The sequence below is a fragment of the Pseudomonas sp. RGM2987 genome, assembly GCF_022952855.1.
Classification (GTDB): Bacteria; Pseudomonadota; Gammaproteobacteria; order Pseudomonadales; family Pseudomonadaceae; genus Aquipseudomonas.
This window is the reverse complement of record NZ_JALJDX010000189.1, coordinates 1-52,509: the sequence shown is the minus strand read 5'-3', so window position 1 is coordinate 52,509 and position 52,509 is coordinate 1. Positions and strand designations below refer to the sequence as shown.

Sequence of the window (52,509 nt, the reverse complement as noted above, 5' to 3'; positions counted from 1 at the left end):
AACTCAGAAGTGAAACGATGCATCGCCGATGGTAGTGTGGGGTTTCCCCATGTGAGAGTAGGTCATCGTCAAGATTAAATTCCGAAACCCCTATCTGCTGATGCAGGTAGGGGTTTTGTTTTGCCCGTGTAGAAAGTTGAGCCAAAAAGATGACCTCTGCAGGTCATCTTTTTTACAACAGACTGTCAGGCCTCAGGCACTGGACAGCTCAAGTCCCCTTCCTTGCATTTGAGATAGGTCTTGAAGGCCTCGACCCGAGCTTTGGTCTGGGCGGTCATGCAGTCGGTGTAAATCAGCGGGTAAACGCTGCCGCCCTCAACCCCCGAGGCGGAGAATTCGCATTCGGCATCCCGAAAACCAATCCACGCTCGTTGAGCCTTGACCAGCAGTTGCTTGGCTTTGGGATCGTCCGTCAAGCGTGTCGTGATCTGCTTGTAGAGGTCGTTCAGCTCTTTATCGGCGGCTTTGTACTGTTGGGCTGCACACTGGTTCATCTCGCCTTGGGTGATGGCATTGGTGCAGTCGTCAGCCTGGGCAACGGTGGCGAGAAGCAGCGGCGTCAGGGCCAGAAGCAAGCGGGGGGACATGTATTGGTCTCTCCTTGAGGGTAAAAGGGCCGGGGGAGTCTACATCGCGCCATGCGCTTTTACAGGCCGCAAGCTCCAAACAAAGGTCTGATACAACTTTCCGGTTGGCCTCGTGGTCTTACAAGCCTAGTGTCGAACACAGGAGGTGACTCATGCATTCATCCGACCGCATTGAAAGAAAGATCCTGCTCAAGGCGCCACGTTCTCAAGTCTGGCGTGCCTTGGCGAACGCCGAAGCCTTCGGCCAATGGTTCGGTGTCAACCTTGAAGGCAAGCGATTCGTTGCGGGTGAGCGAACCCAAGGGCAGGTCACTTATCCCGGTTACGAACACCTCATCTGGGACGTAGCAGTGGAACGCGTGGAGCCGGAACGGGTGTTTTCGTTTCGTTGGCATCCCTATGCCGTCGAGCCAGGGGTGGATTACTCCCAAGAGTCCGAAACAAGAGTCCACTTCGAGCTCGAAGACATGGACGGTGGGACTCTGCTCAAGGTCGTGGAGTCAGGTTTCAACAATATTCCCGAGGCGCGCCGGCTCAAGGCTTTTCGCATGGACAGTCGTGGCTGGGACGAACAGATGGCCAACATTGAGGCGTTCCTGAGCCGCTCCGACAGATGAGATGTCCAGCCAGGCCTGATACGGCTAAGGGTTTTCGGAAGCACGCTATAGCGAATGTCTTACACGCAATAGTAGTTATGTCGTCTGTTGCGTTTTGGATCCGACCAGTAATCTAGCCACATCCACTGAAGCACAGGGAGTGCTCAGGATCAGGGACGATCGACCTTGCAAGGATGGCTATCGACAGGGAGTCGTAATGGTCTTGGAAAAAACCCGCTTCGGCGGGTTTTTTTTCGTCCGTCGAAAAGTACTCGAATCACGCTATAGCCAAATGCTTACACGTCGCCGCTGTGTTGTCTTCTTTTCCCGGCGAGGCGGTGCGCCTAATCTGTGTCCATCCACTGAGTACAGGGAGTGCTTGGGGTCATGGATGATGGGACCAGGCATGGAATGCCAGACAGGAAGTCATATCGGTCCTTGAAAAACCCGCTTCGGCGGGTTTTTTTCGCCTTTGAAAAGTGCTTCACAATCGTGTCTGCCGGAAAGTCTCAGGCGCTCCTGGCCTGCAACGCCTGGGCTCGCAGCCGAGCGATGTCTTTAGTGGGCGAGGCGCCAAACAAGCGACTGTATTCCCGACTGAACTGCGAAGCGCTTTCATAGCCCATCTTGTAGCCGACGGACGAAACGTCGCTGTAATCCGCCAGCAACAACCGTCTGGCTTCCTGCAAGCGCAGCTGTTTCTGATATTGCAGCGGACTCATGGCGGTCACGGCTTTGAAACGGTGATGCAGCGCCGAAGGGCTGAGGTTGATCATTTGCGCCAGGCTGTCGATGCTCAGCGGCTCGGCGTAGTGAGTGTTGAGCCACTCGATGGCCCGGCTTATGCGGTGGGTCTGGGTATCGGGAATGGCAATTTCATGCAAGCGCTGGCCTTGGGCACCACGCAACAGGCGATAGAAAATCTCCTGCTGGGCTAGAGGTGCAAGGGTGGCGATATCGTCCGGGCTGTCCAGCAATCGCAGCAGGCGCAGCACCGTGTCGAGCAGCGGTGTGTCGATGCGATCCAGGAACAAGCCCCTTGCGGTCCGTGCGGCGGGTACGCCGATGGGGCTGGTATTGGCAATCAGATTGCAGATGCGAGCCGGATCGATGTCGAGGCGGACACACAGGTAAGGTCGCTCAGGACTGGCTTCGATGACCTGGCCCGCCAAGGGCAGCGTCACCGAGACCACCAGGTAATTGAGCGGGTCGTACACATAGCGTTCGTCAGCCAGTTGTACTTCTTTGCGTCCCTCGACGATCACACACAGCCCAGGTTTATGCACGACGGGCAGGGCATCGGTCGGTTGGTCACTGCGGATAAGGTTCAGGGCGTCGATCGCCGTGGGGTGGACGCCGTTTTCCGGGGCGAAGCGCTTTATCAGGTCTGCCAGTTCGGCGCGCCGCTGGCTGAGACCTGCGTCTGGCGCAACCTGTATGGACGTGGAAACCGACATGCCAAATACCTCCCTGGCCAATGAGTGGACCGCGCTAGTAAAGCCCATTGCGCGGCTGACGACCAGAGGTGGTTTTTGCGCTACAGGATCGTGCAAGTGGGCAGGAGAATCCGGCTAACCCTGGCATCGCTCGATTACCTAATCTGGACCTGTCGAATTGCTCCTACCCGGAGCCAACACATCCAGACGAGGAAACCATCATGTCCGACATCCAAAACAAAGTAGTGGTGATTACCGGTGCCAGCAGCGGGATCGGTGAGGCGGCAGCGCGCCTGTTGGCCGCCCGTGGCGCTCGCGTGGTGCTGGGGGCCCGACGCATCGATCGCTTGCAAGCGTTGGTGCAGGAGCTTGAGGCGATTGACCAGCAAGCCGTCTGCAAGGCCGTAGACGTGACCCGTCGCGACGATGTCCAGAGCCTGATCGACTTTGCCGTCGAGCGCTTCGGCAGGGTCGATGTGATCATCAACAACGCCGGAGTCATGCCCCTCTCCAAGCTCGAGGCGCTGAAAGTCGAGGAGTGGGACCGCATGATCGACGTCAACATCCGCGGCGTGCTCCACGGCATTGCAGCCGGCTTGCCGTTGATGCAGCGCCAACGCAGCGGCCAGTTCATCAACATCGCCTCCATCGGCGCTTATGCGGTCAGTCCGACCGCCGCCGTTTATTGCGCGACCAAGTTTGCCGTGCGGGCGATCTCCGAAGGCCTGCGCCAAGAGGTTGGTGGCGATGTGCGGGTGACGGTGATTTCCCCCGGCGTGACTGAATCGGAACTGGCCGAAAGCATTTCCGATGAAAGTGGGCGCGCCGCGATGCGCGAGTTCCGCAGGATTTCGATTCCTGCCGAAGCCATCGCCCGGGCAATCGCCTACGCCATTGAACAGCCGGCGGATGTGGACGTCAGCGAACTGGTGGTGCGGCCAACGGCGAGCCCGTTCTGAGCCAACATGGCAGTAAAACGGTGGCGAGGGAGAAATTCCCTCGCCACCGTTTTTTTGCTGACGAAGACTTTTCGTCAAGCCAGTTCCAACCGCTGCGCAGCCCGTTGCGTAATCTGCGAACGCACCCGGAACGACTCCGCGGTGCGCCGGTGGGCTTCTTCCAGAACGTGCGCAGGGGCGGTTTCCGGGTTGCCTGCGTCGAACGGCGGGGCCGGGGCGTACTCAAGTTGCAACTGGACCAACTGGGCCATGTCCTGGTCGAACAGCTCGGCCGCCAGGGTCAGGGCGAAATCGATCCCCGCCGTGATCCCGCCACCGGTAATCAGGTTACCGTCACGTACCACACGGTCTTTGATCGGGGTGGCGCCCAGGGTTGCCAGCAAGCTGTGATAAGCCCAGTGGGTGGTGGCCTGCTTACCTTTCAGCAGCCCGGCGGCGCCGAGCACCAACGCTCCGGTGCAGACCGAAGTGATGTATTGCGCGTGGTTCGCCTGCCGTTTGATGAAGGCCAGGGTCTGCTCGTCTTCCATCAACGGTCCGACACCGGTGCCGCCAGGCACGCAGATCACGTCCAGTTTCGGGCAGTCCTCGAACGTGGTGGTTGGCAGTAGAACCAGCCCGGTGCTGGCCGTGACCGGAGCCAGGTCCTTCCAGATCAGGTGCACCTTCACATCCGGCAGCGAGGCCAGTACGTCATAGGGGCCGGTCAGGTCCAATTGCTGGACTTGGGGGAACAACAGCAAGCCGATGTGCAATGTCATGTCGCTTTTCCTTGTAAATGCTGCCCGGGGGTGGACGGCTTTACTTTAGGGCCGTAGGCTCTGGCGTACTCGCCAATAAGCCCACGAATTACGCCAATATGCCGAACCCAGCGAAAACCGTTCATGTGTTGGCTTTCCCCAACGTGCAAGTGCTCGATGTCACCGGGCCGTTGCAGGTGTTTGCCTCGGCCAACGACCTGGCCCACCAGCAAGGCTTGCCGTTGCCTTACGCCCCGACGGTAATCGCGGCCTCTGGTGGTCCGGTGGTGTCCTCGGCGGGCTTGGCGTTGTTGGCCGAACCGTTGCCGAGCGAAGACAGTGACACCCTGCTGATTGCCGGTGGTTGGGGGGTGTACGAAGCGGCGAAGGATCCGGCGCTGGTGGCCTGGGTCAAGGCGCATGGCTTGCGCTCGCGACGGGTTGCCTCGGTGTGCACCGGAGCGTTCCTGCTGGCCGCCAGTGGCTGGCTGGACGGGCGGCGGGTGGTCACCCACTGGACCCGTTGTGAACAGCTGGCCGAGCAGCATCCGCAATTGCGGGTCGAACCCAATCCGATCTTTATCAATGACGGCCCGGTCTGGACCTCGGCCGGGGTCACGGCCGGCATCGACCTGGCCTTGGCTCTGGTAGAGGATGACCTGGGCCGCGCCGTGGCCTTGGAGGTCGCTCGGCAGTTGGTGGTGTTCCTCAAGCGTCCTGGCGGGCAATCGCAATTCAGCGTGACCTTGTCGCTGCAAAAACAGGGCGGTCGGTTCGATGATTTGCACGCCTGGATCGCCGAGAACCTGACCCGCGACATGGGCTTGCCGAGCCTGGCTGCCCAGGTCGGCATGAGCGAGCGCAGCTTTGTGCGCCACTACCGCGCTGACACCGGCCAGACCCCGGCGCGGGCGGTGGAGTTGATCCGCGTAGAAACCGCTCGCCGGCTGCTGGCAGACACAGCGGTGCCGATCAAGCGGGTGGCGGTGCAATGTGGTTTTGGCAGCGAAGAAACCCTGCGCCGCAGCTTTCTGCGCGCCATGGGGGTGACGCCCCAGGCGTATCGCGAGCGGTTCGCCCTCAGCCCTCAAGCAGATCCAGCAATGCCTTGAGCGTCGCCTCAGGGGCTTCCTGTGGAATATTGTGGCCAACGCCGGCCAGTACGCGACGCTCATAAAAACCACTGAAGTGCCGGGCGTCCTCATCCTGTTCCAACGCGGGCCCCACGCCGTCGTCGGCACCGCACAGGGAAATGCTCGGCACGCTGATGACCGGTTGCTCCGTGAGTCGCTCCTCCATCCACTCCAGGGTCGGATCGCCCGGCGCGTACATGAAGCGGTGACGGTAGGAATGAATCACTACCTCGACAAAATCCGGGTTGTTGAAGGATGGCGCGCTCAGCGGATAGAGCGCCGCGCCGCGCTTCCAGGTTGGCGACCACAAACGCCAGAGCAGCCCGCACAACTCGCCTCGGTTTTGCGTCAGCCCCTCGACGCCGCGCGCGGTGTGGAAATAATACTGGTACCACAACCGATGTTCGGTTTCCGGATCCAGCGGTTGCGTCGAACGGGGGATGTCCTGCAGGTTGTAGCCATCGCCGGTCACCAGGCAGCGAACGCGCTCGGGCCATAACGCTGCCACGATACAGGCCGCCCGGCCGCCCCAGTCATAGCCGCACAGCGTCGCCTGGGGAATGTCCAAGGCCTGCATCAGATCCAGCAGATCCTGGGCCAGGGCCGCTTGCTGGCCGGAACGCAGGATCGCCGGGTTGTTGAAGCGAGTCGGGCCGTAGCCACGCAGGTACGGCACGATGACCCGATAGCCGCGCTGGCCCAGGATCGGCGCGACTTCATCGAACGCCCTGGGATCATAAGGAAACCCATGCAGTAGGATGACCGGCTCGCCATCGGTGGGGCCGTGTTCTTCGTAGGCGATGCGCAGCAGTGGCGTTACCGTAAAGTTGATCTTGGGCGCTGGGTTCATGTCGGCCTCCGGCGGTGCACGATGGCGCTCAGGCGGGTTCCTGATTCACGTATTTGGCCCGGTCCGGGGTAAAGGTCACGATCATGTTCGTGCCGGAACAGGTGAGGGTGCGTTCCTGGGTCAGGTCGATGTCCAGGTCTTCACCGCGCAGGCCCTGCCATTGAGCGAGATATTTGAGACAGCCGAATTTCGCGTTTTTCTTCAGGCTGCGGCTGACGCCACCTTTCCAGCCCAGCACCGGCAGTTCACCAGCCAGGCAACGTTGCGCCAGTTCCGGAAACCGCCCGGCCCGTTCGCGGCCGATTTCCCAGCATTTGATCAAGCCCTTGTCCGGGCCGTCCCAAAGGTCCTCCCGGGACAGGCCTGATCGGGGCGCGGTGGTGATGGAGCGTTTTATGTGAGTCATGTCGAATCCTTGAGTCGGGTGTGACCGGGCAGCTCCGCTGCACCCGTGGGTGCATCGATCTTAGGAGGGGTTTGCGGAGCTGGCAAGGTGATCGAAATAGCCTTTGTGGCGAGGGGATTTATCCCCGCTGGGCTGCGCAGCAGCCCCTTAAACAGGACGTTCACGATCAGCCAGATCACCGGGCTGTTAGCTTTTGGGGCTGCTTTGCAGCCCAGCGGGGATGAATCCCCTCGCCACAGTGGGTTTTGTTCCTACAAGGAATTAAGCGAAGCGGAATTTTCTGACGAATCCTGTCGGTTGTCGGTTAGGAAGGGGCGGGGATAGGCTTTGCCGGTCGCTGCAAAATCAGCGACCGGGTTTGGTCACCCGTCCAATGTCAGGCGCACATGCGCCAACCCAGCATCTTGGCGCTTTTGTCGGTATGCTTTGCGGTGGGCTGTGCGCGGGGCACTTTCGAGTGCGCCGGGTGCCTGACTTCCCGGTTGACCAACCTGCGTACCGCCCACCATCCTCGTTTGGTCACGAGGAGGGTGAGCTCCACTTCAAGTCAGGAGTTTCACAATGGTCAAAATCACCCCCAACCCTCCAACCGCCGAAAACCTCTCGTCCTACACCACCCTCGATTCAAAAGAACATCGCGAAGCCGCCGAGCGGGCGCTGAACATCCACTTATCGCCTGACGCTCCAACCAAGCCCGACACCCAGGACGGCCAGGTCTTTTCGGTGGCGCCGGGGCTCAGCAACGAATCGGTGTTGACCAGCCTCAGCGAAACCCTGGCTTCGGCCAATGCAATGCTCGATGACTTTGCGTTCGACCTGGAAGGATCGCGGCGGCATGTGGCGTTGGGGATTCAGCAGTTGATCGAACTGAGCACGCTGCTGGCCAACCGGGCACTGGATAACATCGAACCAACGTCCTGACTGCCACACCGCTTATGTGGCGAGGGGATTTATCCCCGCTGGGCTGCGCAGCAGCCCCAGAAGCTGACACTCGGTGTATCAGAATGATCGCGAGCGTCCTTCTTAGGAGCTGCTTTGCAGCCCAACGGGGATAAATCCCCTCGCCACAGGGAGGTTGTGTGAACTGGTCAAGTAATTCTGGACACCAGTTAAGTGTTCATCCGCAAGCGAGGCGACGCCACTCACGGCTGCCAATTATTCTTCTCCCCACTCAACTTGCGATCCAGGAAACTCGCCGCGCTGATCAATGCCAAGTGCGTCAACGCCTGGGGAGTGTTGCCCAAGTGGTAACCGTGGCTATCGAATTCTTCGGCGTATAGCCCCAGCGGGTTGGCGTAGCGCAGCAGTTGTTCGAATTCCAGCTGGGCTTTTTCCACGCGGCCGGCGCGGGCCAGGCATTCGACGTACCAGAACGAGCAGGCGGCGAAAGAGCCTTCGGTGCCGCTAAGACCGTCGATGGGGCTGTCGTCGTTGCGGTAGCGGTAGACCATGCCGTCGCGCACCAGGCTTTTTTCGATGGCTTCCAGGGTGGAAAGCCAGCGCGGGTCGCGGGCGCTGACGAAGCGCACCAGGGGCATCAACAGCATTGCGCCGTCGAGGGCGGTGCTGCCCAGCCGTTGGACGAAATGCTGGTGGTCCTCGTTCCAAAAGTTCGTCCAGATGTCTTCGTAGATCGCCTGACGGGTCTCATCCCAACGGGCGAACGGCGCCGGGAGCGAGCGTTTTTCGGCCAGGCGGATGGCGCGGTCAACCGCGACCCAGCACATCAATCGCGAGTGCAGGAACTGCTGTTTTTCGCCGCGCATTTCCCAGATGCCGACGTCGGCGTCCTGCCAGATGTTGCACACCTGATCGACCACATCGACCACGTGCTTCCAGCCTTGATGAGAAATGGCTTCACCGTACTTGTTGACCAGGTACACGGCGTCCATCAGCTCGCCAAAGATATCCAGTTGCACCTGCTGGTAGGCCAGATTGCCGATGCGCACCGGTTGCGCGTTGCCGAAGCCTGCGAGGTGCGGCAGCTCGGTTTCCGGCAATTCGAGCCTGCCGTCCAGGCCGTACAGGATGTTGAGCCGGGTCGGTTGTTCGCAGCAGTCGCTGACCCGGCTGCGCAGCCAGCGCATATAGGCGTTGGCTTCTTCGACAAAGCCCAGGCGCATGAACGCGTAGACCGTGAACGAGGCGTCGCGGATCCAGGTGTAGCGGTAATCCCAGTTGCGTTCGCCGCCACGGGTTTCCGGCAGGCCGAAGGTGGCCGCGGCGATGATCGCGCCATGTTTGCGCGAGGTCAGCAGCTTGAGCGCGAGGGCGGAGCGGTTGACCATTTCCCGCCAGCGGCCCCGATAGGTGGACTGGCCGATCCAGCCGCGCCAGAACGCCAGGGTCCGTTCCAGGCACAGTGCGCTGGCGTCTCCCTGGAGCCGCGGATCGTCGATGCCGCCCAGCAGGAATTCGGCGCCCTGGCCTTGTTCCAGGGTGAATTCGGCCACTGCCGTGTCGCCGTCCAGGGTCATGGACTGGTCGGAGCACAAGCGCAGGCTCGGCTGCCCCGGTGCTTCGAAACAGATGTGTGTAGCGTCCTGGCGCGCCGTGGTGGCGGCTCGGGCATAGTCGTGGCGCACCGCGCAGCGCATGCGGAATGTCGCACGGCCCACCGCCATGCGCACCTTGCGCATCAGCACGGGCAGGTCATCCTCACTGTCGCCGATGGGCAGCAGGTCGGTGATTTCCACCACCACGCCGTCGCTCAGCCAACGGGTTTGCAGCACGTTGGTGTCGGGCAGGTAGATCTGTTGGCGACGGGCCTCCGGCAGGTCCGGGGTGAGCTGGAAAATGCCTGCCTGGGGCGTGTCCAGCAGCGAGCAGAAGATCGACGGGCTGTCGAATTCCGGCCAGCAGAAAAAGTCCACGCTGCCCCGGTCGTTGACCAGCGCGGCGGTGCGCATGTCGCCGATGATGCCGTGGTTTTCGATCGGGCTCTGCGATTCGTCGTGATCAGCCATTGCCGCGAAACCCCGGATAAAGGCTCATCCCGCCATCGATGAACAACGTGGTGCCCACCACATAATCGGACAGGTCCGACGCCAGCCACACCACTGCGTTGGCGACATCTTCCACGTCACCCACGCGACCATACGGAATCAACTCCAGCAGCTTTTGCCCCTGCTCACCCTCGACGACATCGCGATTGATGGCGGTACTGATGGCCCCCGGCGCGATGCTGTTGATGCGGATGCGTTGGTGGCTGGTTTCCTGGGCCAGGGACTGCATCAGCAGGTCGACACCGCCCTTGGACGCGGCGTAATTGACGTGGCCGGCCCAGGGAATGCGTTGGTGCACCGAGCTCATGTGGATGATCTTGCCGGCGGCCCGGGACACACCCTGGCGAATCCCCTGGCGATTGAAAATCCGCAGGGCGGCACGGGCGCAAAGAAACTGCCCGGTGAGGTTGGTGCCGATCACGGTGTTCCAGTCCTCCAGGCTCATGTCGACGGCGGCCGCGTCTTTTTGCAGGCCGGAATTGGCCACCAGAATGTCCAGCGTGCCAAAGGCATCGAGGGCCTTGGCGAACAGTTGTTCGACGTCCGCCTCCTTCGACACATCGGCACCGACGGCGATGGCACGGCCGCCGTTGGCGTTGATTTCGCGGGCCAACGCTTCGGCCGGGCCGGCGCTGGAATGGTAGTTGAGCACCACGGCGGCACCGGCGTCAGCCAGGGCCTGGGCGGCGCCGGCACCGATGCCGGAGCTGGCACCGGTCACTAGCGCGACTTGTCGGGCGAGGGAAATCTGCATAAAGAGCACCTTCAATGGACGGCCTAATTGGCTGACTGGCGCAAGGCGCAGAGAGTTCACTTGCGCACGACACTCTTCACATTTGCGCCACATTTTGGCGCTTCCCCCGCAGCCGTCCTTTGTGGCAAGTTGCAGGCCCCTGTCGAGGCCGGATCCATGGCAAACCCTTATCGCGAACTGTTCAACGCTCCCGGCAGCCTGGGTTTCGTGCTGGCGGGCATGGTTGCGCGGATGCCGGTTTCAATGACGGGCATCGGCCTGATCACCATGCTTTCGCAGTTGCAGGGCGGTTACGCCCTGGCCGGCGCGGTGGCGGCAACCTTCGCCTTGGCGACCGCATTTTGCGCGCCGCAGGTGTCACGCCTGGTGGACCGTTTCGGTCAGGGCCGGGTCTTGCCGGTGGCGGCGTTGATCGGTGGCGGGGCGTTGCTGATGTTGCTGCTCTGCACCCGGTTGCAGGCGCCCCACTGGACCTTGTTCATCTTCGCCGCCCTGTCCGGTTGCATGCCCAGCATGTCGGCCATGGTGCGGGCGCGCTGGACCGAGTTGTATCGCGGCCAACCGCAACTGCGCACCGCCTATGCCCTGGAGTCGGTGCTCGACGAGGTGTGTTTCATCGTCGGGCCACCGCTGTCGGTAGGATTGTGCGTGGTGGCGTTTCCCGAGGCGGGTCCGCTGGCCTCGGTGCTGACGCTGGCAATCGGCGTGACGGCGTTTGTCTTGCAGCGCGCCACCGAGCCGCCGGTCCATGCGCATCAGGCACAGCACCAGGGTTCGCTCATCGGTTCCGGCGACATGCTGTTGCTGCTGTCGTTGATGCTCGCCATGGGCACCATCGTCGGTGTGGTGGACGTGGTCAGCGTGGCCTTCGCCCAGCAACAGGGGCAACCGGCGGCGGCGAGTATCGTGCTGTCGGTCTATGCCTTTGGCTCATGCCTGGCCGGGCTGGCGTTCGGCGCGCTGCGCTCGAAGTTGCCGTTGCCGCAGCTGTTTTTGTACGGTGGGATGGGGACGGGCCTGACGACGCTGCCGTTACTGTTCGCATCCAATATCACCGGGTTGTCGGTGGCGATGTTTGTCGCCGGACTGTCGTTTGCCCCGACCCTGATCGTCGCCATGGCGCTGGTGGAACGCCTGGTGCCGCCGGCCCGGCTGACCGAAGGCCTGACCTGGCTGGTGACTGGCCTGAGCATCGGCGTGGCGGTTGGCGCCGCCGGTTCCGGTTGGCTGGTGGACCACTACGGCGCACGTGCCGGTTTCGGGCTGGCGATCCTCGCCGGGGCCGTGGTGCTGGGGGCGGCGGTGCAGAGTTATCGGCATTTGAAATAACCGGGTCCAAACAAACCCCCTGTGGCGGGGGAGCTTGCTCCCGCTTGAGTGCGTAGCACTCACAAAATAGGGGCCGCTTCGCCCGAGGCGTCGGACCGTCCCAGCGGGAGCAAGCTCCCTCGCCACAGGGGCAGTGCCGCTCTGGCAATCACCAACCCCGCCCCGAGTTCACCCAGAAATTCACCGACAGCGAGGTGGACACCGACTCCACCTGGTGAAACCAGCCCTCGGGCAAGAACAGCAAATCCCCAGCCTCCAGCGTCACGCGTAGGAACGTCACGTCCCGGGCCTGGGGGAAGCGTTGGTAGTCCGGGGCGTCCGGGTTGAAATCACAGCCATCCAGCCCACCCTGGGGCGCGGTCGACCAAGTGCCGAGGGCTTCGCGGTGATGGGGTGCGGCGAGGATGAAGCTTTTCTGGCCCCAGACCTGGGCGAACAGGTTGTCGGTGTCGTCGCGGTGCAGTGGCGTCAAGGTGCCCTTGGGGCCGATCCAGATCCGTGGCGGGATGAACAACGACTGGTCGAAGTAGGGCGGGTAGTTGATCTGTTCCAGCAACTGCGCCGGCAGGATGTTATTGCCCATATAAGCCGGTGGTTCGCCGTCGGCGCCCTGGGCCGTCGGGTTGTCCAGGGACGCGATGAATGCCGCCATGGACGTGGAGCGAAAGTCCCGCTCGGTGGAAAAGGTTTTCTTCACGTAGTCGCCGTGGCGGGTGATGCCTTGCAGCTCGGCAAAGTGCACCAGGGATTCTTCGCGGCTGAGCTTGAACAGCGGCCAGTCCTGCAAGGCATCGCTGATGACCAGCGGGATGCCGTGGGGCAGGTAGCGCGCGCGAAATTCCTGCACCGACAACTCGCTGCGCGGTCGTCGCTCCACGAAGCGTTGGGTGGGCAGGCTGGCGCTGAGTTTTTCGCTGAAGCGCGGCGGGGTGGGGTAGCGCTGGTTCATGTCGACCTTCGCCGCCACTGCGCTGCCGTGGCGGGCATGGTCGATGATCTGCGGCAGCAACGTCGCCAGGCCCATGTTGCCGCCGATCCTCAGGCGACCACTGGCAAACAGTTCCTCGACATTGGCCAGGCCGGCCATGATCCCGAGAAAATCCTTCTCTGCCACTTCAATGGTCACATCGGGACTTGGGTGCCGACCGGCCTGGGTGTGGCTGCGGTCCGTGACCTGCGACCAATACGCCTGGTGCGGACCGAACACGAATTGGAAAACGCCTTCGATACCAACGGCGCCGGCATTGGCGAACAGCTTGCCCAGGATGGTTTGCAAGTCCACGGTGGTCACTCTTGTGGGGGTGGTTCTGGCAGGTAACGAGAACCTGGAGCAAAAATTTAGCCCCCCAGCGCAAACCCACGCTCTAGCGCGTCGCCACCATGAACACCCGGGGAAACGGCAGCAACACGGTTCCATCGTCCAGCGCCGGATACGCCTGTTCGACCGCTCGCAGATAACGCTCCAGATACGCTTGGCGCTGCGCCTCATCCAGCGGCGTGAGGAACGGCCGCAAGCCGCTGCCCTTGAACCACTCCACCACACCCGCGGCGCCGTCGGCCAATGGGTGATGGTAGGTGGTGCGCCACACATCGACCCTTGTGCAGTGGGGCTTGAGAATCGAGTAATAGGTGCTGGCGTCTTCCACTTCAGTGCGGGTATCCGCCGCGCCGGCCAGTTGGCTGGCCCACGGCCCGTCGGCGGCGATTTCCCGCATCAAGCGGTGGGAGGGCTGGTGCAGGGTGTCCGGCATCTGGATGGCCAGGCTGCCTCCAGGCGCCAGTTTGCTCACCAGCGATGGCAGCAACCTGGCGTGGTCGGGCAGCCATTGCAGCACGGCGTTGGCGAAGACCACATCGAACGGCCCGGGCTCGTTCCATTGGCCGATGTCCGCGGTGTCGAACGCCACGGAGGGCAAGCGTTGGCGAGCGGCTTCGACCATGTCGCTGGAGCTGTCCAGGCCGCGCACCGTTGCGCCGGAAAAATGCTCCACTAACAGCTCGGTGGAATTGCCGGGGCCACAGCCCAGGTCGATGACCGAGCGCGCCTGAGTAGTAGGGATGGCGGCTAGCAGGTCTCGGGCTGGACGGGTACGTTCCTGTTCGAATGCAACATATTGCCTGGCGGACCAACTCATGGCGTTCTCCTTGGGTGAAGTGAATCGGATGCCGCCAGTATAGGATTGCGTGGCGGCGACATCGATTGCGACTAATTCGCTATGTTGCAGCTTCGTTATCTTTCATACACGACCGATCGGAGAAAACCGCAGTGACCCAACTGACCCTGCTGTGCCTGCCTTATTCCGGCGCCAGCGCGATGGTGTACAGCCGCTGGCGGCGTAAATTGCCGTCATGGATGCAGGTCCAGCCGGTAGAGCTGCCGGGGCGCGGGGCGCGCTTCGATGAGCCGTTGCAGACCGACATGGCGGCGTTGGCGCTGCAACTGGCCCGGGAGCTGCGGCCGACGCTCCAGGCGCCGTATGCCTTGTTCGGTCACAGCCTGGGTGCGTTGCTGGCCTGTGAGCTGGCCCATGCCCTGCGGGAACTGGGTTGCCCGCCGCCACTGGCGCTGTTTGCCTCGGGCACCGCGGCGCCGACCCTGCGGGCCGACTACGACCGGGAGTTCGCCGTGCCGAAAACCGACGCCGAGCTGATCGACCAGTTGCGCACCCTCAACGGCACCAGCGAGGAGATCCTGGCCAACGAAGAGCTCATGGCGCTGACCCTGCCGGTGCTGCGGGCCGACTTTCTGCTGTGCGGACGCTTCCAGCCGCGCCTGCGAGCGCCCCTCGATTGTCCGGTGCACGTGCTCGGCGGCACCACCGACAAGGCCACCACCGAGCAACTGATGGGCTGGCGCCGGGAAACCACCGGCAGCTTTTCCCTGGACATGCTGGCCGGTGGGCATTTTTTCATCCATGAGCACGAGGCCCGGGTGCTGCGGCTGATCAAGGATCAGTTGAGCGGGCACCATCGGCGCCATGGCCTGGCGGCCAGCGCTTGACTCCCTGATTCACCCAGCCCCGCTGTTGTGGCGAGGGGATTTATCCCCGTTGGGTTGCGCAGCAGCCCCAAAACCTGTCGGTCTTCGGATCCGGTTTCCTTCCAGAAGGACTGCTTCGCAGTCCAACGGGGATAAATCCCCTCGCCACAGGTTTTTCTGTGATCTGTCCTGTATCGGGATGCTCTTCCTGATACCCATTCCCAACCGCTAATTTTTCCGGTCTGCATTCGTTTTATAGGGACGACTTGCCTCTGTGCCTTGTGCCCACTGATTCCGGATACCCCAGAAATGAATGCTGAAGACGCCTTGAAACTCGCTCGCCGGTTTATCGGGTTGCCCCTGGAAAAGCGCCGTATGTTCCTGGCGGCCCTGGACAAGGAGGGCGTGGACTTCAGCGGTTTTCCCATTCCCCAAGGCGTCGAGGCCGAGGATCGCCAGGCCCTGTCCTATGCCCAGCAGCGCATGTGGTTTCTCTGGCAGTTAGAGCCCGAAAGCGGTGCCTACAACCTACCGGGAGCGGTGCGGCTCAAGGGCGTTTTGAACCTGCCGGCGCTGGAACAGGCGTTCGCCAGCCTGGTGGCCCGTCATGAAACCCTGCGCACGGTGTTCCAGCGCCAGGCTGACGACAGCCTCCAGCAAGTGCCGTCCGACAGCGTGCTACGCATTGCCCATCAAGACTTCAGCGCCTTGCCGGCGGATGAACGCGAGCAGGCGGTTCGCCACGCCGCCAGCGAGCAGTCGATGCGTCCCTTTGACCTGTCCAGCGGTCCATTGCTGCGAGTCGAGTTGCTCAAGCTCGACGACGAAGAACACGTGCTGTTGCTGACCCTGCACCACATCGTCTCCGACGGCTGGTCGATGAACGTGCTGATCGACGAATTCATCCGCTACTACGACGCCTTTGAAGCGGGGCTTGTCCCGCAACTGCCTGAGTTGCCGATCCAGTACAGCGACTACGCCCTATGGCAGCGGCGCTGGCTGGAGGCCGGCGAGCAGGCGCGGCAACTGGCGTACTGGCAAGCGCAACTGGGCGATGAACATCCGGTGCTGGAGCTGCCGATCGATCACCCGCGCCCGGCCATGCCGAGCTATCGCGGTACGCGCTACGAATTCGCCGTGGCGCCGGCGTTGGCCGAGCAACTGCGCAGCACGGCCCAGCGCCACAACATCACCTTGTTCATGCTGCTGCTCGGCGCGTTCAACGTGCTGCTGCATCGCTACACCGGCCACACCGATATCCGCGTCGGCGTGCCCATCGCCAACCGCAACCGGGCGGAAACCGAAGGGCTGATCGGCTTCTTCGTCAACACCCAGGTGCTGCGCAGCGAGCTCCATGGCCAGACCCGTGTCGACGAACTGCTGCGCTCGATCAAGCAAGCAGCCCTCGGCGCCCAGGCCCACCAGGACTTGCCATTCGAGCAACTGGTGGAAGCCCTCAAGCTTGAGCGCAGCCTCAGCCACACGCCGCTGTTCCAGGTGATGTACAACCACCAGCCACAGGTCGCCGACATCGCCAGCATCCGCACCGCCTCGGGGCTGGAGCTGTCGATGCTCGAGTGGCAAAGCCGCACCACGCAATTCGACCTGACCCTCGACACCTGGGAGAAGTCTGGCAAGTTGCACGCGGCGTTGACCTATGCCGACGATCTGTTCGACGCGAGCACCATTGAGCGCATGGCCCGGCACTGGACACACCTGCTGCAAGGCATGGTCGCCGACACCCAGGCATTGGTCGGCGAATTGCCGTTGTTGGCCGACGACGAATACCAGCGCCTGATCCACGACTGGAACCCGATGCACCCGACGTTTGAACAAAGCCTGTGCATCCATCAACTGATTGCCCGCCAAGCCGATGCCACACCGGACGCCCTGGCGGTGACCTTCGCCCATACCCGATTGAGCTACAGCGAACTCGACGGTCGCGCCAATCGCCTGGCCCACAAACTGATCGAACTGGGCGTGGGACCGGAAGTGCGGGTGGGCGTGGCGATGCCGCGTTCCGAACAGCTGCCGGTTGCCTTGCTGGCGGTGCTCAAGGCCGGTGGCGCCTACGTGCCGCTGGATCCGGATTACCCGGCCGAGCGCGTGGCCTACATGCTCGACGACAGCCGCGCCCGGGTGTTGCTGACCGAGCAGGCGGTCGCGGCGACGTTGACCGTGCCTGAAGAGACTGCGGTGTTGCTGCTCGATCAGATCGACTTGACGCGGTATCCGCGGGCTTCGCCGGACACCACGGTCACACCGGACAACCTCGCCTACGTGATCTACACCTCCGGCTCCACCGGCCAACCCAAGGGCGTGGCGATTGCCCATCGCAACGTGCTGGCGCTGATCGACTGGTCCGCTTCGGTCTACAGCCGTGACGACATCCAGGGCGTGCTCGCCTCGACCTCGGTGTGCTTCGACCTGTCGGTCTGGGAGCTGTTCGTCACCCTGGCCAACGGCGGCTCGCTGATCATCGCCCGCAACGCCCTGGAGCTGCCGCAACTGCCGGCCCGCGATCAGGTACGGCTGATCAACACCGTGCCCTCGGCCATCGCCGCGTTGCAGCGCAGCGGCGAGATCCCCGCCAGCGTGCGGATCATCAACCTGGCCGGCGAGCCTTTGAAGCAGAGTCTGGTTCAAGTGCTGTACCCCTGTGGGAGCGAGCCTGCTCGCGATAGCGGTGGATCAGACAATTCAGTATCCACTGACAGGACGCCATCGCGAGCAGGCTCGCTCCCACAGGTTTCACAGGGCCCGCAGGTTAACGGTGTCGAGCACGTCTACGACCTCTACGGCCCCTCGGAAGACACCACCTATTCCACCTGGACCCGGCGCACGGTCGGCGGTACGGCGAACATAGGCCGGCCGCTCAAGCACAGCGCCGCCTACCTGCTCGACGCCGACCTGCAACCGGTGCCGCAGGGCGTCTCGGCTGAGCTGTACCTGAGCGGCGCGGGCATCACCCGTGGCTACCTGGGACGCGCGGCGATGACCGCCGAGAAATACCTGCCCAGTCCGTTCTCCAAAACCGGCGAACGGCTGTATCGCACCGGCGACCTGTGCCGTTATCGCAGCGATGGCGTGCTCGAATATCACGGCCGTATCGATCATCAGGTGAAGATCCGCGGCTTCCGTATCGAGCTGGGGGAAATCGAAGCGCGGCTGCTGCAACAATCCCAGGTGCGCGAGCTGGCCGTACTGGCCCAGGACACCGAGCACGGCCCGCAACTGGTGGCGTTCATCGTGCCGAACGATGCCAGCGTGCTGGCGGAGGTCGAAGCCCAGGTGCAACTGCGCGAAACCCTCAAGGCGGCCCTGGGCGAGCATCTGCCGGACTACATGGTGCCGGCGCACTTGCTGTTCCTCGCCAGCCTGCCGCTGACCCCCAATGGCAAACTCGACCGCAAGGCCTTGCCGGCGATTGACGGCAGCGCCCAGCAGCGTGAATTCATCGCCCCTCAGAGTTCGATGGAAAAAGCCCTCGCGGCGATCTGGCAAGACGTGCTGAACCTCGACAGCATCGGCCTGGAGGACAATTTCTTCGAGCTGGGCGGCGACTCCATCGTCTCCATGCAAGTGGTCAGCCGTGCGCGGCAGGCCGGTATCGCGCTCAATCCTAAATCGCTGTTCCAGCACCAGACCCTGCGCAGCCTGGCGCTGGTGGCGCGCCAGGGCGACAGCCACCCGGTCGCGCAAGGGCCAGCCAGCGGCAGCGCACCGTTGACGCCCGTGCAGCATTGGTTCTTCGAGCGTGACATTCCTGAGCGTCAGCACTGGAACCAGTCGTTGTTGCTGGTGCCGCAGGCGCCGCTCGATGTCGCGGCGCTGGACACGGCCCTGACCCGACTGACCGAACATCACGACGCCCTGCGCCTGCGCTTCGCCCAAGTGAACGGCCAATGGCAGCAGGCCTATGCCGAACCCTCGGCGGACAGTCTGTTGTGGCAACGCCAGGCAACTTCGCCGGAACAACTCAACGCCCTGTGCGACGACGCCCAGCGCAGCCTCGACCTGGAAGACGGGCCGCTGCTGCGGGCGCTGCTGGTGGACATGGCCGACGGCAGCCAGCGCCTGCTTCTGGCGATCCATCACTTGGTGGTGGACGGCGTTTCCTGGCGCGTGTTGCTGGAAGACCTGCAAGATTTCTACGCCGCGTTGCAGGGCGGCCAGCCGATCCAGCCACCGGCCAGGACCAGCGCCTATGGGCAATGGTCCGCGCAGCTGCACGGCCATCTCGACCGCTTCATGGACAGCCTCGACTACTGGCGCGCCCAGGCGAAAACACCTGCCGATAATCTGCCGTGCGATTACCCCGACATCTCGCTGCTGGCGTGCGACGAACGCAAGGTCCAACTGCGGCTGGACGCCGAGCGCACGCGCCAACTGCTGCAACAGGCGCCCAAGGCCTACCGCACCCAGGTCAACGACCTGCTGTTGACCGCCCTGGCGCGCACAATCTGTCGCTGGACCGGTCAGGACAACACGCTGATCCAGCTGGAAGGCCATGGCCGTGAAGACCTGTTCGACGGGCTGGACCTGACCCGCACTGTCGGCTGGTTCACCAGCCTGTTCCCGGTCAGTCTGCGTCCTGCTGCGCAGCTGGGTGCATCGCTCAAAAGCATCAAGGAACAACTGCGCGCCGTGCCGGACAAGGGCCTGGGCTACGGCGTGCTGCGTTACCTGGGCGAACCGTCGGTGCGCAGCGAACTGGCGGCCTTGCCGGCGCCACGCATCACCTTCAATTATCTGGGCCAGTTCGACCGGCAGTTCGACGATGCTGCGCTGTTCGTGCCGTCCAGCGAAGGCAGCGGCGCGGCGCAGCATGCCCGGGCGCCACTGGCGAACTGGCTGACGGTGGAGGGCCAGGTCTACGGCGGCGAGCTGTCGTTGAACTGGGGCTTCAGCGAGCGGATGTTCAAACGCCAGACCATCGAGACCCTGGCCGCCGACTACCTCGCCGAACTCGACGCGCTGATCGAGCATTGCTGCGCCCTCGAAGCGCCGCAGGCGACCCCGTCGGATTTCCCGCTGGCGCATATCACCCAGGCGCAACTCGACAGCCTGCCGGTCGCGGTGGGGCAAGTCGACGACCTCTATCCGCTGTCGCCGATGCAACAAGGTTTGCTGTTCCACACCCTGTACGAGCAGGCGGCGGGGGAGTACATCAACCAGTTGCGGGTGGACGTCCAGGGCATCGATCCGCAGCGTTTTGCCGCAGCCTGGCAAGCCACCCTCGACGCCCAGGACATCCTGCGCAGCGGCTTTGTCTGGCAGGGTCTCGAACAACCGTTGCAGATCGTTCTGCGCCAGGTCGGGTTGCCCTTCACGGTGGTGGATTGGCGCGGGCGCGAGGAGCTCGCCGAGGCCTTGAACCAGCGTGCCGACGCCGAGCGCCACCAGGGCTTCGACCTGGCCCGGGCACCGCTGCTGCGCCTGGTGCTGGTGCAGACCGGCGCTGACCGCTGGCACCTGATCTACACCCATCACCACATCCTCATGGACGGCTGGAGCAATGCCCAACTGCTGGGCGAAGTGCTGCAGCGCTACAACGGCCAACCGCCAGCGGCCAATGCCGGGCGCTATCGCGATTACATCGGCTGGTTGCAGCGCCAGGACGCGCAACGCAGCGAGGCGTTCTGGAGCGGCCAGTTGGCGATGTTGCAGGAGCCGACCCGGTTGGCGCGGGTTGTGTCCACCGACGCTGTCCAGAGCGGCAGGGGCGATTATCTCCAGACCCTGGAACTGCCTCGCACCCAAGCCCTGGCCCAGTTTGCCCGCCAGCAGAAAGTCACCCTCAACACCTTGGTGCAAGCGGCGTGGCTGCTGTTGTTGCAACGCTACACCGGCCACGACAGCGTCGCCTTTGGTGCCACCGTGGCCGGGCGCCCGGCGGATCTGCCTGGCATCGAGCAACAAATCGGCTTGTTCATTAACACTCTGCCGGTGATCGCCGCGCCGCGTCCGGATCAATCGGTGGGTGCCTGGCTGCACACGGTACAGGCGCAGAACCTGAGCCTGCGGGAATTCGAGCACACGCCGTTGGCCGACATCCAGCGCTGGGCCGGGCAGGGCGGCGAGGCGTTGTTCGACAACATCCTGGTGTTCGAGAATTACCCGATTGCCCAGGCCTTAAAGGATGGCGCCGGGCAAGGAGCAACGTTCGGCGAGGTCTCTCATCTGGAGCAAACCCACTACCCGCTGAGCGTGGCCGTGACCCTTGGCCAGACGCTGGCGCTGCATTACAGTTTCGACCGGGCGCACTTCAGCCCCGAAGCGATCGAAGGCATCAGCCAGCATCTGGGGCAGTTGCTGGAGCGTTTCGCTGAATCGGCCACGCGCAATCTGGGCGAAATCGCCCTGGTCAGCGCGGCAGAACAGGCCCATCAGCAGGCCGCCAACCATCCGCAGCCGTACCCGACCGATATCGCCGTGCATCAGCGCATCGCCCACCTGGCTGCGTTGAAACCCCAGGCCACGGCGGTGATCTTCGACGGGCAGCGATTCAGCTATGGCGAGATCGACCGCCGGGCGAACCAGTTGGCCCACGCCTTGATCGGCCAGGGCGTCGCTCCGGAAACCCGGGTCGGCGTGGCGTTGCCGCGCAGTGAACAGGTGATCGTTGCGCTACTGGCGGTGCTCAAGGCCGGCGCAGCCTATGTGCCGCTGGACATCAGCTACCCCCGTGAACGCCTGGCGTACCTGATCGAGGATTCGGGGCTGACGTTGTTGCTGACCGATTCCACCCTGTCGGCGCAGTTGCCCCTGGAGCGTGCTGCCCGAGTACTGGAGCTCGACAGCCTGGATCTGAGCCGCCAACCGCTGGAAGCACCTCAGGTCAAGGTCGATCCGCAAAACCTGGCGTACGTGATCTACACCTCGGGCTCCACCGGCAACCCCAAGGGCGTGAGCGTGGCCCACGGTCCGCTGGCGATGCATTGCCAGGCCATCGGCGAACGCTACGAAATGCGTGACAGCGATTGCGAATTCCATTTCATGTCCTTTGCCTTCGATGGCGCCCATGAGCGTTGGCTCACCAGCCTGACCCATGGCGCATCGTTGCTGATCCGTGATGACAGCCTGTGGACCCCGGCACAGACCTTTGATGCCATGCACACCCATGGCGTGAGCGTGGTGGCATTCCCGCCGGTGTACCTGCAACAACTGGCCGAACATGCCGAGCGCGAAGGCCGTCCGCCGAAGGTGCGCATCTACTGCTTTGGCGGCGACGCGGTGCCCAACGCCAGTTTCGAGCGGGTCAAGCGCGCCCTGGCCCCGGACTTCATCATCAACGGCTACGGCCCGACCGAAACCGTGGTCACCCCGCTGATCTGGAAGGCCGGCCGTGACGTGACCTGCGGCGCCGCCTATGCGCCCATCGGCAGCCGCATCGGCGACCGCAGTGCCTACGTGCTGGACGCTGACCTGAACCTGCTGCCCCAAGGCATGGCCGGCGAGCTGTACCTGGGCGGCACCGGCCTGGCCCGCGGCTACCTGAACCGTCCGGGCCTGACCGCCGAGCGCTTTGTCGCCGACCCGTTCAGCCGCCACGGCGGCTTGCTGTACCGCACCGGCGACCTGGTGCGTCAACGCGCCGATGGCACTTTCGATTACCTGGACCGCATCGATAACCAGGTGAAGATCCGCGGCTTCCGCATCGAACTGGGCGAAATCGAAGCCTGCCTGCAAGCCCTGGACGGCGTGCGCGAAGCGGTGGTGGTTGCCCAGGAAGGCGCTGCCGGCAGCGGCAAACGCCTGGTGGCCTATGTGGTGGCTGACGCGCCGGCCACTGCGCCCGATGGGTTCGCCGAGCACCTGCGCGCACAGCTCAAGGCGACACTGCCGGCGCACATGGTCCCGGCGTACTTGTTGATACTCGAACGCCTGCCGCTGACCCCCAACGGTAAGCTCGACCGCAAGAACCTGCCCAAGCCCGACGCCAGCCAGTTGCAGCAAACCTACGTGGCCCCGCGCAATGCCGTGGAACAACGACTGGCGGACATCTGGCAGGATGTGCTCAAGCTCGGCCAAGTCGGTCTGCGGGATAACTTCTTCGAACTGGGCGGTGACTCCATCGTCTCGATCCAGGTGGTCAGCCGCGCCCGTCAGGCCGGCATCCATTTCACTCCCAAGGATCTGTTCCAGCACCAGACCATCGAGGCGTTGGCCAGCGTGGTACAGACCGGCGGATCACAGCCAGCGGTCGACCAGCAACCGGTGACCGGCGAAACCGCGCTACTGCCGATCCACCAATGGTTCTTCGCCCAGGCGATCCCCGACCGCCACCATTGGAACCAGTCGGTGATGCTCAAGCCAACCCAGGTGTTGGACGCCTCGCTGCTGGAGCAGGCCTTGCACGCCTTGGTCGCCCACCACGACGGTTTGCGCCTGGAGTTCAGCGAGCAGGGCAAAGGTTGGACCGCGCGCTATCGCGACGTGCCAGAACAGGGCGCCGAGAGCTTGCTCTGGCAGGCCGACGTGGCTGATCTCGACGCGCTGCAAGCCTTGGGCAACCGGGCCCAGCGCAGCCTGCAATTGCACGGCGGCGCCTTGCTGCGGGCGGTGCTGGCGAACCTCGCCGATGGTTCGCAACGCCTGTTGCTGGTGGTCCATCACTTGGTGGTGGACGGCGTGTCCTGGCGGATTCTGTTCGAAGACCTGCAAAACGCCTATCGCCAGCTTCTAGCCGGGAAAACCGTTCAGTTGCCGGCCAAGACCCACGCCCTCAGGCGCTGGGCCGAAGCATTGCAGGCCCATGCCGCCAGCGCCGCGTTGCAAGCCGAGTTGAGCTTCTGGCAGCAGCAGTTGCAGGGCGCCGACGCCGCATTGCCTTGGGACAATCCCCAGGGTGGGCAGCAGCATTGCCAGGCCCGGGTGATCCGCACACGGCTGGACAAATCCCTGACCCGACAGCTGTTGCAGCAGGCTCCGGCGGCTTATCGCACCCAGGTCAATGACCTGCTGCTCACGGCTCTGGCGCGGGTGATGGTGCGCTGGACCGGTGACGACAGCGTGCTGGTGCAACTGGAAGGCCATGGCCGTGAAGAGCTGTTCGCCGAGGTCGACCTGACCCGCACCGTCGGTTGGTTCACCAGCCTGTACCCGGCTCGGTTGACCCCGGCCGCCGACCTCGGGGCCTCGCTGAAGCAGATCAAGGAACAACTGCGCGCCATCCCCGACAAGGGCATCGGCTTCGGCGCCCTGGCGCACCTGGGGGATGAGCAGGCGCGGCAAACGCTGCGGGCCTTGCCGACGCCGCAACTGACCTTCAACTACCTCGGTCAGTTCGACGCCAGTTTCAATGGCGCCGCCGACGCCTTGTTCGTGCCCACCGGCGAAAGTGGCGGTGAAGAGCTGAACCTGCAAGGCCCGCTGGGCAGTCCGCTGGCCTTGGACGGCAAGGTCTTCGACGGCGAGCTGGACCTGAGCTGGACCTTCAGCGGCGCGCTGTTCGACAGCGCGACCATCCAACGCCTGGCCGATGACTACACCCAGGAACTCAGCGCGCTGATCAGCCACTGCTGTGATGACCGCCACCGCGGCGTCACACCCTCGGATTTCCCGTTGGCGCGGTTGACCCAGGTACAGCTGGACAGGCTGGTGCCGCAACCCCAGGCCGTGGACGATGTGTATCCACTGTCGCCGATGCAACAGGGCATGTTGTTCCACAGCCTGCTTGGGCAGGGCGCGGGCGACTACATCAACCAGATGCGCCTCGATGCCGAGGGGCTGGATCCGCAACGTTTCCGCGCCGCCTGGCAGGCGGTGGTCGATGCCCATGACATCCTGCGCAGCGGCTTTGTCTGGCAGGGCGACCTGGAGCAACCGCTGCAAGTCGTGCAGCGTCAGGTCGACGTGCCGTTCCGGCTCCTCGACTGGCGCGAGCAGCCTGATTGCGCTGGCGCGCTGCAAACCCTCGCCGATGAAGAACGTGACCTGGGCGTGGATCTGGGCTGTGCGCCACTGATGCGCCTGGTGCTGGTGCGCACCGGGCCGGCTCGGTATCACCTGATCTACACCAACCATCACATCTTGATGGACGGCTGGAGCAGCGCGCAGCTGCTGGGCGAAGTGTTGCAGCATTACCGTGGCGAAGCGGTGCCGCGTCCGACGGGCCGTTATCGGGACTACATTGCCTGGCTGCAGCGTCAGGATGCGGCGCTGGGCGAACGGTTCTGGACCCAGCAACTGCGTACGCTGGAGGAGCCGGTCCATCTGGCCCAGGTGTTTGCGCGCCCAGCAACGACGGCTGCGGCGACTGCCTACGCTCACCATCACCTGCAACTGGACGCCACGCAGACCCGGCGTCTGGCCGAGTTCGCCCGGGCCTCGAAAGTGACCGTCAATACCCTGGTGCAAGCTGCCTGGCTGTTGCTGTTGCAGCGCTACACCGGCAAATCCTGCGTGGCGTTCGGTGCGACGGTGGCGGGGCGTCCGGCGGACCTGATCGGCGTCGAGGGCCAGATCGGCCTGTTCATCAACACCTTGCCGGTCATCGCCAGCCCCCGTGCAGAACAGTCGCTGGGCGACTGGTTGCAGCAGGTACAAGGGCTGAACCTGGCCTTGCGCGAGTTCGAGCACAGCGCGTTGTTCGATATCCAGCGCTGGGCCGGGCTGGGCGGTGAGGCGCTGTTCGACAACATCCTGGTGTTCGAGAACTACCCGATCTCCGAGGTCCTGGCACAAGGCGCGTCGGAGCGCATGCGCTTCGGCGCTGTGGATAACCTCGAACAGACTCATTATCCACTGACACTGCTGGTCAGCCTCGGCGAGCGATTGGCGGTGCAGTTCAGCTACCAGTGCGCCAGTTTTGCCCAGGATTCGGTCGAGCAGATCGGCCTGCACCTGCAACGACTGCTGGTGCAAATGATCGACGCCGGGCAACGTCCCCTCGGTGAGCTGAGCCTGCTGGATCCGCAGGAACTTCAACAACAGCTGCACAGCTGGAACGCAACCGCGGCGGATTACCCCGCTGAGCGCTGCATCCACCGCTTGTTCGAGGCCCAGGTCCGGCGGACCCCGGACGCCCCGGCGCTGGTGTTTGCCGGGCAATCGCTGAGCTATGCCGAGCTCAACACCCGGGCCAATCGTCTGGCCCGGCGTCTGTTGGAGCGCGGCGTCGGCCCCGATCAGTTGGTGGGGATCGCCCTGGACCGGGGCGTTGAAATGATTGTCAGCTTGCTGGCGGTGCTCAAGGCCGGTGGTGCCTATGTGCCGCTCGACCCGCAATACCCGGCCGACCGCCTGGCCCACATGATCGAAGACAGCGGCCTACAATGGCTGTTGACCCAGGCGTCGGAGTTGCAGCGGCTGTCGATTCCGGACGGGGTGCAGACCTTGCTAGCCGCTGCGCTGGATGACCCGTTCGACGGCGCTTCGCCTGTAGATCCACAGGTGCAGGTCGAGGGAGACAATCTCTGCTACGCCATCTACACCTCCGGTTCCACCGGCAAGCCCAAGAGTGTGATGGTGCGCCATGAGGCGCTGGTGAATTTCGTCAGCAGCATGGTTCGTGAACCGGGCCTGTGTGCCCGTGACCGGGTGCTGTCGCTGACCACGTTCTCGTTCGATATTTTCGGCCTGGAACTCTACGGCGCGCTGCTCAGCGGTGCCTGCGTGGTGCTGGTGGACCGCCAGACTGCGCACGATCCGCAAGCCTTGTTGCAGACCATCGAGCGGCAACAGGTCAGCGTGGTCCAGGCCACGCCCTCGACCTGGCGCATGTTGCTCGACCATCCGGCGGCGGCCGCGCTCGCCGGGCGCAAGTGCCTGTGCGGCGGCGAAGCGCTGGCCGAGGACCTGGCCGAACGCTTGCTCGCTGTCGGCGGCGAGGTCTGGAACCTCTATGGCCCGACCGAAACCACGATCTGGTCGGCGGCTCATCGGCTCACCGAAGAGCAGCGCCTGCCATGCCTCGGCCGGCCGATTGCCAACACTTCCCTGTACATCCTTGGCGAACACTTCGCGCCGAATCCGGTCGGCCTGAGCGGTGAACTGCTGATCGGCGGCGACGGCCTGGCCCGGGGTTACCACGCCCGTGCGGCGCTCACCGCCGAGCGCTTCCTGCCGGATCCGTTCGGCAACGGCACGCGCCTGTATCGCACCGGGGACCTGGCGCGCCAGCGTGGCGACGGGGTCATCGAATACCTCGGTCGGCTCGACCATCAGGTGAAGATCCGCGGTTTCCGCATCGAGCTGGGGGAAATCGAAGCCTGCCTGCTGGCCCAGGATTCGATCCGCGAAGCGGTGGTGGTGCCGCAACCTGGGCCGGGCGGCATGCAACTGGTGGCTTATCTGATTGCCGCCCAACCGCAGGCTACCGAGCTCGCGCTGCTGCGCGAAACACTCAAGGCGCAGCTCGCGCCATTGCTGCCCGACTACATGATCCCGGCGCAGTGGGTGCTGCTGGAGCGGTTCCCACTGACGCCCAACGGCAAGCTCGACCGCAAGGCCTTGCCGCAGCCGGACGCCACGCAGCGGCTGCGCGCCTATGCAGCGCCCGAAGGCGCGCTCGAACAGAGCGTCGCGGCCATCTGGCAAGACGTGCTCAAGCTCGAACGGGTAGGGCGCGACGACAATTTCTTTGAACTGGGTGGGCATTCCCTGCTGGCGACGCAAGCGACGGCGCGCCTGCAAATGGAACAAGGCGCCGCGGTGCCGCTGGACTTGCTGTTCAGCACCGCGTCGCTGGCCGAGTACGCCGAACGGCTGACGGCCCACCTGACCCCTCACTCCAGCGAAGACCTGAGTGAGATGCATGATTTCCTGGCGGACCTGGAGACCCTTTGAAAATGACTCAGCTCGATAACCTGTCTCTGGTTCAGCGTTTCATTCGTTTACCGCTGGCCCAACGGCAAGCGTTTCTGCAAAAGCTCAACAGTAAAGGCATGAGCTTCGCCGCGCTGCCAATCCCGGCGATGCGCGCCGAGTTCGAGCGCCTAGATCTGTCCTACGCCCAGGAGCGCCAGTGGTTTCTCTGGCAACTGGACCGACACAGCGCGGCCTACCATGTGCCCACCGCGTTGCGCCTGCGCGGCGCCCTCGATCTGGACGCGTTGCAACGCAGCTTCGATGCCTTGCTGGCGCGTCATGAAATCTTGCGCACGGTATTTGTCGAGGATGCTGAAGGGCTTCGGCAGGTGGTTCAGGCCCGCCTGAGCCTGCCAATCGAGCCGGTGATTCTGCAGGGACCTGCGGACGATGCAGCACTCAAGACGCTGATCGATGATGAGATTGCCGGGGTGTTTGACCTGCAACTGGGGCCCTTGCTGCGGGTCAAGCTGCTGCAAATCGCTGCGCACGATCATGTGCTGGTGCTGACCCAACACCACATCATTTGCGACGGTGCCTCCGCGCAGATCATGGTCAACGACCTGGTCAAACTCTACGCGGCCCACAGCCGTGGTGAAACACCGGCCCTGGCGGCGCTGCCGATCCAGTACGCCGATTACGCGATCTGGCAACGCAAGTGGATGCTAGCCGGTGAGCTGGAGCGGCAACTGGCGTACTGGACCGAGCGCCTGGGCGATGGTGGCGAAGTCTTGCCGTTGCCCACGGACCGTCCGCGCCCCGCCGTGCAGAGTTATCGCGGCGCGCGCCTGGACCTGAGCCTCGGCCGCGAGTTGACCGAAGGTTTGAAACAGTTGGCCCAGGGCCAAGGCAGCACGCTGTTCATGGTCTTGCTGGCGTCGTTCCAGGCACTGTTGCATCGCTACAGCGGTCAGGCGGACATCCGCGTCGGCGTACCAGTGGCGAACCGTAATCGCCTGGAAACCGAAGGGCTGATCGGCTTCTTCGTCAACACCCAGGTGCTCAATGCCCAGGTGCACGGCGCGCTGTCGTTCCAGCAACTGCTGGCGCAGGTCAAGCAGGCTTCGTTGGGCGCCCAGGCGCACCAGGACTTGCCCTTCGAGCAACTGGTGCAGGCCCTCGCCCCGCAACGGCAGGCGAGTCACAGCCCGCTGTTCCAGGTGATGTTCAATCACCAGAGCGGCGGCGCGGCCCAGGCCCTGCAACTGCCGGGCTTGCAGGTCGAAAGCCTGGACTGGAGTTCCCACACTGCACAGTTCGACCTGACCCTGGACACCCACGAATCCAATGGCGGACTGGCCGCGTCCCTGAGTTACGCCACCGACCTGTTCGACGCCAACACCGTGCAGCGCATGGCCAACCACTGGCTGAACCTGCTGCACGGCATCGTCAGCGACCCGTCGCAACGCATCGGTGAACTGCCGCTACTGACCGCCGTGGAGCAACAACAGGCCATCGCCCAGTGGAACCCGGCGCCTAACGATTTCCCGAGCACCGCCTGCGTCCATCAACTGATCGCCGAACAAGCGCGGTTGCGGCCCGAGGCCATAGCCCTGCGTTTCAACGCCGAGACCCTGACCTATGGCGAACTCAACGCCCGGGCCAACCGCCGTGCCCATCAACTGATAACCCAGGGTGTTGGCCCGGATGTGCTGGTGGGGCTGGCGGTCGAGCGCGGGTTCGACATGCTGGTGGGCCTGCTGGCAATCCTCAAGGCCGGCGGCGCCTACGTGCCGCTGGATCCGAGTTATCCCCAGGAGCGCCTGGCCTACATGATGCACGACAGTGGCATCCGTTTGCTGCTGACTCAAGCATCCCTGGTTGAGCAATTACCGGTGCCGGTGGGCGTGCAAACGCTGCTGCTGGACGCGGACGTCAGCGAGTTTGCCGACAGCGATCCGCAGGTGGTGATGGACGCGTCGAACCTGGCCTACGTGATCTACACCTCCGGCTCCACCGGCCAGCCCAAGGGGACCTTGCTGCCGCACCGCAACGTCCTGCGGCTGTTCGACGCCACACAGGCCTGGTTCGGCTTTGGTCCGCAGGATGTCTGGAGCCTGTTCCATTCCTACGCCTTTGACTTCTCGGTGTGGGAGATCTTCGGTGCGCTGCTGCACGGTGGCGAACTGTTGATCGTGCCCCACGACGTCAGCCGCTCGCCGCAGGAGTTTCATGAATTGCTGTGCGAGGCCGGGGTGACGGTGCTCAACCAGACGCCTTCGGCGTTCAAGCAACTGATGCACGAGGCCTGCGCCGATAGCCGCAGTAACGCCTTGCGCTACGTAGTCTTCGGTGGCGAAGCGCTGGACGTGAAGAGCCTGCGCCCTTGGTTTGAACGCTTCGGCGATTCGGCGCCGCAATTGATCAACATGTACGGCATCACCGAAACCACGGTGCACGTGACCTACCGTCCGCTGTCCCTGGCCGACCTGGAACAGGACGCCAGCAGCCCGATTGGCGAACCCATCGCCGACCTGTCCTGGTACCTGCTGGACGGCGACTTGAATCCGGTGCCCAAAGGCTGCATCGGCGAGCTGTACGTCGGCCGCGCCGGTCTTGCCCGGGGTTATCTGAACCGCGGTGACCTGACCGCGCAGCGCTTTATCCCCGATCCGTTCGGTGCAAGCGGCGCACGGCTGTACCGCACCGGTGACCTGGCGCAGTACCGCAGCGATGGGGTGATCGAGTACGTCGGGCGCATCGACCATCAAGTGAAGATCCGTGGTTTCCGCATTGAACTGGGGGAAATCGAAGCCCGGCTCAACGCCCTTGAACCGGTGCGCGAAGCGCGGGTACTGGCCCAGGAAGGACCGAGCGGCCCGCAACTGGTGGGCTATGTGATCCCGACGTCAGGCGCTGGGGATGAAGCCAGCCTGCGCGAACAGATCAAGGCCGGGCTCAAGGCCGACCTGCCGGACTACATGGTGCCAACGCACCTGTTGTTCCTCGAACAATGGCCGTTGACCGCCAACGGCAAGCTCGACCGCAAGGCCTTGCCGCCAGCGGACGCCAGCCAGGTACAACAGGATTATCTGGCGCCGCAAAGCGAGCTGGAGCAACAGCTCGCGGCAATCTGGCAAGAAGTGCTCAAGGTCGAGCGGGTAGGGTTGAGCGACAATTTCTTCGAGCTCGGCGGCCATTCGCTGTTGGCCACGCAGATGGTCTCGCGTATCCGCCAGGTCCTCGGCCTGAACCTGCAATTGCGCCAGTTGTTCGAAGACGCCAGCCTCGCCGCCTGCGTGGCCGCGCTGGCGCCCAGCAACGCGCCACGATCAGCGAGTATTCCCCGCATTGCCCGGGACGAGGCGCGGCTGCCCCTGTCTTACGCCCAGCAACGCCAGTGGTTCCTCTGGCAGATGGAACCCCACAGCGCCGCGTACCACATTCCGGCGGCGTTGCGGATTCGCGGCACGCTGGACCTCGACGCGCTGCGCCAGAGTTTCGCCGCGCTGGTGCGCCGCCACGAAAGCCTGCGCACCACGTTCGTCCAGGTCGATGAGCAAGCCTTTCAAGTGATTCATGCCGAGCTTGATCCGCCGGTGATCCCCGAGGTTCTCGACGGCGTGGCGGGTACCACGGCGGAACAGATCCAGGCGTTCGTTCGGCGCCAGATCAGTCGGCCATTCGATCTGCAAAACGGTCCGCTGCTGCGGGTTGGCTTGTTGCAATTGGCGGCTGAGGAACAGGTGCTAGTGCTGACCCAGCACCATATCGTCTCCGATGGCTGGTCAATGCAACTGCTGGTGCAGGAATTGATCCAGCGCTATGCCGCCTACAGCCAGGGCGAGGCCCTGACGCTGGCGGAGCTGCCGATCCAGTACGCCGACTACGCGGTGTGGCAGCGCCAGTGGATGGAGGCCGGTGAGCGTGAGCGACAACTGGCCTACTGGACCGATGTGCTGGGCGGTGAGCAGCCACTGCTGGAACTGCCGACCGACCGTCCGCGCCCGGCCCGGCAGAGCTTTGCCGGTGCGCGCCTGGGCATCGACCTGGCACCGGAGTTGAACCGACAATTGCGGCAACTGGCCCAGGCCGAAGGCTGCACGCTGTTCATGGTGTTGCTGGCGTCGTTCCAGGCGCTGTTGCATCGCTACAGCGGTCAGGCGGACATTCGTGTCGGCGTGCCCATCGCCAACCGCAACCGCCTGGAAACCGAAGGGCTGATCGGCTTTTTCGTCAACACCCAGGTGCTCAAGGCCGAGGTCGACACACAGCAATCCTTCAGCGCGTTGCTGGCCCAGGTCAAGCACGCGGCCATTGGTGCCGAGGCGCACCAGGACCTGCCGTTCGAGCAATTGGTCGAGGCGCTGCGCCCCGAGCGTAACCTGAGCCACAGTCCGCTGTTCCAGGTGTTGTACAACCATCAGAGCGTCGCTCGCCAGGCACCTGCAACGCTGCCAGGGTTGATCATCGAGGCGCAGGAATGGGAAAGCCGGACCGCGCAATTCGACCTGACCCTCGACACCGTGGAGGCCGAAGGCGAACTCAGTGCCGCGTTGACCTACGCCACCGACCTGTTCGACGCCAACACCATGCAACGCATGGCCGACCACTGGCTGAACCTGCTGCACGGCATCGTCAGCGACCCGTCGCAGCGCATCGGTGAACTGCCGCTACTGACGGCCGCGGAGCAACAGCAGGCCATCGCCCAGTGGAACCCGACGCCTAACGATTTCCCGAGCACCGCCTGCGTCCATCAACTGATCGCCGAACAAGCGCGGTTGCGGCCCGAAGCGATTGCCCTGCGTTTCAACGCCGAAACCCTGACCTATGGCGAACTCAACGCCCGGGCCAACCGCCGTGCCCATCAATTGATAGCCCTGGGTGTCGGCCCCGATGTGCTGGTGGGGCTGGCGGTCGAACGTGGTTTCGACATGCTCGTGGGCCTGCTGGCGATCCTCAAGGCTGGTGGCGCCTACGTGCCGCTGGACCCGAGTTATCCCCAGGAGCGCCTGGCCTACATGATGCAGGACAGCGGCATTCGCCTGCTGCTGACCCAAGCGTCGCTGGTCGATCAATTGCCGGTGCCGGCGGGCGTGCAGACGCTGCTGCTGGACGCGGACGTCAGCGAGTTTGCCGACAGCGATCCGCAGGTGGCGATGGACGCGTCGAACCTGGCCTACGTGATCTACACCTCCGGCTCCACCGGCCAGCCCAAGGGCACCTTGCTGCCGCACCGCAACGTTCTGCGGCTGTTCGACGCCACCCAGGCCTGGTTCGGCTTTGGTCCGGAAGATGTCTGGAGTTTGTTCCATTCCTACGCTTTTGACTTCTCGGTCTGGGAGATTTTCGGTGCGCTGCTGCACGGTGGCGAGTTGTTGATCGTGCCCCACGACGTCAGCCGCTCGCCGCAGGACTTCCACAAGTTGCTGTGCGACGCCGGGGTGACGGTGCTCAACCAGACGCCTTCGGCGTTCAAGCAACTGATGCACGAGGCCTGCGCCGATAGCCGGACCAACGCCTTGCGCTACGTAGTCTTCGGTGGCGAAGCGCTGGACGTGAAGAGCCTGCGCCCTTGGTTCGAACGCTTCGGCGATTCGGCGCCGCAATTGATCAACATGTACGGCATCACCGAAACCACCGTGCACGTGACCTATCGTCCGTTGTCCCTGGCCGACCTGGAACAGGACGCCAGCAGCCCGATTGGCGAACCCATCGCCGACCTGTCCTGGTACCTGCTGGACGGCGACCTGAACCCGGTTCCGCAAGGCTGCATCGGCGAATTGTACGTTGGCCGCGCCGGTCTGGCCCGGGGTTATCTGAACCGCGGCGACCTGACCGCGCTGCGCTTTATCCCCGATCCGTTCGGCGACAGCGGCGCACGCCTGTACCGCACCGGTGACCTGGCGCAGTACCGCAGCGATGGGGTGATCGAGTACGTCGGGCGCATCGACCATCAAGTGAAGATCCGTGGTTTCCGCATCGAACTGGGGGAAATCGAAGCCCGGCTGAACGCCCTGGAGCCGGTGCGCGAAGCGCGGGTACTGGTCCAGGAAGGGCCGAGCGGCCCGCAACTGGTGGGCTATGTGATCCCGACGCCAGGTGCCGGCGACCCCGCCAGCCTGCGCGAACAGATCAAGGTCGGGCTCAAGGCCGACCTGCCGGACTACATGGTGCCGACGCACTTGCTGTTCCTCGAACAATGGCCGTTGACCGTCAATGGCAAGCTCGACCGCAAGGCCTTGCCGCCAGCGGACGCCAGCCAGGTACAACAGGATTACCTGGCGCCGCAAAGCGAGCTGGAGCAACAGCTCGCGGCAATCTGGCAAGAAGTGCTCAAGGTCGAGCGGGTAGGGCTGAACGACAACTTCTTCGAGCTCGGCGGCGATTCCATCGTCTCGATCCAGGTGGTCAGCCGCGCCCGTCAGGCGGGTATCCGTTTTACCCCGAAGGACCTGTTCCAGCACCAGACCGTGCAGTCGCTGGCCAGCGTGGCCCAGACCGGCAGCGAAGCCCACGTCATCGATCAGGCTCCGGCGCAGGGTCCGACGCCGTTGTTGCCAATCCAGCAGGCGTTTTTCGCCGAGGCGATTGCCGAGCGTCACCATTACAACCAGTCGGTGCTGCTGAAACCATCGAGCCCGTTGCAGGCCGCGTGGGTCGAGCAGGCCCTGCAAGCGTTGGTGCTGCACCACGACGCCTTGCGCCTGTCGTTCAACCAGACCGGCGCTGGCTGGAATGCCCGTCACCGCGAGCTGTCGGCGCAACGCCAGGCCTGGACGGCGGATCGCCTGCTCTGGACCGCAGAAGTGGCCGATGCGGCCGCGCTGGAGGCGCTCGCCAATCAGGCCCAGCGCAGCCTGGATCTGCAAGACGGCCCGTTGTTGCGCGGGCTTCTGGCGACGTTGGCCGATGGCAGCCAGCGCCTTTTGCTGGTAGTCCATCACCTGGCGGTGGACGGCGTGTCGTGGCGGATTCTGTTCGACGACCTGCAAACCGCCTACCACCAGTTGTTCGCCGGACAGCCGCTGCAACTGCGGGCCAGGACTTCCTCGGTCAAGGCCTTTGCCGAACAGTTGCAAGCCCATGCCCGCAGCGCCGCGTTGCAACAGCAACTGAGCTATTGGCAGGACCTGCTGCAAGACGCGCCGGCCGACTTGCCGTGCCTGGACCGTAACGCCCGCGCGCAGAACCGTCAGGCGATCACCGTGCACACGCGGCTGGACAAACAGCTGACCCGGCAACTGCTGCAAGAAGCCCCGGCGGCCTATCGCACCCAGGTCAACGACCTGTTGCTCACCGCCCTGGCCCGGGTGATGTGCCGCTGGACCGGCGAGGACAGCCTGTTGCTCCAGCTCGAGGGCCACGGTCGCGAAGAGCTGTTCGCCGGCCTTGACCTGACGCGCACCGTGGGCTGGTTCACCAGCCTGTTCCCGGTCAAGTTGGCGCCCGTCGTCGGGCTGGCGGATTCGCTCAAGTCGATCAAGCAGGTGCTGCGCACGATTCCCGACAAGGGCGTGGGCTTTGGTGCGTTGCGCTACTTGGGCGATGACGCCAGTCGCGCTGCCCTGGAACGGCTACCGGTGCCGCGCCTGACGTTCAACTACCTGGGGCAGTTCGATGCCAGCTTCGATCAGGACCAAGGCGCCTTGTTCAGCCCGGCCCAGGAAAGCCCCGGCGACGAACAGAGCCCGCTGAGCCCGTTGGGCAACTGGCTGACCCTCAACGGCCAGGTGTTCGAGGGGGCGTTGCGGCTGGGCTGGACCTTCAGCCCTGAGCAGTTCGACCGGGCGACGATCCAGCAACTGGCCGATGACTATGCCAGCGAACTGGCTGGCCTGATTGCCCATTGCTGCGATCCGCTGAACCAGGGCCTGACCCCGTCGGACGTCCCGCTGGCCGGGCTGACCCAGGTGCAGTTGGACGCACTGGGACTGTCGGCGCGCTCGGTGGACGACCTCTACCCGTTGGCGCCAATGCAGCAGGGCATGTTGTTCCACAGCCTGTACGAACAAGGCAGCGGTCATTACATCAACCAGATGTGCCTGGACATCGAAGGCCTCGATCCTCAACGCTTCGAAGCCGCCTGGCGGGCAGCGCTCGAGGCCCATGACATTCTGCGCAGCAGTTTCGTCTGGGAGCAGGGCGAACGGCCGTTGCAGGTGGTGCACAAACAGCTGCGCGTGCCGTTCACCTTGCTGGACTGGAGCGCCCGGGCCGATATCGCCCAGGCTCTGGTCGAGCGTGCGGAGAGCGAACGCGACCAGGGTTTCGATTTGGCGTGCGCGCCGCTGCTACGCCTGGTGCTGGTCAAGACCGGCCCGCAGCATTACCACCTGATCTACACCCATCACCACATCCTGATGGACGGCTGGAGCAACTCGCAGTTGCTCGGCGAGGTGCTGCAACGCTACGACGGCCAGGCCCTGGCGCGTCCGGCCGGGCGCTATCGCGACTACATCGCCTGGCTGCAAGGGCGCGATGCCGGCGCCAGCGAAAGGTTCTGGCGCGAGCAGTTGCAGGCGCTCGATGCGCCAACCCGGCTGGCTGACAACCGTTTCGAGGTCGTCCAGGCCGCCGGGCAACCTAGCCATGCAAGCCACTATCAGCGGCTGAGCGCGGCCCAGACCCAACGCCTGAGTGAGTTCGCCCGCCAGCAGAAAGTCACCCTCAACACGGTCGTCCAGGCGACCTGGCTGTTGCTGCTGCAACACTACACCGGGCACGCCACGGTGGCCTTCGGTGCCACGGTGTCCGGGCGTCCGACGGAGCTCAAGGGCGTCGAGCAGCAGATCGGCCTGTTCATCAACACCTTGCCGGTGATCGCCGGTGCGCGCGCGGAGCAATCGGTGAGTTGTCTGTTGCAGCAGATCCAGGCGCAGAACGTGGCCTTGCGCGAGCACGAACACACGCCGTTGTTCGAGATCCAGCGCTGGGCCGGACAGGGCGGCGAGGGTCTGTTCGACACCTTGCTGGTATTCGAAAACTACCCGGTGTCCCAGGCCTTGCAGGAGCAGGCGCCCTCGGGCTTGAATTTCGGCAGCGTGGCCAACCAGGAACAGACTAATTTCCCGTTGACCCTGGCCGTCAATCTAACTGACATCCTCAGCCTGCACTTCACTTATGCCCATGCTGCCTTTCCTACACACACCGTCGAGCGCCTGGCTGAGCAGGTGGCACACGTGCTCGCGCAGATGGTGAGCCTGCCGGTCGACGGCAGCGTGGGCGACCTGCAATGGCTGGACGAGGCGACGCGCCAGCGGGTACTGCACGACTGGAACGCCACCTCGGTCGAGGCACCGCAGCATCGCCACGTCCATCAGTGGATCGAAGCCCAGACCCGACTCACGCCCGACGCGGTGGCGCTGGTCTGCGAGCAGCAGACGCTCAGCTATGCCCAACTCAACGCCCAGGCCAATCGCCTGGCCCATGGGCTGATCGAGCGCGGCGTCGGCCCGGAGGTGCGGGTGGGGCTGGCAATGACCCGCTCGGTGCAGATGGTCGTCGGCTTGCTGGCGGTGCTCAAGGCCGGGGGTGCCTATGTACCGCTTGACCCGGCCTATCCACAGGATCGCCTGGCGTACATGGTCGAGGACAGCGGCATTGCCTTGTTGCTGACCGAAAGCCAGGTCCTGCCGCTGTTCGCGGGTGCTGCCGTGGCCTGCCTGTCACTCGATCAACCCGGGCAATGGCTGGACGCCTACAGCGAGCGCGATCCCGGCGTGGCGATTGACGGTGAAAACCTCGCGTACCTGATCTACACCTCCGGTTCCACCGGCAAGCCCAAGGGCGTGGGCATCCGCCACGCGGCGTTGAGCAATCACATGAACTGGATGCAGGCGTGCCTGCAACTGACGGCCGCTGACCGGGTCTTGCAAAAAACCGCCATCAGCTTCGATGCCTCGGTCTGGGAATTCTGGCTGCCGCTGATGAACGGCGCGCAACTGGTGCTGGCGCCTGCGCAACTGAACCTTGACCTGACCCGCTTGTGGGCTGAAGTGGCGCGCTGGCGCATCAGCGTGCTGCAAATGGCGCCGTCGCTGCTGCAAGCACTGATACCGCTGGCGACCCGTGACCAACTGGCCTCCCTGCGCCTGCTGCTGTGCGGTGGCGAAGCGCTCAGCGCGGACTTGTCGCACCGGGTCCTGGCGTTGTTCGATGGCGAGCTGCGCAACCTGTATGGCCCGACCGAAGCGACCATCGACACCAGCAGCCATCGGGTGGAACGCGCCATCGAGGACGCCGCCGGGCGAATCATTTCCATCGGCCGGCCGATCGATAACGTGCGCACTTATGTGCTGGACGCCGCCTTGCTACCTTGTGTGCCGGGCGCGGTGGGCGAGTTGCACATCGCAGGTTGTTCCCTGGCTCGCGGTTATCACCAGCGCCCGGCGCTCACCGCCGAGCGTTTCATTCCCGACCCGTTCGCGCACGTCCCCGGCAGTCGCCTGTACCGCACCGGAGACCTGGCGCGGCATGCCGCCGACGGTGTGATCGAGTACCTCGGTCGGATCGACCATCAAGTGAAAATCCGCGGCCTGCGCATCGAATTGGGCGAAATCGAGGCACGCCTGCACGCCGAGGCTGAGGTGCGCGACGCGGTGGTGCTGGCGCGGGAAACCGCTAACGGTGCGCAACTGGTGGCCTACCTCGTCAGCCACGACGCTTCGCTCGACGCGACAGGCCAGGGGCGCCTGGGCGAACGGCTCAAGGCGCGGCTGGCTGAGCAATTGCCGGACTTCATGGTCCCGAGCCAACTGGTGTTTCTCGAGCGGCTGCCGCTGACCGCCAACGGCAAACTTGACCGCAAGGCGCTGCCGGCGCCGGACAGCCGCGTGCTGCATTGCGCCTACCTGGCGCCGCAAAGCGAGCTGGAGCGCCAGGTTGCGACGATCTGGCAGGACGTGCTCAAGGTCGAGCAGGTCGGGCTGGGGGACAACTTCTTCGAACTGGGCGGGCATTCGCTGCTGGTGGTGAATGCGGTGTCGCGCCTGCAACTCGAACTGGGCCTGACCTTGACGCCCCAGTTGCTATTCCAATTCCCGGTGCTCGCTGCGTTTGTGGCGCAACTGGCGCCTGCCAGCGAGCAAATGAATACGTCGAAATTGAGCAAGCTTGAAGCGCTGCTCGATGAATTTGAGGAGGTTTGATGGACACCGCTGTCGCACAACGCATTGCCAGGCGCTTCATAACGCTGCCGCTGGAAAAACGTCGCTTGTACTTGCAGAAGATGCTCGAAGAGAACGTTTCCCCGGCGAACCTGCCGATTCCGCCTGTCAGTGCCGAGTTCGACAGCTTGCCGCTGTCTTTTGCCCAGGAACGCCAGTGGTTCCTCTGGCAGTTGGACCCCGACAGCGCGGCCTATCACATGCCCACGGCCCTGCGCTTGCGCGGGCCGCTGGACATCGCCGCGCTGGAGCAGAGTTTCACTGCGCTGGTGGCGCGTCACCCGAGCTTGCGCACCTGTTTCGTGAATCAAGGTGAGCGCGTCGTACAGCAGGTCCAGAACGCCGAGCCGCTGTTATTGCAAGCCGAGGTCCTGGAGTCGCTGCCGGATGAGCAGCAGTTGCGTCGGCTGATCGAAGACGAGACCCGTCAGCTGTTCGATCTGCAACAGGGGCCGCTGCTGCGCACGCGCCTGTTGCGTTTAGCCGCCGACGATCACGTGTTGATCGTGACGTTGCACCACATCATCAGCGATGGCGGGTCGATGCAGGTGATGGTCGAGGAGTTGGTCCAAGGCTACGCCGCTTTCCGCCAGGGCCAGGTCCCGCAATGGCCGGCGCTGCCGATCCAGTACGCCGACTACGCCATCTGGCAGCGGCATTGGCTGGAGGCTGGTGAGCGCGAGCGCCAGTTGCAATACTGGACCGCCCGCCTGGGCGGTCGGCAACCGGTCCTGGAGCTGCCCACCGACTTTCCTCGACCGGCGGTGATGAGCTACCGCGGCGCGCGCCTGGAACTGGCGGTCGACAAGGCGCTCGCCAATGGCCTCAAGCAAATGGCCCAGCGTGAAGGCGTCAGTCTGTTCATGATCCTGCTGGCCGCGTTCCAGGTCCTGCTGCATCGCTACAGCGGCCAGAACGACATCCGCGTGGGGGTGCCCACGGCCAACCGCAACCGGGTCGAAACCGAGCGCCTGATCGGCTTTTTCGTCAACACCCAGGTGCTCGCCAGCGACGTCCAAAGCCAGGACGCCTTCGACGCTTTGCTGCAACAGGTCAAGCACACCGCCCTCGGCGCCCAGGCCCACCAGGACTTGCCGTTCGAGCAATTGGTCGAGGCGTTGCAGCCTGAGCGCAACCTGAGCCATAGCCCGCTGTTCCAGGTCATGTTCAATCACCGGACCCAGGGTCCGGCGGGTGAGGGCCCTGTGGGTGAGCTGCGGGTCGAAGGGTTGCGTTGGGACAGCCACACCGCGCAGTTCGACCTGACCCTGGAAACCGTGGAGCACAGCGAAGGGCTTGCGGCCGCGCTGATCTATGCCAGCGATCTGTTCGAGGCGAGCACGGTGGCGCGCATGGCCGGGCATTGGCAGAACCTGTTGCGGGCGATCGTGGCCGATCCGAGCCAGCGCATCGGTGAGTTGCCGTTGCTCGATGTGGCGCAGCAACAGGCGCAGCTCGACGACTGGAATCGGGCCATCGCGCCCGCCGCCGAGGCCGGGTTCGTCCATCGACTGTTCGAGGCGCAAGCACTGCGCACCCCGGATGCTCCAGCACTGGTGATCGATGGCGAGCGCTGGAGCTACGGGCAGCTCAACGCCCGGGCCAATCAACTGGCGAGAAAACTCCAAGCCCTGGGCGTGAGCGCCGATGTGCTGGTGGGGATCTCGGTGGAGCGCAGCGCCCACATGTTGGTGGGCCTGCTGGCGATCCTCAAGGCTGGCGGCGCCTATCTGCCGCTGGACCCGGCGTTCCCCCAGGATCGCCTGGCCTACATGATCGAAGACAGTGGCATTGAGCTGCTGCTGACCCAGAGCTCATTGCGTAACCCCTGTGGGAGCGAGCTTGCTCGCGATAGCGGTGGTTCAGTCAATGGCAATGTCGGATGTGCCGACGCCATCGCGAGCGAGCTCGCTCCCACAGGGGCCGGTGTCGGCGTCAGTACATTGGTATTGGATCAGGACGGTGACTGGCTCGACGGCTATGCCTGCGACGACCTGGCGACGCGCCTCGATCCCGAGCACCTGGCCTACGCGATCTACACCTCCGGTTCCACCGGCAAGCCCAAGGGCGTGATGGTGCGCCATGGTGCGCTGGGCAACTTTGTCGCGAGCATGGCCAAGGCACCGGGCATGACGGCCGAGGATCGGGCGTTGTCGCTGACCACGTTCTCTTTCGACATTTTCGGCCTGGAAATCTATGTGCCGTTGATGGTCGGCGCGTGCATCGTGCTGACCGGCCAGGACGTGGCCCAGGATCCCTATGCGGTGCTGGCATTGATCGAAGCCGAGCAGGTCAACGTGGTGCAGGCCACGCCATCGACCTGGCGCATGCTGCTGGACAACGAAAACGCCGATGGCCTGCGCGGCTGCAAATGCTTGTGCGGGGGCGAGGCATTGCCCCGGGACCTGGCGGTGCGCCTGCTCGCCCTCGGTGGCGAGGTGTGGAACCTCTATGGCCCGACGGAAACCACCATCTGGTCGGCCCTGCATCCGCTGCGCAGCGCGGATGCGCAACCCTGGCTGGGCGGGCCGATTGCCAACACCTCGCTGTACATCGTCGGCGCCGACCTGATGCCGGTGCCCCAGGGCGTCGCCGGTGAGTTGCTGATCGGTGGCGAGGGCCTGGCCCGTGGTTACTTCCAGCGCCCGGCATTGACCGCCGAACGCTTCGTGCCGCATCCGTTCCGGGCCGGCGAACGGCTCTACCGCACCGGTGACCTGGCGCGCCATCGGCATCAGGTCGGCGCCGACGGGTTGTTCGAATACCTGGGGCGCATCGACCATCAGGTGAAGATCCGTGGGTTCCGTATCGAACTAGGGGAAATCGAAGCGCGCCTGCTGGAACAGGACAACGTGCGTGAAGCCGCGGTGCTGGCTCAGGACGCGCCCGGTGGGCCAGTGCTGGTGGGCTACGTGGTACCAGAGGTCGAACCGCAGGCCCTGGACCCCGACCAGCAAGGCGCCATGCGCGACAACCTGATCGCCCGGCTCAAGGTCAACCTGCCCGATTACATGGTGCCGACGCACCTGGTGCTGCTGCCGCGCTTCCCGCTGACGCCCAACGGCAAGTTGGACCGTAAACAGCTGCCCCGACCCGATGCCAGTCAATGGCAGAAAACCTATGTCGCCCCGGTCACGCCCCGGCAGCAGGCCGTGGCGGCGATCTGGGCCGAGGTGCTCAAGGTGCCTCGGGTCGGCCTGGAGGACAATTTCTTCGACCTCGGCGGGCATTCGTTGCTCGCCACGCAAGTGACGTCGCGCATCCGCCAGCAATTGCAGCTCCAGGTGCCGTTGCGCCTGTTGTTCGCCCACGACAGCCTGCAAGGGTTTGTCGAAGCCATGGACAGCGCGTCGGCGAGCGCAGAGTCGAGCATCCCGCGCATGGCCCGGGAGCAACCGCTGGCCTTGTCCTACGCCCAGCAACGCCAGTGGTTCCTGTGGCAGCTGGAACCGAGCAGCAGCGCCTATCACATTCCTGCGGCACTGCGTCTGCGCGGCAGCCTCGACCGCGAGGCCCTGCAACACAGCTTCGACGCGTTGGTGGCGCGTCACGAGAGCCTGCGGACCCGATTCCTGCTGGAGAACGAACGGCCGGTGCAACGCATCGATCCAGCTGCACCCGTTTCCCTGGTCATTGAACCAGCACCAGCGGCCCTCGACGCGGACGTCTTGCGCGGCCTGATCGAGGCCGAGACGCGACAGCCGTTCGATCTGCAACGTGGGCCCTTGCTGCGGGTCAAGCTGCTGCAACTGGCGGCCGATGACCATGTATTGATCCTGACCCAGCACCACATCGTCTCCGATGCCTGGTCGATGCAGGTCATGGTCGACGACTTGCTGCGGCTGTACGCCGGGTTCAGCCAGGGCCAGGCGCCGGAGCTGGCTCCGTTGCCGATCCAGTACGCCGACTTCGCTCACTGGCAACGGCAATGGCTGGAGGAGGGGGAGCAGCAGCGCCAACTTGATTACTGGCTCGGGCAATTGGGCGGCGAGCAGCCGATTCTTGAGTTGCCGACCGACCGGCCGCGTCCGGTGCAACAGAGCTATCGCGGCGCACGCCTGCCCATCGTGATCGAGCCAGCCCTGGCCGAGGGTCTCAAGCGCTTGGCCCAGCAGCACGGCAGCACGCTGTTCATGCTGTTGCTCGCGACCTTCCAAACGTTGCTGCACCGCTACAGCGGTCAGAACGACATCCGCGTCGGCGTGCCGGTCGCCAACCGCAATCGAGTGGAAACCGAGCGTTTGCTGGGTTTCTTCGTCAACACCCAGGTGCTCAAGGCCGACATCGAAGGCAACCTCGGCTTCGACCAGTTGCTGCGTCAGGTCAAGCAACGGGCACTCGGTGCACAGGCCCATCAGGACCTGCCGTTCGAGCAATTGGTGGAGCTGCTGGCCCCGGCCCGCAACCTGAGCCACACGCCGCTGTTCCAGGTGATGTTCAACCATGCCAGCGAGGTTCGCCGCGATCTCGCGGCATTGCCCGGCTTGAGCCTGGAGCAACTGACCTGGGACAGCGGCACGGCACAGTTCGACCTGGCCCTGGACACCTTCGAGTACGCCGAAGGCCTCGGCGCGGCGCTGACCTATGCCAGCGACCTGTTCGAACCGGCCACCGTCGCCCGCCTGGCAGAGCACTGGCTGAACCTGCTGCGGGCGATTGTCGCCAACCCGGCCCAGCGCATCGGCGAACTGCCGATGCTCGACGGCGCACAGCGGCGACTGATCGTCCAGGACTGGAACCGCACCCGGGCCGATTATCCGAATCACATACCGGTCCATCAGTTGATCGAAGCCCAGGTCGAGCGTGCGCCTCAGGCCGAGGCGTTGGTGTTCGACGGGCAAGCGTTGAGCTACGCCGAACTCAATGCCCGCGCCAACCGCCTGGCCCATGGCCTGATCGAACGCGGCATCGGCCCGGATGTACTGGTGGGCATTTGCGTGCACCGCAGCGTGGAAATGGTCGTCGGGCTGCTGGCGATCCTCAAGGCCGGTGGCGCCTATGTGCCGCTGGACCCGGAGTATCCACCGGAGCGCCTGGCCTACATGATCGAGGACAGTGGCATCGAATGGTTGCTGACCCAAGGTTTGTTGCTTGACCAGCTACCACTGTCCTGTGGGAGCGAGCTTGCTCGCGATAGCGGTGGTTCAGTCAATGATGATGTTGAGGGTGCCGACGCCATCGCGAGCAAGCTCGCTCCCACAGGGGGTGGTCTCAAGACCTTGGTGCTGGATGGGAATGACGATTGGCTGCGGGACTATCCTACCGACAATCCACCGGCCCGGGCGGTGGCGCAGAACCTCGCTTATGTGATCTACACCTCAGGCTCCACCGGCAGGCCCAAAGGCGCGGGCAACAGTCATGGGGCGTTGACCAACCGCCTGTGCTGGATGCAACAGGCCTATGAGCTGGGTGCCGGCGACAGCGTCCTGCAAAAGACCCCGTTCAGTTTCGACGTGTCGGTCTGGGAATTCTTCTGGCCGTTGATGACCGGCGTGCGCCTGGTGGTCGCGGCACCGGGCGATCATCGCGATCCGCAGAAGCTGGTCAGCCTGATCGAGCGCGAAAGCATCACCACCCTGCATTTCGTGCCGTCGATGTTGCAAGCGTTCATGCTCGATGCCAGCGTCAGCCGTTGCACCAGCCTGACCCGCATCGTCTGTAGCGGCGAAGCCCTGCCGGTGGATGCCCAGCAGCAGGTGTTCGCCAAATTGCCGAAGGCCAACCTGTACAACCTGTACGGCCCGACCGAAGCGGCCATCGACGTGACCCATTGGACCTGCCGCGATGAAGGCCGCGATGCGGTGCCGATTGGCGAGCCGATCGGCAACCTGATGACCTACATCCTCGACGACGAATTGAACCCGGTGCCGAGCGGCGTCAATGGTGAGCTGTACCTCAGCGGCCAGGGACTGGCGCGCGGTTACCATCGGCGTCCCGAACTGACGGCCGAGCGTTTCGTCGTCAGCCCGTTCGTGGCGGGCGAGCGCCTGTACCGCACCGGTGACCTGGCGCGCTATCGCCCCAACGGCGTGATCGAATACATCGGCCGCATCGACCATCAGGTCAAGGTCCGTGGTTTTCGCATTGAACTGGGGGAAATCGAAGCGCGCCTGCTGGAGTACGCCGCCGTGCGGGAAGCGGTGGTGGTCGCCCAGGACAGCCCGAGCGGCAAGGTCCTGAGCGGCTACGTGGTCGGCAGCGCGAGCGAGGCCCGCGACTGGCCCGAGCTGCGCGAGGTGCTGTTGGCCCATCTACGCCTGACCCTGCCGGAGCACATGGTGCCGACGCACCTGAGCCTGCTGGACCAGATGCCGCTGAGCCCGAACGGCAAGCTCGACCGCAAGGCGCTGCCAGCGCCGGACCTGGCCCCGTTGCAACAGGACTTCACGGCGCCGGTCAACGCCACTGAACAAGCGCTGGCGCAGATCTGGCAGGCGGTGCTCGGCGTGGCCCGGGTCGGCACCGCCGACAACTTCTTCGCCCTGGGCGGCGATTCGATCAACGCGATCCAGGTGGTCAGCCGTGCGCGGCAACAAGGCATCGGCCTGACGCCCAAGGACCTGTTCCTGCACCAGAACATCCAGGCCCTGGCCCGGGTCGCCATCGCCAGCGATGACGGCGCCATCGATCAAGGCCCGGTCACCGGTGACAGTCATCTGCTGCCGATGCAGCACTGGTTCTTCGCCAGCGACATCCCGCACCGCGAGCACTGGAACCAGTCGGTGATGCTGACGCCACGTGAACCACTGGACGTGGCCTGCCTGCGCCAGGCGCTCGGGCAGGTGCTGGCCCAGCATGATGCGCTGCGCCTGCGCTTCACCCAGGCGAGCGACGGTCGCTGGCACGCCAGTCACCAAGTGCTGGGCGAGCAGGTGCCGGACCTCTGGCTGCGCAGCGCAGAGAACGCCGATGAGATCCTGGCCATCGCCGAGCAGGCGCAACGCAGCCTCGACCTGCAACAGGGGCCGTTGCTGCGGTGCAGCCTGATCGCGGTGCAGGACGGCAGTTCCCGCCTGCACCTGGCGATCCACCACCTGGTGGTGGACGGTGTGTCGTGGCGGGTGCTGTTGGAAGACCTGCAAACCGCCTACCGACAACTGCTCGCCCAGCAGCCGGTTGCCCTGCCGGCCAAGACCACCGCGTTCCAGGCCTGGGCCGCGCAGTTGCAGGATTACGCACGCAGCGAGCCGTTGCAGCGGGAACTGGCCTATTGGACCGGGCAACTCGACCAACCCTTGCCGCCGTTGCCACGGGCCCGCCCGGAAGGCAGCCAGGCCTCGCGGCATGGCCGTTCGGTCAGCACGCGGCTGGACGCCGCGCAGACCCAGCGCCTGCTCAAGCAGGCGCCAACGGCCTATCGGACCCAGGTCAATGACCTGCTGCTGTGCGCCCTGGCCCAGGTGATCTGCCGGTGGACGGCGCAGCCGGCGTGCCTGGTACAGCTTGAAGGCCATGGCCGCGAGGAACTGTTCGACGGCGTCGACCTGAGCCGCACCGTGGGCTGGTTCACCAGCCTATTCCCGGTGATGCTGACCCCATCGGCCGACCTGGGCGATTCGATCAAGCGGGTCAAGGAGCAACTGCGCGCAGTGCCGAACAAGGGCCTGGGCTATGGCGTGCTGCGTTACCTGGGCACTGAAGAAAGCCAGCAGCGCCTGGCGAAGCTGCCCGAGGCGCGAATTACCTTCAACTACCTCGGGCAGTTCGACCAGAGTTTCGATGAACAGGCGCTGTTCGTGCCGAGTGAAGAGGGCAGTGGCGCCGGTCACGGCGATGACGTCGCGCTGAGCAACTGGCTGACCATCAACGGTCGGGTGTTCAACGGCGAACTGTCCCTGGACTGGACCTTCAGTCGCGATGTCTTCGACGAAGCCACGCTCCAGCAATTGGCCGATGCCTACGCCGTGGCGTTGCAGCACCTGATCGACCATTGCTGCACCGAAGAGTCCCGGGGCCTGACCCCTTCGGACTTCCCGCTGGCCCGCCTGACCCAGGCACAACTGGACCGGCTGCCGGTGCCCGTGGCGCAGATCGAGGACATCTACCCGCTGTCGCCGATGCAGGATGGCATGTTGTTCCACACCCTGGCCGACGACAGCAGTGGCCTGTACATCAACCAGATCAGCCTGCCGGTGCAGGGCCTGGACACCGAACGTTTCGCCCGTGCCTGGGCCTCGGTGATCGAGCGCGAAGACATCCTGCGCACCAGTTTCCACTGGCAGGATGGCCTGGGCGCGCCGGTGCAGGTCGTCCATCGCCAGGTCGAGCTGCCGTTGCAGGTCGAGGACTGGCGCTCGCGAGACAGCAGCGACCAGGACAGCAGCGACCAGGACAGCATCGAGCAGGCCATCAGCGAACGGGCCGCCGCCGATTACCTGGCCGGTTTCGACCTGAGCCAGGCACCGTTGCAACGGGTACTGCTGCTGCGCCTGGAAGACGACCGCTACCAGATGATCTGGACCTGTCACCACATCCTGATGGATGGCTGGAGCAGTTCGCGGTTGTTTGGCGAGGTGCTGCAGTTCTATGCCCACGGGCAGGTGCAAAGCCGTAACGGGCGTTACCGCGAGTTCATCCAGTGGCTGCAACGCCAGGACCAGGGCGCACTGGAGCATTTCTGGCGCGGCCGGCTCCAGGTGCTGGAGCAACCGACCTCGCTCAATCAGGCGATGTACCCGCGCCACGTCGAGGCGCTGCCGGGGCACCAAGCGCTGTATTCCCATTGGGACGCCGGGCAGACCGAGCGCTTGCAGCAAGCTTGCCGGGCTTTGCACATCACCCCCAACACCTTGATCCAGGGCGCATGGCTGCTGTTGTTGCAACGCTTCACCGGGCAGGACACCGTGGTCTTCGGCGCGACCGTCGCCGGGCGCCCGGCGGGGTTGGCCAATGCCGACAACATTCTGGGTCTGTTCATCAACACGCTACCGGTGATCCAGACCCTGGACCCTCGACAACCTCTGGACCAATGGTTGCAGCAGTTGCAGGCCTACAACCTGGACCTGCGTGAGCACGCCCATGCGCCGCTGGCGGATATCCAGCGCTGGTCCGGGCTGGGTGGGCAAGGGTTGTTCGACAGCATCATCGTGTTCGAGAACTACCCGATCGATGAGCGCCTGGGGGACCAGCAGGACACCGGGCTGAGCTTCGGCGAGTCACGTAACCATGACGTGACCAACTTCCCGATGGACCTGGCGGTCAACCTCGGTGAGCAGTTGTCCATCGAGTACCTGTTCCTGCGCAACGCCTTCAGCGTCGAAGCCGTGGAGCAGATCCGCCGCTGCCTGGAAGACACTCTGGAGGCGATGATCAAAGCGCCCCAGGCGCGGCTGGGCAACCTGCAACGCCTGTCGGCTCAACAGTGGCAAGCCTTCGAGCAATGGAGCGCCGCGCCCGGCGCCGATTATCAGGCGCAGTTGTTGCCGGAGCTGATCAGCCGTCATGCGCTGGCGCGTCCGCAGGCCACGGCGCTGGTGTGTGGCGAGCAGACCCTGAGCCATGGCGAGCTGGAACGGCGGGCCAATCGCCTGGCGCAGCGCTTGATCGAGCTCGGCGCCGGCCCGGAAGTGGTGGTCGGCGTGGCCCTGGAGCGCTCGGTGGAGATGGTCGTGGCGCTGCTGGCGGTGATGAAAAGCGGTTCGGCTTATGTGCCGCTGGATATCGACTATCCCCCTGAGCGCCTGGCGTTCATGATCGACGACTCGGCCATGGCGCTGTTGCTGACTCACAGTCACGTCCAGGCGCGCCTGCCGAATGTCGAAGGCCTGGCGCACCTGGCCATCGACACGTTCGACGGCCATGGCTACAGCGAGCTAGCGCCGCGCAGCGGTGTGCTCGGCGATAATTTGGCCTACCTGATCTACACCTCCGGTTCCACCGGTCGGCCCAAAGGCGTCGCTGTCGCCCACGGTCCGATGAGCATGCATTGCCAGGCCATCGCCGCGCTGTATGACATGGACGAACACACCCGCGAGCTGCATTTCATGTCGTTCGCCTTTGACGGGGCCCACGAGCGCTGGTTGAGCACGCTGTTGAGCGGCGGCACCCTGGTGATCCGGGATGGGGCGCTGTGGACCCCGGAGCAGACCTTTGATGCCTTGCACCGACATGGCATCACCATCGCCTGTTTCCCGCCGGCCTACCTCAAGCAGTTGGCCGAATACGCCACCAACAGCCGGCTGGCGCCGCCGGTGCGGGTGTACTGCTTTGGTGGCGACGCGGTTCCGGAACAGACCTTCGAACAAGTGAAAGCCGCGCTGCGTCCGCAGTTCTTCACCAACGGCTACGGTCCGACGGAGACCGTGGTCACGCCGATGCTGTGGAAGGTGCCGGCCAGCCAGCGCTGCGAAGCGGCCTATGCGCCCATCGGCCGGGCGGTGGGCGAGCGTGCCTTGTATGTGCTGGACGAGAGCCTCAACCCGCTGCCGCCGGGCATTGCCGGTGAGCTGTACATCGGCGGCCAGGGCATCGCCCGTGGCTATCATCGCCGGGCCGACCTGAGTGCCGAGCGTTTCGTACCGGACCCGTTCGGCCAGCCGGGTGATCGGCTGTACCGCAGCGGCGACCTGGTGCGTCAGCGGGCCGACGGGGTGCTCGATTACGTGGGACGCATCGACCATCAGATCAAGGTTCGCGGTTTCCGTATCGAACTGGGCGAGGTCGAGGCCAGCCTGCGGCAACAGGCAGACGTCAGCGACGCCGTGGTGATCGCTCGGGACGGTGCCTCGGGCAAGCAACTGATCGGCTACGTGGTGACACCCGACGGTGTGGCCATCGGCGATCAACTTAAAGCTGACCTGCGTGCGCAGTTGCCGGACTACATGGTGCCGGCGCAGATCATCTGCCTGGAGGCGTTGCCGGTGACCCCCAACGGCAAACTGGATCGCCGGGCCCTGCCGGAGCCGGAGTTCAAGAGCGCCGAGTATGTGCCCGGACGCACACGCGACGAGCAGTTGTTGGCGCAGATCTGGGCGCAGGTGTTGCAGGTCGAGCGGGTCGGCATCACCGACAACTTCTTCGAGCTGGGGGGCGATTCGATTCTCAGCCTGCAAGTGGTGTCGCGGGTGCGCAATCACCCGGAACTGAAGATGGACCTCAAGTTGCGCGACCTGATGCGCGGCCAGACCATCGAGGCGATTTTCCAACAGCGCGAGCGCACGGTTTCGGCGGTCGTCGAGGACGTGACCCAGGTCGCGGTCGAGGGCCAGTTCAACCTCATCCCGATCCAGCAGTGGCTGTTCGACCAGCACATGAGCGAGCCGCATCATTACAACCAGGCGCTGATGCTGCGGGCCCGCCAGGCCTTGAACCTGACGGCGCTGGAACTGGCGCTGCGGGGCATGATGCAGCAACACGACGCCCTGCGTTTGCGCTTCAGCGAAGTGGGCGGGCGCTACCTGCAACACTATCAGTCGCTGGCCGAGACCCAGGCGCAGTGGGCGAGCGAACCGTTGCTGTGGCAACACCAGGTGGCGGATGAAGCCGAGCTCGAGTTGTACGCCGAGCAGGTGCAACGCAGCCTCGACCTGCACAATGGGCCGCTGTGGCGCACCGCCCATGTCACCTTGGGCAATGGTGAGATCCGCGTGCTGATGGTCATCCATCACCTGGTCATCGACACGGTGTCGTGGCGTGTACTGCTGCAAGACTTGCAGACTGCCTATGAGGCCTACAGCGATGGCCGCACGCCGAATCTGCCGATCCGCACCAGCAGCTACCGGGCCTGGGCCGAGGGGCTGCGTGCCTACGCGGCGGATTTCGATGCGCAGGAAAAAGCCTGGTGGCTGGCACAGCTCGATCAACCGGGCAGCGAACTGCCGTGCGACAACCCCCGTGGCAAGAACCAGGTGCAGTTCCAGTCGGTGGCGTACCTGAACCTGTCGGAGCTGCATACCCAGCAACTGCTCAAACAGGTGCCAGCGGTCTACCAGACGCAGATCAACGACGTGCTGCTGACAGCGCTGAGCCGGGTGCTGTGCCGTTGGAGCGAGCAGGCTTCGGTGCTGATCCAGCTCGAAGGCCATGGCCGTGAGGACCTGCTCCGGGACATCGACCTGAGCCGGACCGTGGGCTGGTTCACCAGCATGTTCCCGGTGCGCTTGAGCCCGTCCCCTGACGCCGACATCGGCACCTCGGTGCGTGCGGTGCAACGGCAGTTGGCCGCCGTGCCGAACAAGGGCCTGGGGTACGGGGTGTTGCGGCACATGAGCGGTGAGCAGATGGCCGATACCCTGGGCCGGGCGCCACAGGCCCGGGTGACGTTCAACTACCTGGGGCAGTTCGACCAGAGCTTCGACGACAAGGCGCTGCTGGTGCCGGCCGCCGAAAGCTACGGCAGCTGCTACAGCCCCCACGCGGCATTGGGCAACTGGCTGGAAGTGGTGGGGCAGGTGTACGACGGGCGACTGGCCCTGCGCTGCGTGTTCAGCAAACGCCGCTATCGCGCCGAGACCGTCGAGCGCCTGATGCGCGAGTACCAGGCGGAGCTGGAGGCGCTGATCGAGCATTGTGTGGAGCAGGCGGCCTGAATCCAGGCGCGGGTTTATTGTTTAACCAGGATGAGCCCGCCGGGCGCAGTAACTGTGGCACTGCCAGGCGCAGTATCTATGGCACTGCCAGGCGCATACCGTGGCGAGGGAGCTTGCTCCCGCTGGGGCGCGAAGCGGCCCCCAGCTTTTTGCGGCTGCTGCGCAGCCGAGCGGGAGCAAGCTCCCTCGCAACAGGGGGTTGGTGTCAATCCTGGTCTTTTATCCATGGCTATTTCATAAGGAAACTGTGATGTCCTTGCATCCGGAACTCAACGCCTTCCTCGACCTGGCCGACCAAAGCCAGACGGACGGCGCCGGGCCGTTTCACCTCTCGACGCCGGCCCAGGCCCGTGAAGCGTTCGAGCGCACCACCGTGCAGTTGCGCTGGGGCGCCCCGGCGGATGTGCAATGCGCGGCCCACGAATGTGTCGCACGGGACGGTGCGCCGCTGACGCTGCGGTTGTATCGACCTGCCACGGCGACAGCCTGGGTGTTGCCGGTGCTGGTGTACTTTCACGGCGGCGGCTACGTGGTCGGCAGTCTCGATTCCCATGACGGGGTCTGCCGCGAATTCTGCGCACGCACGCCCTGCGCGGTGTTGTCGGTGGGCTATCGGCTGGCCCCCGAGCACCGGTTCCCGACGCCACTGAACGACGGCGCCGATGCCCTGGCCTGGCTTGCGCAACAGGCCCGTGCCGAAGGCCTGGACATCAGCCGCGTGGCCTTGGGCGGTGACAGTGCTGGTGCGACCCTGGCAACCGTGCTGGCGCTGCAATCGGCGCTGGAGCCGGGCGCGCTGGCAGTCACGCCATGCTTCCAACTGTTGTGTTATCCGGTGACCGACGCCTCGACCAGCAGCCCCTCCACCGAACTGTTCGGCGAAGGCTATCTGCTGGAAAGCCAAACCCTGGAATGGTTCTACCGGCACTACGCCAACGAGCCGGCTGATCGCCTGGACTGGCGCTTTTCACCGTTGCTGGCCGAGGCACACCCACGCATGGCTCGCGCCCTGATCGCCCTGGCCGGGCATGACCCCTTGCTCGATGAAGGCCGCGCCTATGCCCGGCATTTGCAGGCGCAGGGCGTTGCGGTGGAAGTGATCGAGTACAGCGCACTGATCCACGATTTCCTGCGCTTGCAGAGCGTGGTGCCGGAGATCAATGAGGTGTATGGGCAGTTGAGCGAGGCGCTTCGGACTGCGCTGAATCCTTAAGACAACACACCGCCCTTGTGGGAGCGGGCTTGCTCGCGAATGCGGCGTGTCAGGAATGAGGATTCAGCTGACA

The 52,509-nt window shown here is 64.3% G+C and carries 19 protein-coding genes; 10 read left to right on the top strand and 9 right to left on the bottom strand.

Going from position 1 to position 52,509, the window contains the following annotated elements:
* Positions 1-185 precede the first annotated feature (185 nt).
* Positions 186-587: a lysozyme inhibitor LprI family protein gene (locus RGM2987_RS12815; protein ID WP_245141589.1), complete on the bottom strand. Its 402-nt coding sequence runs from the start codon at positions 585-587 to the stop codon at positions 186-188.
* Between the two features lie 152 nt (positions 588-739).
* Here RGM2987_RS12815 and RGM2987_RS12810 point away from each other — a divergent pair, with 152 nt between their 5' ends.
* Complete coding sequence (locus tag RGM2987_RS12810) at positions 740-1,204, top strand: SRPBCC family protein (RefSeq protein WP_245141587.1); 465 nt, start codon at positions 740-742, stop codon at positions 1,202-1,204.
* A gap of 488 nt (positions 1,205-1,692) precedes the next feature.
* Here the strand turns inward: RGM2987_RS12810 and RGM2987_RS12805 are convergent, their stop codons facing one another.
* A complete protein-coding gene (locus RGM2987_RS12805) occupies positions 1,693-2,640 on the bottom strand; it encodes an AraC family transcriptional regulator (protein WP_245141584.1) in 948 nt (315 codons plus the stop codon).
* Between the two features lie 200 nt (positions 2,641-2,840).
* On the opposite strand from RGM2987_RS12805, the gene RGM2987_RS12800 reads away from it, so the two are divergent.
* A complete protein-coding gene (locus tag RGM2987_RS12800) occupies positions 2,841-3,578 on the top strand; it encodes an SDR family oxidoreductase (protein WP_245141581.1) in 738 nt (245 codons plus the stop codon).
* Positions 3,579-3,652: 74 nt separating this feature from the next.
* Here RGM2987_RS12800 and inhA read toward each other — a convergent pair whose 3' ends face one another.
* Positions 3,653-4,339 carry an isonitrile hydratase gene (gene inhA, locus RGM2987_RS12795; protein WP_245141579.1) on the bottom strand — a complete coding sequence of 229 codons (687 nt, stop codon included), beginning with the start codon at positions 4,337-4,339 and terminating at the stop codon, positions 3,653-3,655.
* A gap of 98 nt (positions 4,340-4,437) precedes the next feature.
* Between inhA and RGM2987_RS12790 the strand changes: the two genes are divergently transcribed.
* Positions 4,438-5,430: a GlxA family transcriptional regulator gene (locus RGM2987_RS12790; protein WP_245141576.1), complete on the top strand. Its 993-nt coding sequence runs from the start codon at positions 4,438-4,440 to the stop codon at positions 5,428-5,430.
* Here the strand turns inward: RGM2987_RS12790 and RGM2987_RS12785 are convergent.
* Positions 5,399-6,301 (bottom strand): alpha/beta hydrolase, encoded by a 903-nt coding sequence (locus RGM2987_RS12785; protein WP_245141574.1) that lies wholly within the window; start codon positions 6,299-6,301, stop codon positions 5,399-5,401. The two genes, RGM2987_RS12790 and RGM2987_RS12785, sit on opposite strands and share 32 nt — an antisense overlap.
* A gap of 28 nt (positions 6,302-6,329) precedes the next feature.
* The gene (locus tag RGM2987_RS12780) at positions 6,330-6,707 is read right to left on the bottom strand and encodes a hypothetical protein (protein ID WP_245141571.1); all 378 of its coding nucleotides are present in this window, start codon (positions 6,705-6,707) and stop codon (positions 6,330-6,332) included.
* A 561-nt stretch (positions 6,708-7,268) separates the two neighbouring features.
* Here RGM2987_RS12780 and RGM2987_RS12775 point away from each other — a divergent pair.
* A complete protein-coding gene (locus RGM2987_RS12775; protein ID WP_245141569.1) occupies positions 7,269-7,628 on the top strand; it encodes a DUF6124 family protein in 360 nt (119 codons plus the stop codon).
* 221 nt (positions 7,629-7,849) lie between these two features.
* Here the strand turns inward: RGM2987_RS12775 and RGM2987_RS12770 are convergent, their stop codons facing one another.
* Both RGM2987_RS12770 and RGM2987_RS12765 read right to left on the bottom strand, forming a co-directional pair.
* On the bottom strand, positions 7,850-9,673 hold the full coding sequence (locus RGM2987_RS12770) for a glycoside hydrolase family 15 protein (protein ID WP_245141566.1): 1,824 nt from the start codon (positions 9,671-9,673) through the stop codon (positions 7,850-7,852).
* On the bottom strand, positions 9,666-10,466 hold the full coding sequence (locus tag RGM2987_RS12765) for an SDR family oxidoreductase (protein ID WP_245141564.1): 801 nt from the start codon (positions 10,464-10,466) through the stop codon (positions 9,666-9,668). The genes RGM2987_RS12770 and RGM2987_RS12765 overlap by 8 nt, the downstream gene beginning before the upstream one ends.
* Positions 10,467-10,622: 156 nt before the next feature.
* Here RGM2987_RS12765 and RGM2987_RS12760 point away from each other — a divergent pair, with 156 nt between their 5' ends.
* Entirely contained in the window at positions 10,623-11,795 is a 1,173-nt protein-coding gene (locus tag RGM2987_RS12760; RefSeq protein WP_245141562.1) for an MFS transporter, read from the top strand.
* 148 nt (positions 11,796-11,943) lie between these two features.
* Here the strand turns inward: RGM2987_RS12760 and RGM2987_RS12755 are convergent, their stop codons facing one another.
* Positions 11,944-13,077, bottom strand: coding sequence for a cupin-like domain-containing protein (locus tag RGM2987_RS12755; protein ID WP_245141559.1), 1,134 nt, complete (start codon positions 13,075-13,077; stop codon positions 11,944-11,946).
* Between the two features lie 82 nt (positions 13,078-13,159).
* The gene (gene tam, locus RGM2987_RS12750) at positions 13,160-13,930 is read right to left on the bottom strand and encodes a trans-aconitate 2-methyltransferase (RefSeq protein WP_245141556.1); all 771 of its coding nucleotides are present in this window, start codon (positions 13,928-13,930) and stop codon (positions 13,160-13,162) included.
* A 131-nt stretch (positions 13,931-14,061) separates the two neighbouring features.
* Here tam and RGM2987_RS12745 point away from each other — a divergent pair, with 131 nt between their 5' ends.
* From RGM2987_RS12745 to RGM2987_RS12725, 5 genes are all read left to right on the top strand, one after another.
* A complete protein-coding gene (locus tag RGM2987_RS12745) occupies positions 14,062-14,796 on the top strand; it encodes an alpha/beta fold hydrolase (RefSeq protein WP_245141554.1) in 735 nt (244 codons plus the stop codon).
* A 288-nt stretch (positions 14,797-15,084) separates the two neighbouring features.
* Positions 15,085-27,567 carry a non-ribosomal peptide synthase/polyketide synthase gene (locus tag RGM2987_RS12740; RefSeq protein WP_245141552.1) on the top strand — a complete coding sequence of 4,161 codons (12,483 nt, stop codon included), beginning with the start codon at positions 15,085-15,087 and terminating at the stop codon, positions 27,565-27,567.
* Between the two features lie 2 nt (positions 27,568-27,569).
* Complete coding sequence (locus RGM2987_RS12735) at positions 27,570-38,678, top strand: non-ribosomal peptide synthetase (protein WP_245141549.1); 11,109 nt, start codon at positions 27,570-27,572, stop codon at positions 38,676-38,678.
* Entirely contained in the window at positions 38,678-51,223 is a 12,546-nt protein-coding gene (locus RGM2987_RS12730; protein ID WP_245141547.1) for a non-ribosomal peptide synthase/polyketide synthase, read from the top strand. Before RGM2987_RS12735 ends, RGM2987_RS12730 begins: the two co-directional genes overlap by 1 nt.
* Positions 51,224-51,473: 250 nt before the next feature.
* On the top strand, positions 51,474-52,436 hold the full coding sequence (locus tag RGM2987_RS12725; protein ID WP_245141543.1) for an alpha/beta hydrolase: 963 nt from the start codon (positions 51,474-51,476) through the stop codon (positions 52,434-52,436).
* Positions 52,437-52,509 lie beyond the last annotated feature (73 nt).

Coding starts and splice junctions, on each gene's coding strand:
- RGM2987_RS12800 (WP_245141581.1), top strand. CDS start 2,841: ATGTCCGACATCCAAAACAAAGTAGTGGTGATTACCGGTGCCAGCAGC.
- RGM2987_RS12775 (WP_245141569.1), top strand. CDS start 7,269: ATGGTCAAAATCACCCCCAACCCTCCAACCGCCGAAAACCTCTCGTCC.
- RGM2987_RS12810 (WP_245141587.1), top strand. CDS start 740: ATGCATTCATCCGACCGCATTGAAAGAAAGATCCTGCTCAAGGCGCCA.
- RGM2987_RS12790 (WP_245141576.1), top strand. CDS start 4,438: ATGCCGAACCCAGCGAAAACCGTTCATGTGTTGGCTTTCCCCAACGTG.
- RGM2987_RS12765 (WP_245141564.1), bottom strand. CDS start 10,466: ATGCAGATTTCCCTCGCCCGACAAGTCGCGCTAGTGACCGGTGCCAGC.
- RGM2987_RS12760 (WP_245141562.1), top strand. CDS start 10,623: ATGGCAAACCCTTATCGCGAACTGTTCAACGCTCCCGGCAGCCTGGGT.
- inhA (WP_245141579.1), bottom strand. CDS start 4,339: ATGACATTGCACATCGGCTTGCTGTTGTTCCCCCAAGTCCAGCAATTG.
- RGM2987_RS12770 (WP_245141566.1), bottom strand. CDS start 9,673: ATGGCTGATCACGACGAATCGCAGAGCCCGATCGAAAACCACGGCATC.
- RGM2987_RS12815 (WP_245141589.1), bottom strand. CDS start 587: ATGTCCCCCCGCTTGCTTCTGGCCCTGACGCCGCTGCTTCTCGCCACC.
- RGM2987_RS12780 (WP_245141571.1), bottom strand. CDS start 6,707: ATGACTCACATAAAACGCTCCATCACCACCGCGCCCCGATCAGGCCTG.
- RGM2987_RS12725 (WP_245141543.1), top strand. CDS start 51,474: ATGTCCTTGCATCCGGAACTCAACGCCTTCCTCGACCTGGCCGACCAA.
- RGM2987_RS12730 (WP_245141547.1), top strand. CDS start 38,678: ATGGACACCGCTGTCGCACAACGCATTGCCAGGCGCTTCATAACGCTG.
- RGM2987_RS12785 (WP_245141574.1), bottom strand. CDS start 6,301: ATGAACCCAGCGCCCAAGATCAACTTTACGGTAACGCCACTGCTGCGC.
- RGM2987_RS12735 (WP_245141549.1), top strand. CDS start 27,570: ATGACTCAGCTCGATAACCTGTCTCTGGTTCAGCGTTTCATTCGTTTA.
- RGM2987_RS12805 (WP_245141584.1), bottom strand. CDS start 2,640: ATGTCGGTTTCCACGTCCATACAGGTTGCGCCAGACGCAGGTCTCAGC.
- tam (WP_245141556.1), bottom strand. CDS start 13,930: ATGAGTTGGTCCGCCAGGCAATATGTTGCATTCGAACAGGAACGTACC.
- RGM2987_RS12740 (WP_245141552.1), top strand. CDS start 15,085: ATGAATGCTGAAGACGCCTTGAAACTCGCTCGCCGGTTTATCGGGTTG.